The organism is Pseudomonas sp. P1.8, from assembly GCF_001269805.1.
Classification (GTDB): domain Bacteria; phylum Pseudomonadota; class Gammaproteobacteria; order Pseudomonadales; family Pseudomonadaceae; genus Aquipseudomonas.
Window position 1 is genome coordinate 343,444 of sequence record NZ_LHVM01000016.1, and the last position, 57,671, is coordinate 401,114.

The following is a 57,671-nucleotide window of genomic DNA, read 5'->3' on the forward strand; positions in this document are numbered from 1 at the left end:
CGGGCGGCCTCCGAGGCTTGCGACGACCAGGACCGCTGCCTGAACCAGGCACTGGCACAACAAGCGGCAACGGCCATGGGCCGCGCACCCACCGCCCGGGTGATCAAGTTGCGCACCGAGCGGATGCGCGAAGTCGCCCCCCTGCCCTTCGATCTGGGCACCCTGCAGGAAGTCTGTTCGAAAAAGCTCGGCCTCGGCGCCCAGGAAACCCTCGACATCGCCCAGGCGCTTTACGAAACCCACAAAGTCATCACCTATCCGCGCAGTGATTGCGGTTACCTGCCGGTCAGCCAGCACAGCGAGGCGCCGGCGATTCTGGCAGCGCTGCGTCAGGCCGACCCGGCCCTGAACATCTTGCAAGATCACCTTGAGCCGCACCGTCGCTCGCGGGCCTGGAACGACGCCAAGGTCAGCGCTCACCACGGCATCATTCCCACCGCGGCCGCGAAAAACCTGGAACGCCTGACCGGCAAGCACCGTGCGGTCTACACGCTGATCCGCGCCCGTTACCTGGCGCAGTTCCTGCCCAATCACGAATACGACCGCACCCAGGCCGATTTCGACTGTGCCGGCGAGGCGTTGCGCGCAGTGGGAAAACAAATCATCGAACCGGGCTGGAAACGCGCCCTGCCCGAAGCGCTGGCACCGGCCAAGGGGCGCGAAGCGCCAACGCCGCAAACACTGCCGAACCTGGCCGAAGGCATCGATTGCGCGGTGGCTGGCGTGCAGTTCAAGGACCTCTGGACCCAGCCACCCAAGCCTTTTACCGAAGGCGATCTGATCAAGGCGATGAAGAACGTCGCCAAACTGGTGGAAGATCCACTGCTCAAGCAGAAACTCAAGGACACCACCGGTATAGGCACCGAAGCGACCCGTGCCTCGATCATCCAGGGCTTGCTCGACCGTGGTTATCTGATCAAGAACGGCAAAGCCCTGGCCGCAACACCCGCAGCGTTCAGCCTGATCGACGCCGTGCCGCGTGCCATTGCCGATCCGGGGACTACGGCAATATGGGAACAGGCCCTGGACATGGTGCAAAGCGGGGAAATGAGTCTTGAGGAGTTTGTCACCAAACAAGCGGCATGGATGAGCAGGCAAGTCAGCCGCTGTTCCGGGTTGAGCCTGACCATCAGCGGCCCGGCAAGTCCCGCGGGGCGAGGAGCGACTCCGTGGAAAAACAAGCGCAAGACCGCCAGTGGCAAACCTTCGAGCAGCGGCAAGCGGACAACGGGCAAGCGCGCGGCAAAACCGGCCAAGCCCTCGTAATGTTCATTTATTCGACATCACAAAAAAAGAGAGGGCATCCATTGCCCTCTCTTGCGCTGTTGACGCTCCTGCGTCAGAACTGATCTGGACCTCAAGAAGCCAGAATGAAGTCCGTGGTCGTGATGGTTGTTGCGTCGCCCACCCCTACCAGGCGGATGGAGTCAGCACCGGCAAAGCTGATCAAGGTATCGGCACCGACATCGGCGATGGTGACATTGCCGACAAAGGTTGCAGCCGTAATGTTGAACCCGGAAATATCCAGCCGATCCTGGCCACCCTGCCCCGGGTTGGCATCGAAGCCGGTGATCTGATCAACCCCGAAGCCCGCCGAGAACAAGAAGATATCGTTGCCACCGCTGGCAACCATCGTGTCGTTGCCAGCACCACCGGTCACCCTGTCGTTGCCATTACCGCCATCGATAAAGTCATTGCCGATACCGCCCAGCAATATGTCGTTATCGTTACCACCGAGCAGCGTGTCGTTGCCATCGCCTCCCTGGAGCAGATCAATGCCGTTACCGCCATCCAGGCTGTCATTGCCCAGCCCGCCGAGCAGCGTGTCGTTGCCTGTTCCACCACTGAGCACATCGGCCCCGTCACCGCCGTCGAGGCTGTCATCACCCGTGCCGCCGCTCAGGGTATCGGTACCAATGCCACCCAACAGCTGGTCGTTACCGCCGTCACCATTGAGTGTGTCGTTACCGCCGTTGCCGGTGAGGATGTCATCGCCGCCGCCGCCACTGAGAATGTCATTACCCGCCCCGGAGGTGATGGCGTTGTTCGACCCATTGCCGGTGCCGGTGAAGTTGCCGACCCCGGTGTAGGTCAGATTCTCGACATTGGCACTGAGCGAGTAATTGGCCAGCGATGTCTGCACGGAATCCGTACCGCCACCCTGCGCCTCGACCACCACGTCATCGACGTTGTCGACGACGTAGGAATCGTTGCCGGCCAGACCCACCATCCGGTCAGCACCCGCACCGCCATTGAGGACGTCGTTTCCGACCCCGCCGGTGAGGGTGTTGGCCAGCGCATTACCGTTACCCGTGAAGTTGGCGGTACCGGTATAGGTCAGGTTCTCGACGTTTGCGTTGAGCAGGTAGGTCGCCAGACTGGTTTGCACCAGATCGGTACCGCCACCCACCGCCTCAATGACGGTGTCACCGACGTTATCGACCACGAAGGTATCGTTGCCGGTTCCACCGTTCATGGCATCCGCGCCGAGTCCCCCGTTGAGGGTGTCGTTGTCGGCCTCGCCATTGAGGATGTCGTTGTCGTCTCCGCCGTTGAGAATGTCGTTGCCGGTGCCACCAAACAACTGGTCAATACCGACCAGGCCGTTGAGCGTATCGTTCCCACCGAGGCCAATCAGCACGTCGTCACCGGCGCCGCCGGTAAGCAGGTTTGCCGCCGCAGTGCCCTGCAATACCACACCAGCCGGAACCGTGATCGCCGCAGTTGCCACAGAGGTCAACGACTCCAGCTTGCCGAAGCCATCGGTGTAGCGCACGATCACCCGCAATTGCAGAATGCCCTGCGCCGCACCAGGGGTGAAGGACGCAGCGGTCGCTCCGTTGATGTCGGTGAAGGAAGCACCGGTACCTTGCTGCCATTGGAAGCTGAAGGTGCCCAGCCCGTCCGCATCGGCAATCCCGCCAGTCAGCGCGGTCAGCACCTGTCCTCGGGCAGGTGTCGTATCGCTGATCAGCAACGCACCTGTCGGCGCATCGTTGACGTTGGCGACCGGATCCGAGGGGTCGGACGCAATGCTTTCGTGCACACCGAAGTCATCCACGTAACTGACCACCACGCGCACCTGATCCCCGACCTGAGCCTGGGTCAGTGAGAATGTGCTACCGGTGGCGCCCGGGATGTTGACGAAGTTGACCCCGTTGGTCGCCTGCCACTGGAAGGTGAACTGCGGGTTGCTCAGGCCATCAACGTCGATGATGCTCGATGGGTCAGCGGTCAACAGCTGGTTCTGCACCAAAAGCCCGGTGACCGTCGGCCTTGCGCTCGCTGTGCTGTTTGGCGATGAATCGACGATCTCCAGCGTGCCCTTGGCATCCTGATACACCGCCCGGACACGGATGTTCAGCCCCGCGACATCGTCCGCCACCCGGTACGTAGTGCCGACCGCCCGCGATGCCTCACCCGCGGCAAGAAAGGTGATGTCTTCATAGACGCCCGAACCGACAACGTTTTCGACCTGCCAGTAGTAAGACACTGGACCTGCAACCGCACCGGTCAGGTTGGTCGCACTGACATTGTCCGCGTCGTGCACCCGCAGATCGCTCACACGCAGCAACTGGCCGGCGACAGGGGTGTCGTCCCGTACGCCAGAAGTCGCATCAAGGATCGCCAGGTGACCCGACGGACCGGCGTTCACCGCCGTGCCCACGCCCGACGACTGCGCCACGTCAGAGAACTGCAGACGCTCGATGCCCGTCAGCCGATCGACGCCATCACGCCCTGCTACCGTGTCGGTCACAATGACCGTGTCACCCTCGACGACAATGTTGTAGTCCGTCGCAACACCGGAGAACAGCGCTGTGTCGAATTTGTCATCGCCGGTCAGAATCTCCCGCACGATGACCAACTGGCCAGGGTTGTAAGTACCGTTCAACATGAACGGCACCATCGGCTCCATACTGTCGAACGAGGCGATTTCCGGGCCCGTGCCATCAAGGTTTGCCCGTACGCTGATGCGTACGTTCAGCCACTTGTCACCATCAATGATGTCGTCACCGCCGCGGCCTTCGATCAGGTCGCTGCCGCTGCCACCGAGGATGATGTTGCCACCGTCGAAGAACGTCGCGCCGGCAGGCAGCAGATCCGCCAGGCCGTCGATCAGGTCGATGTTGGTCAGCACACTGCCGGTTGCACCGGCGGTAGGCAGCGAAGCGGCATCTTCGTTGTCACCGCGCAGGAAGTCACCGTGGGACGAACCCGACAGGCCTTCCATGATGTCGAAGCGCACCAGTGCCGAAGCACCTGAACCCGGCACCGGCGGTACATCGAAGAAGCGGTCGGTGAAGTCGATGCTCACCCCCTGGGCAAGCCCCTTGAACGTCGCCCAGTCATAGCCGGAGCCGCCGATATAGCGGTCACCCAAGCCGAGACTGCCGACCATGATGTCGTCACCGCCTTCGCCGTTGAACTTATCGTTCTCGCCGGCGCCGATGTAGACATCGTTGCCGACTATCGGGTCGTTGCCAAACGGGTCGAAGTTATCGCCTGGCGCACCGTCCGAGGTGCCTTTCTCCATCCAGTCGTCGCCTTCGTTACCCATGTCCTGCTCGTTGGCTTTGCTGCCCAGGATAAAGTCGTTGCCCTGGCCACCAATGGCATCGGAAGCGTCCTCACCGGTAACGATGAAGTCGTTGCCGAACCCGCCGATGATCAGGTTGACGCCATTGCCGCCGTGCAGCACGTCGTTGCCGTCGCCGCCCTGGATGTTATCGTCGCCGCCGACATCGGTGATGATGTCGTCGCCGGCACCACCGCGCAGCTGATCGTTGCCGTTACCGCCCTCGATGCGATCGTTGCCGCCATCGCCCCAGACCGTGTCGTCGCCTTCACTGGAGACCAGAATGTCTGCGCCGTTGGTGCCGCCCAGCACGATGTGCTCTGCGCCCGTGTAGCGGATGTAGTTGCTGTCCGGTCCGACGGTCAGCGTGTTGTCGCGGAAGACCACCTGCTCGTTGTTGTCGCCAAGCGGATCGGCGTTGCCCAGGCCTTCGTTGAACTGCTTGCTGGGGTCCACTTCCAGATAGAACCCAGGGTCCGAGAACACCAGGCCCGGTAAGTGCGTAGCCGAGGTGTTGGCCATGATCAGCTTGGCGAACGAGTTGCTTTCCAGCTCGGCATTCATCGACAGGCCAGAGGTACGCTCCAGATAGTAGAAGCGGTCGCCGTCCTGCAGTTTTTCCAGCTGGTTCTCGAACACGAAGTTGAAGGTCGAACCGAGCATGCCGCCGAACGGGGTTTTCTCTTCGGCCAGACCGCCGATCCAGAGGTCGATGGCATCGACGCCCGTGATAGTTACACCCTTCAGATCGTCGGCGGTACCCAGTACCCCATCCTTGCCGGCCCGAGTTACGTTGGCCCAGGTAGACGTGCCATTGAGGAAGTCCAGGCGATCAGACGGCGCACCTGCGCCACCGAACACCAGCAACATCGCTGCCGCGCGCTTACCTTCCAGCGTGGTCGCCGCCGTGATCGTGTCATGTGTGCCATAGGCAGCGATGAAGTTGATCAACGACTCCGGATGCTTGAGGTGTTGCAACAAGTCCACCCAACTGGTGTAAGGCTTGAGCTGGGTATCACCGGTCTGGCTGTAGATGTCGCGGCGAATCGCGTTGAGTGAGGGGATCCCCACATCACGGCCACGGGCGATGTTGATCGCCGGCAGGTCGAGCGGCAGGCCGAGCAGGTTGTTGCGCAGCGCCTCGGTGACGAACTCGTCGATTTCGTTACCGGATTGCCGAGTCACCCCACGAACGATCGCGCTGGTTGCATCCTCTGGCGTCACCCCGCTGGCGGCGTACGCCAATGGATTGAGGAACGCCGCAATCAAGCCCAGTTGCTGATCGGGATTGGTAGGGCTGGCCGGATCGCCCACTACGTTGAAGTCCACATCGTAGCGGTCGACGGTCTCGGTCAGCATCGAGTGGCCAAACCGGTACACGGTATGGGCGAACTCGGCGACGATCGAGGCATCGAGGTCGACGTCATAGACCTGGGTCGGTGCGAAGAACAGGTCGATGTTGGGCTGGATGGTCCGCGCAAACTCTTCGAACACCAAGTGTTGATACTGCATCTCGGTGCCGAACTTGGCAGCCTGGAACAAACGTTCGCCGTTCCACACCAGTGCATCGATTTCAGCCTGGTTGACTGGCAATGCGCTCACCGGAGTGAGCAGCCACTCGTTGAGGAAGGCCAGGTCCGCCGAATCGAGCACGGTGTCCATGGTCTGCGCAACCAGGCGGTTGTGCTCGGAGTGGAAGATCGCATGCACGGCAGTCAGGCCGATGTTTTCGTTGACCCGGCCGTCGCCTGCAATGTAGTGCGCATCCAGCAATTCGTTGTCGTAAACCAGGTTGGCCCCGGTCTGCGGATTGGATGGCACCGTGTTGCCTGCAATGTTATCGATATCAGGAGCCAGCACACCACCGCTGAACACCGGCGCTGCACTGTTGGCAATGTCGGCGAGGAACTGGTGTCCGGTGCGTACGGCATTGGTCAGGCTGATCGGGGCAGTCGGATCGCCTTCGACAAGGACGTCATCTGCCGTGCCGCCAATACCATCGAGCCCCTTCATCACGACCATCGGGAAGCCGTTCGGCCCCTTGATGAAATTGCCATAGGCATCGGTCGCCAACAACGGCGAGTTACCGACATCGGCATCCGTCAGGCGGATACCCAGAACGTCGGCAGCCTGCGCCTTGACCACCTTCCAGGTCGCCATGCCACCGATTTCAGCGTCGTCCGAGGTCCCGTATTTGCCATCAGCGCCCAGGTCACGGTTGGTGATCAGCCGGCCGGTCGCTATGGGGCCATTGTCAGTCAGCTCATAAGCGCGCAAGAACACCTGATGCGAGGGGTGCGAGCTGTAGGTCTGGTTTTGGTCCACAAACGGCGAGGTGGTGTTGGTGTGCTCATGGATGTCGTCGGACGTACCAAGAACGCCATCCGCCCCTGGCTGGTTGGTTGCGCGGGTCAGCACCATGAAGTTGGTGTTGCCGCCTGGCACATACAGCGGATCATCCGGTTGCAGCGGGATGTAGACGGTGCCCGAACCGCCCTTGGTGAGCAGGTCCAGACCGTGATCGAAGAACTGCCCGAAGAAGGTCATCCACGCGTTGAACGGCGCGGACAATCCCGCATCCGCCGTGGTGTTTTCGAACAGGTACACATCATGGTCATCGGCCGTACCGAATTTTCCATCCATGCCTGGGCTGGCGACGATCCGTACGCCATCCTTGAGCACGTCGTCATTGCCTGGCCCTGTCAGGCCGAAGTCGAGCGTACCGTTCGCACCCACATCGTGCGCCGTGGCGTAGGCGGCCGGGTTGTTCGACGTCTGGTCGACGATCAGGTTACTGATGGTGCGCGGCTGCGAGTCAAACACAGCACCGCTGGTCTGCTGATACGATGAGCCGCTAAACGCCGGCGAACCGGGGCCGAAGAAGCCGGCACCCACACCCTCCGCAGAATTGAACACCGGATCGCTAATGCGCGGAAAGAGGTTGTCGGCGGCACCAAACTCGGTGTTGTTGATGCCATTGAGGTTCAGCAGGTTGTTGTTCGAGCCATCGACTGCCCGCAGGCCCAACGCCGAACGGATGTTGGGGATCAGCGAGAGAATGTCCTGACCGGCCGCGTCTGCTTCGGCAATCTTGATCTGATCAAGAATGAAGTTGAGGTCGGAGCGAACCATGTGCAGCCCTTCGCCACCCGCGGTTGCATCACCTACAGGTGCCGGCGTCGTTGGCGTGACCGCCGCGCCGGGAGCCACCACGGACGTTGGCTGCGAGAACACTACCTCCGTAGTGCCATGCCCGTCCTGGTAAATCGCCTTGACCCGCAACGTCAGTCCGGCAAGGTCAGGAGAGACCTTGAACGTGGTGCCGTCGGCACTCTGGAACGCCAGGTCACCGGCGGGCAACAGAATGATGTCCTCAAACACGCCGCTGGCTGGGTCGGCCTCGAACTGCCAGTAGTAGGACACCGAGGTACTGTTGAGAGTACCCAACGGATTAGCCGGGGAGATGTTGTTGGTGTCACGCACCAAGGCTGAGCTGACTGTCAGCGTGTCGCCCACCGTGATTGCTCCGCCGTTTCCATCGGCGATGGTCGGCCTGCCCGTCGGTTGTGCATTGAGCCCCGGCACCAGCTCTCGCTGACCATCGGAGAATTGCAGGCGTTCGATATGCAGCAGCGTATCGGTGCCGTCGCGACCCGCGACGGTATCCGTCACCGTCCACACATCGTCCGTCAGAGTCTCCGTGCCGCGAGTGTTCTGAGTGACCGTGTACTCGCTCTGAACTCCGGAGAAAATGGCGGTATCGAAAGCTGCCCCGCCTATCGAGGTGCCGGGCAGGATTTCCCGCACAGCCTTGAGTTGGCCCGGGTTATAGGTGCCATCGAGCATGAACGGAATCATGTCTTCCATGCTGTTGAAGCTGGCGACTTCGGGGCCGGTATGGTTGACGTCATTCGGGCCATAGACCGCAATTCTGACGTTGATCCATTTGTCGCCATCGATCAGATCGTCGCCACCGCGACCCTCGATCAAGTCACTGCCATTGCCGCCAAGGATGATGTTGCCCGTGGCAAAACCGGTGGTCGGCAAGCCGGCATCGGAGAGAAACTGTGCCAGCCCCCGGATCAACGCCACATTGGTCAGCGCACTGCCTGTGGTACCGCCGTGGTTGATGATGGTGTCGGCATCGACATCATCGCCTTTGAGCACGTCACCGAATTGCGAACCGGACAGGCCTTCGACCTCGGCAAAGCGGTCGAGGATCGAAGCCGGTGAGGCACCGACCGGGTTGAACACCCCGGTGTTCTGGTTGGGCGCATTGCCATGGGGCTGCGCCAGCGCGGCCATGCTCAGGTCGGCGGTCACGCCAATCCGGTCATTTTTATAGGTCACCCAGTCGAAACCGGACATGCCGTCCATGTTGTCCTGGGCATCGCTGCCGACAAAGATGTCATCGCCACCCTCGCCGATCATTTCATCGAAACCAGGACCGCCGACAAAGACGTCGTTGCCGATCACGTCGTCATTGAGCAGCGGCGAGGCGTTATCGCCAGGCGCCCCGTCCTGGGTGCCCTTCTCGATCCAGTCATCACCTTCGCCACCGGTAGCGGGCAGGTTGGTCTTGGCACCGAGGATGAAATCGTCACCCTGACCGCCGAAGATCGTGCTGATGTCTTCGGTGGTGATGATGAAGTCCTGACCGTCGCCGCCCAGAATCAGGTTACCGGCCCCAGCCATGCTGCCGGCCACGATCACGTCGTTACCGGCATTCCCTTCCAGACGGTTATCGCCGAACGAGTCGCTGATGATGTCATCGCCCGCCCCGCCCAGTACCGCATCGTTGCCCGCGCCGCCTTCGAGGCGGTCATTGCCGCCATCGCCATAAACGGTGTCATCGCCGTCACCCGAAATAATGATGTCATTGCCGGCGGTGCCGCCGAGGACAACATGATCCTCACCGGTGTACTGCAGAAAATTACTATCGGTCCCTGCGGTATTGGGGTTGTTGCGGATCACCAGCGGCACGATTTCCACGCCGTTGATCATCAATCCGCCCGTCGGATCTGCTTTGCCGTCCAGGCCAAGGTCGGTGAACTGATTGGCCTGATTGACCTCGAGGGTGAAGGTCGGCGTCAGGAACACAGTGTTCGACAGGTGGGTAACATCGGTATTGAGCATGATCAGTTTGGCAAAGGAGTTGTTTTCCAACTCGGTACCGAAGTTCAGGCCCGCGGTACGCGACAGGTAATAGAACCGGTCGCCGTCCTGCAACGCTTCCATCTGGGTTTCAAACACGAAGTTGAACGACGAGCCGAGCATGCCGCCGAACGGCATCTTCTTCTCGGCGAGGCCACCGATCCAGAAGTCGATGTCATCGACGCCGGTGGTGGTGACGCCATTGTTCATCGCGTAGATGCCCGCACTGTTCAGAAAGTCCAGGCGATCCGCCAGATTGGCGGTGAAGGTTCGCTCCTCGGGCGTGCCCGAATTGATCACCGCAGTACCGCCAAACACCAGGGCAGCCGCGACCGCACGCATCTCGACCAGCGTATCCACGTCGGCCGCTGTCAATGCGCTGTGGGTACCGAACGCCGCGATGAAGTTGACCAGCGACTCGGGGTGCTTGAGGTTCTCCGCCAGGTCGGCCCAGCTGATGTACGGCTTGAGTTGGCTGTCACCGGTAGCGGCATAGAACTCGCGACGCGCTTCATTCAACGTGGGAATACCGGTTTCTCGACCACGTGCCAGGTTCAGGGCAGGCAAATCGAGCGGCAGGCCGAGCAGGTTATTGCGCAACGCTTCGGTGACGAACTCATCGATCTCGTTGCCGAGCTGGCGGGTCGCACCGCGAATGATCGCCCCGGCCGCTTCGTCCGCAGTCGCACCGCTGCCGGCGAACGCCAGCGGGTTGAGGAAGGCGGCGATCAGACCAAGTTGCGAATCCTGGTTGGCAGGATCGGTGAGAAGCGGATTGAACTCGGGATCGAAGCGATCCACCGTCTCGGTCAACATCGAGTGACCGAAGCGGTACACCACGTGCGCGAACTCGGCGAAAATGGCCGGGTTGATCGAAGTGTCATAGCCGTTGGGTGCAAGGAACGCGTCGATCTGCGGTTGAAGGGTCCGGCCAAATTCCTCGAACACCAGATGCTGGTACTGCATCTCGGTGCCGAACTTGGCTGCCTGGAACAGGCGTTCGCCATCCCAGACCAACGCTGCGATGTCGGCGACTGTCGTCGGTATGGCGGCGACGTCGTCTATCAGCCACTCATTGAGGAAGGCCAGATCGCCAGCGGCCAGGAGGGTGTCCTTGGTTTGCTGAATCAGGCGGTTGTGTTCGGAGTGGAACACGTGGTGCACGGCGGTCAGGCCGATGTTTTCGTTCGCCCGGCCATCGCCGGCGATGTAATGCGCGTCGAGCAGTTCGTTGTCATAGGTCAGGTTATTGCCTTGCGTGCCAACGTCCTGCGCATTGCCGACATCGGTGTCAGCATCCGCCTGCAGAACGCCGCCGACGACAACTGGCGCTGCGTTGTGCGCGATGTCGTCGAGAAAGCCATGCCCGGTGCTCACGGCGTTGGCCAGGCTGATCGGCGCATCCCGGTTGCCTTCGACCAGCTGCGTGACGTCATCAGCCGTCCCCGCGGTGCCGTCAGCCCCATTACCGACGCGCATCACCACCTGCGGCATGCCACTGGGCCCACGGAGGAAGTTGCCATACGCATCCGTTGCCAGCAGCGGCACGCTGTGCACATCGGCGTCGGTCAGGTTGATACCGAGAATATCGCGGGCCTGGGCCTTGACGACTGCCCAGGTGGCCATGCCGCCATTGCCACTGTCGCTGTCATCGGCCGTGCCGAATTTGCCGTCGTCACCGAGATTGCGATTGGTGATCAAACGCCCCGTGGACACAGGATCACCTGCCGCATTGATGACGTACTCGCGCAGGAACACCTGATGCGACGGGTGTGAGCTATAGGTCTGGCTTTGGTCCACGAACGGCGAGGTAGTGTTGACCTGGCTATCGTCGGCCGTGCCCATCACACCGTCCGCACCGGCTGCGCGCACTGCACGCGAGAGCACCATGAAATTGGGGCCGCCCGGCACGAACAACGGATCGTCCGGTTGCAACGCAATAAACACGATTTCAGAAGGAAGATTGCTCTTGGTGACCAGGTCGAGACCATGGTCGAAGAACTGGCCGAAAAAGGTCATCCACGAGTTGAAACCGGCGGTCAGGCCAACGTCCGGCGACTCGTTGGGGATGAAAAAAACCTGCTTGTCGTCTTCGGTGCCGAAGACACCATCCAGACCGGGACTGATCACCGGATCGGCACCACCGTTCGCCGCAACGGCGGCCGGGTTACTGGCGGTCTGGTCGGCGATCAGGTTGCTGATGATCCGGGGTTGCGGGTCGATCACGGTCCCTGATGCGGCATAAGCCGCTCGATACTGGGCATCCAGCAGGCGCAGGAAGGAGTTGTCCGCGGCGCCGAACTCGGTTTGCCCGGCGACCAGGTTGTTGAAACTGCCATCAACGGTACGCAGGCCATATGGCACCTGAGTGTTGGGTAACAAATCACTCAGGCTGGTGCCATCGGCATGCGCCTCTGCGATGAAGATTTGCTTGAGGATGAACTCCAGGTCCGACTTGCTGAAATTAGCCATTTTCGATTGCCCTCGATCTATCTGGGGAAGAGCACGGGACGAAACAATCCTTCCGCGCCCAGTCAGGTGCAGGCTTGCGCAGTGTGTTGGTTCTTGTTTTTTTGGCGAGCGCTGGCGCAGGAAACCGTTACCCGGGACCCGGGATACGCGCCTGGAATTCGCGAAATGTATTGCTTGCCAAGCAATCAGGCAGAGCGATCCGTGACCCTGGGTGGGCCATGGAAACTGGAAGAAAAGGCGAACCTCCTGGACAGCCCTTTCACTCTGCGAGAGTACGAAAGGTCCGACATTTTTTTGCTCCCTCAGAAGATCTACCGCCTCTCACACTGACAAAACGTTGACAGGATTCAGGCGCAAGTCCTCCGATAACAGAGACTAAAGTTGCAGAAGAAAAGATTGTCAATTTAACGTCATTAAAACGGACGACCGGCAAATAGGATCCATAAATAGCTGTTTTAAAAAGATATATAGAAAGACTGAAGTAGCTATAGAGCGAAAAGATATTTCAGACTGTTACAACGCCACCTACGCTGCGATTGTGGGAGCAAAGCAGTGATTGGAGCCTCGCCAACAGAGCGACCCGCCTGCGCATTGAATAGCTACCTACTGAATTAGTTAGACTTTTAGCCGTTGCACCGTCATGCAATTGGCTTTCGAAGAGGGAGGCCCCCAAATGCAAAAGCCGCCGAGCACCCGCTCTGAACTGGCTGACGCGCTCTTTCGCCTGCGTCACAGTTTTTACTCCCTGGCAGGCTTCAGCGGCGTCATAAACGTCATGATGTTGACGCCAGCCGTGTACATGCTTCAGGTCTATGATCGGGCATTGGTCAGTCGAAACGTCACAACATTGACGATGCTGACGGTGCTGGTGATCGGCCTGTTCCTGCTGATGTCCACCCTGGAAATGATCCGCACCCGCCTGCTGATCCGGGTCGGCAACTGCCTCGACATGGACCTCAACCGTCGCGTCTTCACTGCCGCATTCGAGCGCAACCTGAATCGCGCCGGAGGTAACCCGGCCCAGGCTCTGCAAGATCTCGCGCAGGTACGCCAGTTCCTCACCGGCAACTCCCTGTTCGCTTTCTTCGACGCGCCGTGGACGCCGATCTACCTGCTGGTTGCTTATATGATCCACCCGCTGCTCGGCTTGCTCACCCTGATCGGCTCGCTGATTCTCATGGGTTTGGCTTATCTCACCGAAAAGGCGACGCAAAAACCCCTGGCCGAAGCCAATCAGGCCGCCCTCTCCTCCGCCCAATATGCCAACAACAACTTGCGCAACGCCGAGGTCATCGAGGCCATGGGCATGCTGCCGTCAATCAGCAAGCGCTGGTACCACAGCCATTTGCGCATTCTGGAAATGCAGACCCTGGCCTCCGACCGCGCCGCCGTGATCAGCAGCACCGGGCGCTTCGTGCGGATCACCTTGCAGTCGCTGATTCTCGGCGCCGGTGCGCTGCTGGCGATTGAAGGCAAGATCACCCCGGGGATGATGATTGCCTGCTCGATCCTCACCGGTCGTGCTTTGGGACCGGTGGAACAGGTCATCGCATCATGGAAGCAACTGCTTGGCTGCCGTTCGGCCTGGGGCCGGCTCAATGAGATGCTGCGTGACAATCCGCGCCGCCCACCGAGCATGTCGCTGCAACGGCCGATGGGCATGATCGCAGTGGAAAACGTGTACGCCGGTTCGCCCGGCACCAACAACACGATTCTGCGCGGCGTGAGCTTCAGCCTTGTGCCAGGCGAAAGCCTTGGCGTGATCGGCCCTTCCGCCTCGGGCAAATCCACCCTCGCCCGTTTGCTGGTTGGCGTCTGGCCAGCGCAGGCCGGCAAGGTGCGCCTGGACGGTGCGGACATGTTCACCTGGAACAAGGCTGAACTGGGTCCCTGGCTCGGTTACCTGCCCCAGGACGTGGAGCTGTTCGAGGGCAGCATCGCCGACAACATCGCACGCTTTGGTGAAGTGGACAGCGACGCGGTCATTCGCGCCGCCAAAAGCACTGGCGTACACGAAATGGTCCTGCGTTTCCCGCAGGGTTATGACACCCACCTGAGCGCCGATGGCAGCCCGCTTTCCGGCGGCCAGAAGCAACGCATCGCCTTGGCCCGCGCACTGTATGGCGAACCCAATCTGATTGTGCTGGATGAACCGAACGCCAACCTCGACGACGTCGGTGAAAAAGCCTTGGTCGACGCAATGGCCGAACTCAAGGCTCGCGGCGCTACCGTCATTCTGATTTCCCACCGCCCCAACGTGCTTTGCGCCGTCGACAAAGTGCTGATGCTGCGTGACGGCGGCGTGCAGATGCTCGGCACCCGCGACGAAGTGTTCGCCGCGCTGCGCAAAGCCAGTGTGATACCTGCCGGCGCGTCGACTCCGTTGGCCTCCGTCAAGACACGGGAGTGATCGATCATGCAACACACCGAGATGATTCGCAGCGACCCCAAGAGCGTCATCGATCTGGATGTCGGCAAACCTGCGCGATGGGGCGTGTGGCTGGTGATCGCCGGCTTCGGCGGCTTCCTGCTATGGTCCTGGCTGGCGCCGCTGGATGCCGGCGTAGTCGCCACCGGCACGGTCAAAGTCACCAGCAATCGCAAAGCCGTGCAGCACCTGAGCGGCGGCACCGTGGAGGCTATCCTCGTTCGCGAAGGTGACATGGTAAAAAAGGGTCAGGAGGTGGTTCGCCTCGACTCGTTGCGCGCACTGGCTGAACAAGGTGCGGTCAGCGCCCAGTACATCGTCAGCAAGACCGTGGAAAATCGTCTGGAAGCGGAACGCGATAACCACGCTGTGGTGAACTACGACCCCATGCTGCTCGAGCGTTTCGGCGACGACCACCGTCTGGTAGCCGCCATGGATCTGCAACAGCGCCTGTTGGACACCCGGCGCGCCGGTCTCGCTGGCGAAATCAGCATCCTGCAGGAAAACCTCGTGGCATCGGCGGTGCAGCTCAAGGGCCTGCAGCAGGTCTACGGCGCTCGCGCCTCGCAGATCAACTTCCTCAATCAGGAACTGCAAGGCACCCGCGTACTGGCAGCCGAAGGTTATGTGCCGCGCAACCGCCTGCTTGAACTGGAGCGCAGCAATGCCGACCTTTCCGCCGGCCAGGCAGAAAATCTCAATAACATCGCTCGCGTGCGCAGCCAGACCACCGAAATCAAGCTGCGCATCCTGCAGCGCCAGCACGATTACCTCAAGGAGGTCGAATCGCAGCTGACCGACACCGCCAAGGAAAACACCACCCTGGCCGACCGCTTGCGCGCGCTGGACTATGAAGTTTCCCACACGGTCATTCGCTCGCCGATCGATGGCATGGTCCACTCCCTGAGCATCGCCACGGTCGGCGGGATCATTCAGCCCGGTTTCAAGATCATGGAAATCGTCCCGGTCAACGAACCGCTGCAAGTCGACGCAATGATTCCGGTACAAGCCATCGACAAGATGGTCCCTGGCCTCGCCGTGGACATAGCGTTCCCGGCGTTCAACCATGCCCAGACGCCCAACATCCCAGGCCGCGTGAAGACCATTTCCGCCGACCGCCTGCTGGACGAGGAAAGCAAGCAACCGTTCTATCTGGCCCAGGTGGAAGTCACGCCCGATGGCATGGATCTGCTTGGCAGCAATCACATTCGCCCCGGCATGCCCGCCAGCGTCACCATCAAGACTGGCGAGCGCAACATGATGAGCTATCTTCTCAAGCCGATGCTCGAACGTGTGGACAGCTCTTTCAAGGAACAATGAAATGGACCGTCATTGCCTGTTCTTCTGCCTTCTGAGTCTGAGCCTGCCGGCCAGCGCCATGGACCTCAAACAAGCCTGGGATCTGTTGCAGTACCAAGGCCCTGTCTACCAGGCCGCGGTGCATGAAAAAGAAGCCGGCGCGGAAAATCGCGCCATCGGCGTGGCCGGCCTGTTGCCGCAGATCAATGCTTCGGCTTACGACAACAAGGTCAATGGCAGCCAACGCCAGAGTGGTATCGATAAAGACCTCGACTACAACTCCAAGGGCGCAAACGTGCGCTTGCGTCAGCCGCTGTTCAACAAACAGAAGATGGCCGAGTACCGTCAGGGTCAACAACGTGCCGATTACAGTGTCGCGGTGTTCGATGCCAAGAGTCAGGACGCCGCGGTGCGCCTGGCCGAAAGCTATTTCGACGTGCTTCTGGCCAGCGAAACGATTGTCCTGGCCAAATCCAAGCTCAGTGCCTTCGAAGAGCAACTCGCCTCGGCTAAGCGGCGTATGGAACTGGGTGCCGGCACCGTCACCGATATTGACGAGTCGGTCGCTCGCCGCGACCTCGCCGAGGCCGAGCTGATTGAAGCGCAGGACAATCTGGTCAATACGCGGCTCAAGCTGCAGGAATATATCGGTGAGCCCCCGGAATCGCTGACCACCTTGCGCCCAAGTTTCGACACACCACCCCTGCTGCCGAGCAATGTGCAGGACTGGCTGATCAAAGCCCAGACCGATAGCCCGCTGATCCATGCGCGCCGTCATAGCCACGATCTTGCCGAAGAGGAAGTGCAACGCGCCAAGGCCGGGCACTGGCCAACGCTGGACTTCATTGCCGGCTACACCGCAGGCGAAAGCCAATCACTCTCCGAGTTGAATCAACGCAACCACTACGGCTCTGTCGGGCTGGAAGTGAACTTCCCGTTGTTCAGCGGCGGCGGCGTCAGCGCGTTGACACGCCAGGCCAGCGCCAACAGCAGCAAGGCCATGGACGAACTCGACGCAACGAAACAGGAAGTCATCTCTGGCACCCACCGTGAATTCCGCGGCGTACAGAGCGGAGCCAAACGCATTCGCGCGCTGGAGAAAGCCGTCGAGTCCAACGAACGCTCACTGACCTCGGCACGCAAGGGTTTCAAAGAAGGCGGCACCAGCACCAACTCGGACGTGCTTAATGCCGAAGAGCTGCTCTTCGTGGCGCGCCATGATCTGTTCGAGGCCAAGTTGCGCTACTTGATGTCGCGCCTGCGCCTGGCGTCTTCGGTGGGCAGCCTGGGCGACGACGATATCAATCAGATCAACGATTACCTCGGCCCGGAACTGCTGGTCACCAACTGACACTATCCTGTACCGCAAGCGCATTCGCGCCTGCTGATCAGGAGCCCTCACCATGCCTTCAATCGAATTGCACGCTGCTCAACGCGATGAACTTGAAACCATCGAGAACCTGATGCAGTTCTACACCTACGACTTTAGCGAATGGCTACCGCTGAAACTGGGAGAGAACGGTTTTTTCAATATTCAGCCCCTGCAGGACTACTGGCGAAAACCAACGACCCAAGCGTTTCTGATCAAGGTCAACAAAGAACTGGCGGGCTTCGTAACCGTGGATGACGAAACCCATCTGCAAGGCGCCCGGTACAACATGGGCTACCTGTTTATCAGTCGACGCTTTCGTGGCCAGGGTGTCGGGCGTTTTGTCGTGTCTACCCTCTTGAGCCGACTCCCCGGTCAATGGCAGATTTTCCATATCGAGGCCAACCCGCCAGCGCGGCTGTTTTGGGCTGCAGTGATGCCAACGCTCTGCGCCGGGCCTTTCACCCGGCACGCGCTAACAGTTGATGAGCGTCCCTGCACGTTTTATCGCTTTGAGTCTTCGCTGCCATCACCCTGAACGGCACGTTGACGTCTCGTTTTCTAATTCCGAACAGCTTTGTCCGACAATATGTAGTGACTGAAAATATTCACTACAAAACCGTTGACGCCTTCGATTTGCCCTTGCATGATGCAGACGTCTCCCCGATCGGGAGAACAGGCAACACGTTTGAGCAAGCTCGTCTGACCGCCGAGCTGTTTTCCCCGGATACACGCTGCCCACAAGGCAGATTGAAGAAGCTGACCTGGCCTGAACGTCCAGTACAAGGGCGAGAAGACTTGGCGAGCCATCCTCATGAAGCTTGTGGCCGACCCTGAAAAAGTCGGCAGTGACTTCCAGGTTTCGCCGCTTCTCTTCGTTGTGACGCTATTGCGTAGCAGTTATTCAACACGACTACATGCAACAGACGCAGGACCCCGCCCGATAAGGCGGTCGAACGCTGACGTCCTGGTTTCGGTGCCAGGGATCAACTAACCGATGGGCTACCTGTATTAGCGAATCAACTTTGAAAGATCACCAATTGGTCAAGGGGTTTATATGATGAATCTGAACAATCAACCAACTATCGAAGAACTGGCACGTATGTTCGCGGCTAAAAAAGACAGCCACGACAACCATATTCTCTGGATCAGCAAGTCGGGCCAGGTTCATATCGATTGCCTGTCGCCACATGCCCATGAAGCCGAGTTCGACCAGAACAACCAGAACCTGCTGGCCCGACTGAAGATGTACCGTCGCGGCCAGGGTTATGTCGGCAAGAAAGCGGCGGCCGACAAGGACTTTATCGGGAGTGTTCTGCAAACCCTGAAACAGGCTTGGGCCTCGATGCAGAACCAGAACGAAGTTCGGGTGATTGATCGTCTGTATTGATTATTGATTGATTCACCAGAAGGGCCTGCTCCCATAAAGAGCAGGCCCTTTTTAATGCGTGCTTACCGGAAGGAGCCGGCTTGCTGGCGAAGGCGGCCTTGAACTTTGCATCAAGCCTGCGGACTTCTTCTCTGGCAAGTCGGATCGCCACATCGCAATGCCTACAAAGAGAAGCCTCTAAGCAGTTCCATAAACGCCAGTGCCGCCGCACTGTGATAGTTGTTTTTGCGCCGAAGCAACGCGGCCCCGCGCTGAGGCGCCCCCGTCAAGGGAATACTGTGCAGTGCACGGTCCCGGTGGGCGATGGCGACCGGAAGGATCGTGGCAATGGCCGTGCTGCGAACGACTTCCAGCAGCGTGTTGACCGAATTGACCTCAATCACCACTTTGGGCGCGATGTGGCGCTGGGCAAAGTACTCATCAATACACGTGCGAGTGATGTAGTCCGGTGTCAGCAACGCAAACTCCAGTTGCGCCAGCGAATCGACAGATAAGGCAGCCTGACGTTCATACATCGGATGATCACGCCCGACCATCAATCCCAGGTTCTCGGTAAAGGTCGGAATCGACTCGATCTCGTTGTTTCTGACTTGATCAAATGCAATCGCTACATCCAGCGAATCATCGGCCAGACCCGCCTCGATGTCGTCCATCGACAACTCGAAAATCTCCAGATGAATATTCGGATAACGCGCCGTGTAGTCCCGTACCAGCGGCCCTACCAGATAGGCCATGAAGGTCGGCGTCATGGCCAGGCGCAAGCTGCCGCGAGACAGGTCCTTGACGTCATGCAGCGCCCGCTTGCCCGCCTCCAGTTCCACCAACACCCGGCGCGCGCACTCGATGTACGCCTCACCGGCATCCGTGGGTTTGACCATGCGCGAGGTACGGTCGAACAGGCTGACACCCAGGGTTTCTTCCAGTTGGCGGATCTGTTGCGACAGGGTCGGCTGGGACACGTGCAGCGCCTCGGCGGCTCGGGTGAAACCACCGTGGTCGGCGACTGCCAGCAAATAACGCAAATGGCGAAGCAGCATGGGAAAACTCATCTATAGGCGATGCTTATAGATTGCATTGTATATCGATCTTGGACGCTATGAGTGTATCGGCAGAAGATGGCTTCACACCCAAGCAACACCCCGTCCGACAGGAGATTCACCATGCAACAGTCCCACGCCTACAACGACACCAGCCTGGCCCTGACCACTTCCATTCTCGACGCCAAGGCACGCAAGAATCTGTCCTGGCAGGACCTGACCGACGGCACCGGGCTGAGTCTGGCCTATGTCACCGCTGCCCTGCTCGGCCAGCATCCTCTGCCGGAAAATGCCGCCCAGGTCGTTGGCGACAAGCTCGAACTGGATGCTGACGCCGTGGCCCACCTGCAGATCATCCCGCTGCGCGGTAGTCTCGCGGGCGTGCCGACAGACCCGACCATCTACCGCTTCTACGAGATGATCCAGATCTACGGCACCACGCTCAAAGCCCTGGTTCATGAGCAGTTCGGCGACGGCATCATCAGTGCAATCAACTTCAAGCTCGACATGAAAAAAGTCGAGGACCCGGAAGGCGGCTCCCGCGCCGTGATCACCCTCGACGGCAAGTTCCTGCCCCTGCGTCCTTTCTGATCGAATGCCGGCCCGTAGCGTTCGTGCGGGCCGTCGATCACCACGTTGATTTGGAGCAAGCCCCATGAAAGCGCTCATCGAAGGTTTTTTGAAATTCCAGACAGAAGCGTTTCCACAACGCACCGACCTGTTCAAACACCTCGCAACCACGCAACACCCCGGCACCTTGTTCATCACCTGCTCCGACAGCCGCGTCGTACCGGAACTGCTGACCCAGCAGGAACCCGGCGAACTGTTTGTGATCCGCAACGCCGGCAACATCGTGCCGTCGTACAGTCCGCATCCCGGGGGTGTATCAGCAACCGTTGAATACGCCGTCGCCGTGCTCGGCGTGACCGACATCGTGATCTGCGGCCATTCCGACTGCGGTGCCATGACCGCCGTGGCCAAGTGCACCTGCATGGACCACCTGCCCGCCGTCAGCGGCTGGCTGCAACATGCCGCGTCGGCGAAGGTGATCAACGAGTCGCGCCCTCACGCCAATGAAGCAGCCAAGGTGAGTTCAATGGTGCGGGAAAATGTCATCGCTCAACTGGCCAATATCCAGACCCATCCGAGCGTGCGCCTGGCACAGGAAAAAGGCCTGTTGAACCTGCATGGCTGGGTATACGACATCGAGACCGGTTCGATCGACGCACTGGACACCGACAGCCGCAGCTTCGTGTCACTGGCCGAGCACCCGGTGACTTGCGCCGTGTACGGTAGAGCGACTGAGGCCGCATGACGAACATGACAGCGACCGCACACTGGCGGTCGCTGGAGGGAGGGTTTCAGCGTTTGACGTCCAGGTCGACCTGGGTCATGCGGCTACGGATGGTGAACACGCCATCGCCCGAGAGAATCGCGCTGCGGGCAAACAGTCGCCCGCTTTCCCAATTCGAAAGGCCCAGTTCCGGTTTGTTCAGCGCGTACTGGCCGTCAACCCAGCGGGTAATGCCGTTGCCGACAAAGGGTGCGTTGACCGCGTGGTAGAAACGGTCCTGAGACTCTGCGCTGTCGCTGATCAACGACACCGTGAATTGTGGGCTGTAGCGGTTGAACAAGGCGATGGCGCTGTCCAGGTCATCGACGATTTTCAGGCTGACTTCCGGGGTTTCTTCCCATTCCCACTCTCGGCCCAACTGATCTTCGGGCAGGGGCTCGGCCAATGCTTCAGTCTGATAGCCTTCGGCGCGATGTACCTGGACGGTTGCCGTTTGCCAATCACTGGGCAAGTACAGCTCGCTGCCTTCGACGATGTGCAATTTGCAGCCCTGCCCGCGCGCCTTGCCCGCCTGCTGCAAAGCATCGAGAAACAGCGGCACCAGCTCAGCGGCACGGTCGCGGTGAATCAGGCATACGTTCAGGGTGTTGCAGACTTTGCGGTCCAGGGAGTTGCGCACCACGCTGGCGAAGCGCTGGGCATCCGCATCAGCATGGGCGACCAGCCAGGCACCACCGGTGCCGTGCAAACTGACAGCGGTGCCCGCCTGCTGCGCGATGCTGCCCAACTGGCTGACAGCACGACCCGAACCACGAGCCACGGCCAGCGACAGGCGCCGGTCGGCAAACATCGCCCAACCGGCGGCATGATTGACGCTTTCCACCAGCGATACCGCGCCCTGGGGCAAACCGGCATCGGCCAGCGCCGGATTCAGCGCGTGGCTGACGATTGCCTGGGCCGTGCCCAACGCATCGCTGCCAATGCGCAGTACGGCAGTGTTGCCGGTGCGCAATACGCCGGCAGCGTCGGCGAACACGTTCGGCCGACCTTCGAAGACAAACGCGACGATGCCCAGCGGCGAAACCACTTGCTCGACTTTCCAGCCGTCATGCTCGACGCAACTGACCACTTTGCCGCGTGTGGCCGAGGCATCGCGCCAGGCGCGCAGCCCGGCAATCATGTCGCGGCGCATGCGCTCATCGGCCAGCAGGCGCGTGGTCGAACGCCCACGGGCCTTGGCCCGCTCGATGTCAGCCAGGTTTGCGGCCTCGATCAAGGTCCAGCACGCCGGGGTTTCCAGGCGCTGGGCAAACAGGTCGAAAAATGTGCTGATCGCCTGATCGGAAACCGCAGACATTGCCGTGAATGCCGCTTCGGCCTGTTCGATCGCCACCGCTGCCGCGTGCTGGTCGGCCACCGGAATCAGCAACAGTTCACCGCTGACCTGCTCCACCAACAAGTGGTCACCGGGCTGGAAGCGTGCTGCCAGTTCGGGGCTGACCACCGTGACACGGTTACCAGCGAAAGGGATCGGCGTGCCAGCGATTAGACGTTCGAGCGCAAGAGACATGAAGCGGTATCACCATGCTGAGGGGCGGCCGGAAAATGTATAGCAATTGCGCGAGAGCGTCACTGCCCTTTGTGGGTGACCTTTGTGGGAGCGAGCCTGCTCGCGATAGCGGTGGGTCAGCCACATTGATGTATCTGAAGCAGGCTCGCTCCCACGGGGGGATAAGCGGTGCTTGAAGTATCACAGTGTGTACAGCCCCGCCCGTGACACTCCAAACACTCAAAACCCCACCCAGGCGACACATCGCAGATACATCCCGTTGATGCAATACGCCTGTCGATTGGCCAAGCCGATCCCGGCGCTCAACTCAATCAAGGGGACCATCGCCCATGAACACCGCCATCTCCTCGGCCGTCAAAGGCCTGCACCTCAACCTCGACCGCGTCGGCGAATGGATCGCGCCCCTGGCCTTGCGGGTGTTCCTCGCCTGGGAATTCTTCGAGTCGGGCCTGGAAAAATTCAATGGCCAGAATTGGTTCGCCGATATTCAGTCGCGCTTCCCGTTTCCGTTCAACCACGTGTCGACGACGTTGAACTGGGAGTTGTCGATGTGGGCTGAACTGATCTGCGCCCTGGCGATTCTGGTGGGCCTCGGCACACGGATTTCGGCATTCATTCTGATAGTCGTAACCCTTGTCGCGACCGCAGCCGTGCACTGGCCAGCCGACTGGTCCACCTTAAGCGAACTCGCCCAGGGCTACGCGATCAGCAACAAGGGTTTCGGCAACTTCAAACTGCCACTGATCTACCTCGTGGCCTTTATGCCGCTGCTGTTCTCCGGCCCCGGCAAACTGAGTCTCGATGCGCTGCTGACTCGTTATTTCTGGCATCGCTGAAACACGCCATGGGCGTTCAAGACGAACGCTCATGGTCGCCTTCGCTCAGAGCTGGTTGGCCACGGCCATGTTCACGAAGCGGCTATCGAAGCGCAGCTTGATGTTGTTCTTATCACCAAGGGTCGAGCCGTCGGCAAACTGCATGCCCACCGCATCGGCGCTGGTGGCGGCCTGGCCCAGCAAGCCTTTGGCAAAGGAGAAGGTGCGCACCTTGTCCATGGTATGGCGGATGGCGTCGGAGTTGGCGAACTCGAACGCGGTGCCCGGCGTATAGAACAACATGGTTTGCGTGAGTTGTTCCTCGTAGCCTTTAAGGTCGGTACCCGAGCGCTCGGCCATCGAAGTACGTGCGGCGATGGCCTGCCTGCTGTCGCCGCTCATCAATTGCAAGGTCTCGAACCACGCACCGACCAACGCCTTGCCCAGTTCCGGATTGGCCGCCAGCGTCTCGGTGTTCACCGCCATCATGTCAATGATCTCCCCCGGTATTTCTTTGGAGGTGAAGACCTGAACCGCCGTCGGTGACTGCTTCATCACCATGCTCAATTGCGGATTCCACAATGCTGCCGCTGTCACCCCGGACGTGGAGAACGAAGCCACGGCATCAGCATCGGAGGTGTTCATGATCTTGATATCGCGCTGGCTCAGGCCATGAATGTCCAGGGCCCGGGACATCAGGTAGTCGGACACCGACAACTCCACCAGATTGACCTGCTGGCCCTTGATGTCGGCAAAGGTCTTGCCGTTCTTCAGGACGATGGCGTCGTTGCCATTGGAGTAATCGCCCAGAATCAGCCCCGTGGTGTCCACGCCATTGGCGCTCGGGATGGTCAAGGCATCCATGTTGGTCATACCGCAGGCATCGAATGCACCCGCGGCGTACTGGTTGATCGACTCGATGTAGTCGTTGAGTTGCACCAGTTCAATCTGGATGCCGTACTTTTTCGCCCATTTGTCGATGATCCCGTGTTCGCTGGCGTAGCCCCACGGCATCCACCCGGAATAGATCGACCAGGCCACCTTGAACGACTGTTTTTTCTCGGCCGCAGAAGCACCGAAAGCCACACAGGACAACGCCAGCAACACGACTGCAACACGGTAGAACACGCACGAGAATGCCTTCATGGAAACCTCACGGGTTATGAATGGGGTGACGCATTGGGTTCAAACGAGCGGCCGGGTGTAGCGGCTCAATGTCGGGGATTCGCGCTCGTACCATTGCGCGGCACGGTCGGTGAATCCGGTGGCGGATGAATAGCTGACCTGCGGCTCCAGAGTGTCGATCACGAACAACCGCTCGCGGACAACGCCGTCGACCTGAAGCAACTGGCAAACGTGCTGACCGTCAGGGTGAATCTCGAAGCCTTCCAGCGAGATCAACGGCTGGCCGATGCGTGCAGCGCAGGTCGAAAGGGTCACATTGAAGCCCTCTGCGAGGGAGCCACAGGCGACTGAAGTTTCGAAATTGAAGGCACGACTGAGCCATTGCAGATCGTCGGCATGGCGCGCAACCGCCTCACGCAGATCGAGGGGGCCGCACTCAAGCACCTCGGCCCGCCCGAGCACCAGCGCCGCATGATCGCCGCACACGATCAGCCCGCCACCACGGTGGTGCACGCGACCACTGCCCAGCTCCTTTTCGTGCAGCAGTCGCAAGCCGATCAATGCCCCCGGTGCCGATGATTGCAAGCGCCAGTCTTCGACGTAGGCGTCACTGGGTGAGAACTCGATCATGCAGTCACCGATGCGCTTGAGAAGCCCAGGCTCCGGCCAGCGATTGTGCACCTGCAAGGACGTGTCCGTGTGCCAGCTCAGGGTCTCGCCTTCCCAGGAACACAAGGCTTCCCAGCCTTCGTAATTGGCGAGCACTTGCAGCTCTTGCGCGCTGTACCCCGACAAGGGCTTGGCCGGCACTTGTTGATGCTCAAGCGGCAGGCGCAGATCGATGGTGAAATTGCGGCTCTGGAACCAGCACACGTGGGTCTGCACATCGGTCAGGCCGTCGGCAAAACTGATCGCTCGGCGCTTGTAGAAACCGAGCATCCAGTTGGGAACACCCTGGGGTGGTTGTTGTGCGAATTGCTCGACAAGCTGGTGAAGGTGCATGTCAAACCTCCTCGCCGATGGCGGCGTAGCCGAATGACGACAAGCCTTTGGCGCCACTGGGCAAACTCAGCTCGCCCCGTGCCATGCGTTGCTTGAGATAGCGAAAGGTTTGCAGGGTCTGTGCGTACAGATGCTCCCCGCAAACCACCGGCCCATAGCGGCTCGGCGCTGCCGGTTCGAGCAGTTGCGCGATAGGTTCGATGACCGTGTCATAGTCGCAAGCGCAGAACATCGGGAAGGAATAACGCTCTTCACTGACCTTGCGCACCCGATGGGCCGTGGCGACATAGGTGCCATTGCTCAGCACCTCCATCATGTCGCCGATATTGATCACAAATGCACCTTCGACCAGCGGCACGTCGATCCACTGCCCTGCTCCGTTCAACACTTCAAGCCCCGGCGCAGTCGGCAGCAGGATGGTGAAGCATTCGTAGTCGGTGTGCGCGCCAATACCCGGACGATCCTGCGGTGCATCCTTTGAATACGGATAGTGAATCAACCGAAGTTGGCTGGGCGGATGATTGACCCATTGGCTGATGGCGTTTTCCGGTAACCCCAAGGCCAGCGCAAAGCCCCGAAACAGCGCAAGGCTGAGGCTGAACACCGCGTCGTAGTAAGCCTTGATGTCCTGCTTGAAACCCGGCAACACTGGCCAGCGATTGGCCCCCAGCATGGGGCGCTGCCCCTCTGGCAGGACATAGTCGAAGCCAACGTCGAAGGCCTCCTTGTGATCGATGCTGCCCTCGACAAACTGCTCCTCGCCCTCCGGGACATACCCGCAGTGATTGCTCGAAAGCCCGATGTAATCCTGCATCTTGCGCTCGACCGGCTGGGCGAAGTATTCAACGGTCCGTTGCTTGAGACGATTGATGATCTGCGGATCGATACCGTGCCCGGTCACATAGAGGAAACCCGCCTGCTGCGCGGCGTTCCCCAACGCTGCGGCGGCTTGGATGCGATCGGCGGCGCAGTCGGAAAACAGTCCGCCAATGTCCACCAGGGGCAGGTGTTCGAACGCTGAATGAGGGGTAGTTCGAGGCGTGGGCGCCATAAGTAACCTCCTGATGATTAGTCAAAATGTCACCTGGTCGTCCAGATATCGCAGAGCCGCTAGGCCTCCGGGTCGTCCCGGATCATTCGCACCAGAACCGGTGCCAAAGAAATGGAGCAATGTGCGTGCCACGTTCGGACTGATCATCGAACGAGTTACGATCGCATTGATTTGAAAGATATTTTAATTATTTTCAGATCAAGCAACTCCCAACCCTTTCACCTCCAGACAGCACCACGATGGAGCGTCTCGCACATCGGCGAGTGCAGGCGGATAATGCACGGGTTTGCACTTGGCCGAGGGACCGAAAGATGCCGCTGACTCTCTACTTCCACCCGCTCTCGTCGTACTGTCACAAAGTGTTGATCGCACTCTACGAACACCAGGTCGAATTTGAAAAAAGGATCATCGACCTGGGCAACGATGCCGACCGGGCGGAGCTTCAAGCCCTGTGGCCGCTGGTCAAATTTCCGGTGGTCCACGATCACACCCGTCAGCGCGACGTGGCGGAGTCGAGCATCATCATTGAGTATCTGGACCACTTTCAAGCCGGCCAACACCGCCTGATACCCGGCGATTGGGAGTCCGCGCTGCAGGTTCGTTTTTGGGATCGCTTTTTCGACCTCCACGTCCAGGGCCCGATGAACCAGATAGTCCTCGATCGCCTGCGCTCGGCGAACGGCGACCTGACCCGGGAGCGCGCAGCCCTTACCACTGCGTACGGCATGCTCGAGCGTCAACTGGCGTCCACAACCTGGGCCGCCGGGGACGTGTTCAGCATGGCCGATTGCGCCGCCTGCCCGGCCCTGTTCTACGCCAGCATGCTGGTGCCGTTTGCCGATGAGCATCGCCATTTGAATACGTATTTCGACCGTTTGACCACCCGGCCGTCCTGCCAGCGGGTCATCGACGAAGCGCGACCGTACTTCTCCATGTTTCCGTTTGCCGAGGCAATCGCGCAAAGGTTTCGTTAACCAAGGGTGATGGGAGGAAAGGGGCAGTCACACTGCCCTTTTCCGTTACTTCACCAGCCTGACTTCCCTGGACGGCCGATAGCCGAAGTAAGCGCTGTAGCATTTGCTGAAGTGGCTGGGCGAGACGAACCCGCAGGCCACCGAGACTTCAACGATGGTCAACGTCGTGTGCTGCAGCAAGCGCCGCGCCTCGGTGATCCGCAAATCCATGTAATAGCGCTGGGGCGTGGTGCCCAGCTGCTCCTTGAACAGGCGCTCGATCTGCCGACGAGACCGTCCCGCGTAAAGACAGAGCGCATCCATTTCCAGCGGCTCCTCCAGGTTGGCGTCCATCAGGTTGACTACCTCCCGCAGCGGGCCACTGACAGACACGCTCAGCGTGGGCTTGATGCGCCGGTAACGCGACGCTTCAAAGGCCAGAATGTCTTCGATGGCGTCCGTGAGCGCCTTGTCGTGCAACCCCCTGATCCATTCCAGTGCCATGTAAAAAGTGCCATTCGGACTGGACGCGGTCAGTCGATCGCGATCCACCACATACGCTTCACTGGTGACTTGGCTCAGCTTGGCGATTTCCGCCAGCGCAGGGCGATGCTCCGGATGAATCGCACAACGATAGCCATCCAGAACCCCGGCTCGCCCAAGAAACCACGCGCCATTCCAGATCCCCGCCAGCGTAATGCCCTGCTCGGCCGCGTCGTGCAACAAACCGATCAGCGCGTCGTCGGCCTTGAGCGCCGTTCGGTAACCGCCACAGACCACCAGTAGATCCAGCTGCTGAATCTCGGCATGACTGAGACGGGCATCGGGTCGAATCACCAACCCCAGATCGCTGATCACTTCGCCTTCGGTCAAACCGAAGGTCTTGGTCAAGAACAACTCGGGCCGCAAGAGGTTGGCCGTGACGACCGTATCGAGTGCCTGGGTGAACGCCGGCAACGAAAAATGCTCCAGCAACAGAAAACCTGCCCGCGCCTGCGGGACCGACGGGTCTTCATGCTCTTTGAGGTAGCGAAGATTCTTGCCCTTCATCGCACCGCTGAACTGACGTCGCTCTACCAACACTCGCCTCGCTTACAATTGAACATACACACCGCCGTCGCTGTTGAGCGCTTAAACGAATTTGCGTGGAGAATGCCGCTGCAATGCACCGCGTGACAAGCGATCCCTCGACGTAGCGGTCGGCCACTCGACTTCTAACAGAATTGAACGCCAGCGTCGCATCGTCGGCGGCACTCATCAGCTTTCAATAGTCGTTAACAGGAAGGTTGGGGTCGCGGACGGGATGGACGTCGATCTGGTTTAAAGGAAGGCTGCTTCAATAGACACAATCATCCCAGGCGGGCGCGTTATCGGCCGACTGACTGGATGCTTGTAAGGAAAATGGCAGGGGCGGCTGGATTCGAACCAACGCATGGCAGGATCAAAACCTGCTGCCTTACCGCTTGGCGACGCCCCTGTAGGTATTGCGACGAGAGCGTGCTGCTCTCTATAGAAGCCCCTGCGCTGCACGCCCTGAAAGGGTTGCTGCAAGAACGGGCGGCAATTTATCAACTTTTACTCTGCCTGGGAAGCCCTTTTAGTAAAAATTGTTTGTTAAAACAGACGCTTACTGAGAGGTAAAACACCCAACGACTGTGAAACCGCTGAAGCAGGCGGTTCGGCGGCCTACTGCCCCAACCTGGCACGCGCCGAGCCATACGCTACCGGCAGCTGATTTTCGTCTGCTACGCTTTTCTTTGCTCGAACGGAGTCGGGTAATGGATGCAAAATAGATTTCTCTTGCCACCCACAAGGTACGGAATGTGAAAGGCAAACTGATTACCGCCGCGGTCACCCTCATCGTCACCGGTGCCGCGCTCTACGGCTTCAATAGCTGGAATCTGGAGCAGAGCCACAGACAGGAAGTTCTGTGCACGACCGCGCAACAGCATCTCAAAGACCTGGAAACCCAGGCTCGGGCGATGGCTGCCGGACTGACGATCGAGGCCTATGCCGAGGCCGAGAAAGCCGAGGCAGGCAAACTTGTCAGCGCCCTCGATACCGCAAAAAACCAGGCGGAGGTCGATGCCGTCATCGATCAGCATGCCACCGCCATCGAAGCACAGATCGTGGCCGAAAATGCCGAAGTCCAGTCCCGAGGCGAGCAACCATTTCTCGGTCAGGAAATGAAAAAGCAGAAAATCACCACGGACGTCAGCCAGGAATTCAAACGCGCTGAAAAGGCCGTCGCTGAAGCCTGTAATTAGGGGCGATTTTTTAAGGGTAGAATTTGCGAATGCGTCTAGACTCCATCAAAGGCTGTTGCATCCTGGCTCCGCGATTAAAACAAAAAGCCAAAGCACAACGAGGAAGCCCAGACGGTGAACACTTCAGCATTCTGCGCCTTGGCGATCCTGTTGGTTTCGTCCGCGGCTTCTGCAACCGGCGTCATGCCTGTCTTCGACCTGGACTTCACCCGGTCAGCGGATGAAACGCTGAAAAAAATGGGTATCAATGACGCGTGCATCATTGGCGCCAAAAATCCGGTCTCTTTCACTTATTGCCGCGAGGGCTCGTCAACGCTGTGGAAGTATCAAGCGCTGGATCTGGAGCAACTCGCATCAATCCAGAACGATGCGAAACGGTACTCATCGACTTATCAGCCAATTTCGGTGATTGAAATCGACAGCGCCGCTTGCGAAGACGAAATGGTTACACCTGCACAAAAACCGACAAGCACCCGCTGGTTTGCCCTTGGACTGATTGCTCTCTCACTGCTGATCAGCTTGCAGTACAGCTATAAGTCCATCAGGCACCACCGCAGAAAACCCTCGCAGGCTTCCTCATCCTACTCGCCACAAATCACCGAATTCGTACCTTTACCCCATTTAACGGTAAAAGCACTGGCGTCATTCGGCATTGCCGTCACCGTGGCAATCATTTACTTCAGCTGTTGCAGGATTTGACCACTGTGAACGCGGCACCACGACCGCGCTCACAACCAGTCAATCAATGCGGCGCGCGCGCGATGGTCTTGAGCAGGTCTTCAGGGCTGATGTGACCCACCACACTGCCGGGTTGCGGCAGGTTGAGGATGTGGCCTTTCATCTTGCCGATGATGTGCATTTCGCAAGGCTTGCAGTCGAACTTCAGCGTCAGCACCTCGTCGCCATGAATCAATTGCATTGGCGCGACCTTGGTGCGCACGCCAGTGACGCCCTTGGCCTGTTTCGGACACAGGTTGAAGGAGAATCGCAGGCAGTGCTTGGTGATCATCACCGGGACGTCGCCGGTTTCCTCGTGAGCCTCGTAGGCCGCGTCGATCAATTTCACACCGTGGCGATGATAGAAGTCGCGGGCCTTCTGGTTGTAGACGTTGGCCAGGAATGACAGGTGCGATTCCGGGTACACCGGTGGCGGTGTGGTCTCGGCCTTGCGACCACCGCGTGGGTGAGCGGCGATGCGCGCTTCGGTCAAGGCTTCAATCACTTCACGGCGCAAGGCTTTGAGCTGCGAGTTCGGAATGAAGTACGCCTGCGGCGCGTCCAGCTTGATATCGATGGCGTGGTACTGCGTAGTGCCCAACTGACCAAGCAGATCCTGCAATTGCTCCAGTGCCTGCTCCGGCTTGTTGGCGGCACCGAACGGCCCTTTCAGGGTGACGCTGGCGCTGATGCCCTCTTCGCTGGTCGCGGTGAGTTCCAGCTGCCCTTCACGCAGGCAAGCGACCCAACGCAAGGCAACGCGACGCTCAGCGGAAGTCTTTTGCAGCGCCTGTTGCCAGTTGTGATCGAGGTTGCGATTCAGCGGATGGTTGGGGCGCAGTTTGTACATCCCCTCCGGCATCTCGTTGGGCTCGACGCGATAGCGATAACGCTTCTCGCCGTCCTCCTCGAACTCGCCTTTCGGTTCGGCGATGTTGGCGCGGAAACCCACCACTTCGCGCTTGACCAGCACGTTGAGACCGTCGCCGTTGGACAGCGGCTCGTGCGTCACGACCTGCATGTCACGCTTGGCGACTTTCTCAACCACACCCACCGGCAAACCGGTGAAGGTTGGCGAGTCGAAGGCGCCGATGTCGATCTTGCGATCCGTGACGAAGTAATCGGTGCTGCCACGGTGGAAGGTTTTTTCCGGGTCGGGCAGGAAGAAATGCGCGGTGCGGCCGCTGGAGGCACGGGCCAGGTCCGGACGGTCTTCGAGCACGGCATCGAGGCGCTGGCGGTAATAGGCCGTGATGTTTTTCACATAGCCCATGTCTTTGTAGCGCCCTTCGATCTTGAACGAACGCACGCCGGCTTCGACCAGGGCGCGGATGTTGGCGCTCTGGTTGTTGTCCTTCATCGACAGCAAGTGCTTTTCGTAAGCGATCACGCCGCCCTTTTCGTCCTTGAGGGTGTAAGGCAAACGGCAAGCCTGGGAGCAATCGCCGCGGTTGGCGCTGCGACCGGTGTGGGCGTGGGAAATATTGCACTGCCCGGAAAACGCCACGCACAACGCGCCGTGAATGAAGAATTCGACGGCCGCATCGGTCTCGTCGGCGATGGCGCGGATCTCTTGCAGGTTCAGCTCACGAGCCAGCACCAACTGGGAGAAGCCGGCCTGATCGAGGAACTTTGCCCGTTCCAGGGTGCGGATGTCGGTCTGAGTGCTGGCGTGCAGCTCGATGGGTGGAATGTCCAGTTCCATCACGCCCAGGTCCTGGACGATCAGCGCGTCGACACCGGCATCGTACAACTGGTGGATCAGCTTGCGAGCCGGCTCCAGTTCGTTGTCGTGCAGGATGGTGTTGATGGTGGTGAACACCCGGGCGTGATAGCGACGGGCGAATTCAACCAGTTCGGCGATCTCGCTCACTTCGTTGCAGGCGTTGTGGCGGGCGCCGAAGCTCGGGCCACCGATGTAGATTGCGTCAGCGCCATGCAGGATCGCCTCACGGGCGATGGCCACGTCACGGGCGGGGCTGAGCAATTCCAGATGATGTTTGGGCAGGGACATAATATTTTTTTAGTCAGGCTGTCACGGTCGAGGCGTGCATTGTAGCGGTGAAACGCTTTAGGAGCACCCGTGTGCTGCCAGGTGGTGGCCCTGGGAAGATCTGACAGCCTTAATCCTTGTAGGAGCAAGCTTGCTCGCGATGGACGTTAACGATGACGCGGGCATTCTGAGTGCATGCGTCGCCCTTGTGTTCATCGCGAGCAGGCTCGCTCCTACAGGGTTTTGTGTATGTCTGGCCGAGATCAGGCCTTGGCCGCCATCGCGGTGACTTCCACGCGCATGCCTTCGACCGCCAGTGCAGCCACGCCCACGGCGGCGCGCACCGGCCAGGGCTTGGCGAAGTAACGCTTGTAAACCTCGTTGAACGCGGCGCGGTCGGCCATGTCGGTAAGGTAGATGGTCAGGTGCATCACGCGGTCCATGGAACTGCCCGCGCGCTCCAGCGCCACCTTCAGCGCTTGCAGGGTGCATTCGCTTTGCAGGGTGATGTCGCCCAGTTCGAGGCTGCCGTCGGCGCGGGTCGGAATCTGCGTGGAGACCAGCACGCCGCCGAAACCGACGACGTCGGAGGAAATCGAATCCGCATCAGGATCGGGCGTAAAGGTCAGGTCGTGGTTTGCCATGGGAACTCTCTTGCTTGAATGGGTAAGGCGAATGCCTTTTACACAGCCAGTTTACAGGCCAATCCCGACGCGTCGCTAATCCAGACTCGACGACTGCTCCAGACCGGTCGCCTGCCGGTACTGACGCGGCGTGAATCCGGTCGAGGCTTTGAACTGCCGAGTGAACGCACTGTGGTCGGTGTAGCCGCATTGCAAGGCAACGTCGGTGATGGGCATTTCGGTGTGCAGCAGGCGATGGGCATGTTCCAGGCGAATTTTCTGGATCATCTGCCGCGGGGTCAGGTGGAACACGCGCTTGCAGTAGCGCTCCAGTTGCGCCACTGAAATACCGGCGATGCGCGTCAGTTCGCCGAGGGTCACACGACGATTGAAGTGCGCGCGAATGTGCTCATCGACCGCCGCCAGACGCTGATACGCCGGGTGCGTGTCGCTTGCCGATTGCAGGTCGACCGAGATCCCGGCCAGGCCGATGATTTCATTGCGACGGTTATACAGCGGCCGCTTGTGAGTCAGGCACCAACCCGGTTCTCGACTGCCGTACAGGTGCAGCTCCAGTTGATCCTCCAGGACAAAACCCTGCTCCAGTACGCGTCGGTCCTGCTCGGTATAACCGGGGCCCAATTGCGCCGGAAACACTTCGGCGCTGGTTTTCCCCAAGAGCGGTTTCAACTGCTTCAAGCCGCAGCGTTGCACCAGCGTGCGATTGGCCATGACATAGCGCGCCTGCAAATCCTTGATGAAGATCGCGGCATTGGGAATGACATCCAGCATGGGCAGCAACAGCGCAACGCCGGCCAGCAATTGCTCGATGGATTCGGGGCGATTCGAGTCGTCGCCCTGGCACAACATCGCAAACGCATCCTGAGTCATCAACCCGCCCTTCGCAAAAATCAGACCTGCCCATTGTGCTGATTTCGTCATCGACACCCAAGAAAAACATCAATCGCGAGTTCGCCGCCACGTTCAATCTATGGCCACCGCCCTCCTCGGCAAAACCGACCGGGGCGACTTGAAGTGCACACCTGCCTATCCAATAACTCACAAGAAGGCGATGCCATGTCAGGCCAAGGCAAGTTCAAAAAACAACTGTCGTTGATAGACCTTACGTTTATCGGACTGGGGGCCATTTTCGGCTCCGGTTGGCTGTTCGCAGCCAGTCACGTCTCCGCGATTGCGGGGCCGGCGGGGATTTTTTCCTGGTTGCTGGGCGGGTTTGCCGTTCTGCTGTTGGGCATCGTTTACTGTGAATTGGGTGCGGCGTTGCCGCGTGCCGGTGGCGTGGTTCGCTACCCGGTGTTCTCCCATGGCCCACTGCTCGGCTACCTGATGGGCTTCATCACGCTGATCGCATTTTCCAGCCTGGTGGCGATCGAAGTGGTCGCCGCACGCCAGTATGCCGCGGCATGGTTTCCCTCATTGACCCAGGCCGGTTCCAGCAATCCAACGGCGATCGGCTGGCTGGTCCAGTTCGGCCTGCTGTGCCTGTTCTTCATGCTCAACTACTACAGTGTGAAGACCTTCGCCAAGGCCAACAACCTGATCAGTATGTTCAAGTTCATCGTGCCGTTGCTGGTGATCGGCGTGCTGTTCACCTTTTTCAAACCGGAGAACTTCCAGTCCCAGGGCTTCATGCCGTTCGGGCTGTCCGGTGTCGAGATGGCGGTGTCCGCCGGCGGCATTATCTTCGCCTATCTGGGGCTGACGCCGATCATCTCGGTGGCCAGCGAAGTGAAGAATCCGCAACGCACCATACCGATTGCACTGATCCTGTCGGTGCTGCTCTCCACCGCGATTTATGTCTTGCTGCAAGTGGCCTTCCTCGGCGGCGTCCCGACCGAAATGCTCGCCAACGGCTGGGCCGGCGTCGCCAAAGAACTGGCCCTGCCATACCGCGACATCGCCTTGGCATTGGGCGTGGGCTGGCTGGCTTATCTGGTAGTGGCTGACGCGGTGATCTCCCCGAGCGGTTGCGGCAACATCTACATGAACGCTACGCCACGTGTGATTTACGGCTGGGCGCAGACCGGCACCTTCTTCAAGATCTTCACCCGTATCGACGAAAAGTCCGGCATTCCGCGGCCGGCGCTGTGGCTGACCTTTGCCTTGTCGGTGTTCTGGACCCTGCCCTTCCCGTCGTGGGAAGCCCTGATCAACGTGGTCTCCGCCGCGCTGGTGTTGAGCTATGCCGTGGCGCCGGTCTCCGTTGCCGCCCTGCGTCGCAATGCACCGGACATGCCGCGCCCATTCAGGGTCAAGCACATGGGTGTCCTCGGCCCCGTGTCGTTCATCATCGCCGCGCTGATCGTCTACTGGTCGGGCTGGGGCACGGTGTCCTGGCTACTCGGCCTGCAAATCCTGATGTTCGTGATTTACCTGCTGTGCGCACGTTTTGTACCGACGCACCACCTGAGCCTGGCCCAGCAAGTGCGCTCTTCGGCATGGCTGATCGGCTTCTACGCCGTGACCATCGTGCTGTCCTGGCTCGGCAGTTTCGGCGGCATGGGCGTGCTCACCCATCCGTTCGACACCGTGGTCGTGGCGGCTTGTGCGATGGGCATTTACTACTGGGGCGCGGCCACCGGCGTGCCGGCGCATCTGGTTCGCCTGGAAGAAGAGGACGGTGAAAGCGAAGCCGATCCTGTTCACACCGGCACGACCACAGGCCAGCGCCCAATCGGTGTGTCCGCCCAGACCTCTCGCTGAAATTCAGGCCAGCAATGCCTGCGTGTTCCTCTGAATGGAAAGGTTTATGAAAAAAGTACATGTCATTGATTCCCACACCGGCGGCGAACCGACTCGCCTGGTGATGTCGGGCCTGCCCCAGTTGTCCGGCCGGACCATGGCCGAAAAGCGCGATGCCCTGCGCGAACTGCATGACCCATGGCGTCGCGCCTGCCTGCTAGAGCCCCGTGGCAACGATGTGCTGGTGGGTGCGTTGTACTGCGAACCGGTGTCGCCGGATGCCACCTGCGGCGTGATCTTCTTCAACAACACCGGCTACCTCGGCATGTGCGGCCACGGCACCATCGGCCTGGTCAACTCGCTGCATTACCTGGGGCATATCCAGCCCGGCGTGCACAAGATCGACACCCCGGTCGGCCCGGTCAACGCGACGTTGCATGAGGACGGCAACGTCACCCTGCGCAACGTGCCCGCTTACCGCTACCGCCAACAAGTGCCGGTCGAGGTGCCTGGCCATGGTCGTGTCTATGGCGATATCGCCTGGGGCGGCAACTGGTTTTTCCTGGTGTCCGACCACGGCAAAACGTTGCAGATGGATAACGTCGACGCCCTGACCGAGTTCACCTGGGCAATGCTCAAGGCCCTCGAAGCCCAAGGCATCCACGGCGAGAACGGTGCGCTGATCGACCACGTCGAGTTGTTTGCCGAGGACGACCGGGCCGACAGCCGCAACTTCGTCATGTGCCCGGGCAAAGCCTACGACCGCTCACCCTGCGGCACCGGCACCAGCGCCAAACTGGCCTGCCTGGCGGCCGACGCAAAACTCGCCGTCGGTGAGCGCTGGGTCCAGGCCAGCATCACCGGCAGCCAGTTCGTCGGCCGCTATGAATGGGACGGCGAACGCATCATCCCTTTCATCACCGGCCGCGCCTACATGACCGCCGACGCCACGCTGCTGATCGACGAACAAGATCCCTTTGCGTGGGGCATTTGAGCCCCACGCCAATTCCCTCAATAAAACTGAATGAATGCTTCAAGGAGTTACAACAATGAGCGACAACATTTTCACTGGCTGCATTCCTGCACTGATGACCCCGTGCACCGCCGACCGCAAGCCGGACTTCGACGCCCTCGTCGCCAAGGGTCGCGAACTGATCGACATCGGCATGAGCGCCGTCGTGTATTGCGGTTCCATGGGTGACTGGCCACTGCTGACCGAGGCCGAGCGTCAGGAAGGCGTAGCCCGTCTGGTGGCTGCCGGCATTGCGACCATCGTCGGTACTGGTGCGGTCAACAGCCGCGAGGCGGTTTCCCATGCGGCGCATGCGGCCGAGGTTGGCGCCCATGGCCTGATGGTCATTCCTCGTGTGCTGTCCCGTGGCGCTTCGGCCACCGCGCAAAAAGCTCACTTCGCCGCGATTCTGAAAGCCGCACCGGGCTTGCCCGCCGTGATCTACAACAGCCCTTACTACGGCTTCGCCACCCGTGCCGACCTGTTCTTCGAACTGCGTCGCGAGTACCCGAACCTCATCGGTTTCAAAGAGTTCGGCGGTGCCGCCGACCTGCGCTACGCCGCCGAACACATCACCTCCAGGGATGACGCCGTCACCCTGATGGTCGGTGTCGACACCCAAGTGGTGCACGGCTTCGTCAACTGCAACGCCACAGGCGCCATCACCGGCATCGGCAACGCCCTGCCCCGCGAAGTGCTGCAACTGGTGGCCCTGAGCAAGCAAGCCGCCAAAGGTGACGCCAAGGCCCGCCGTCAGGCCCGCGAGCTGGAATCGGCACTGGCCGTGCTGTCGTCCTTCGACGAGGGTTGCGACCTGGTGCTCTATTACAAGCACCTGATGGTGCTCAACGGTGACAAGGGATACGCCCTGCACTTCAACGAAACCGATGTCCTGAGCGATGCCCAGCGTCGTTACGCCGAGAACCAGTACGCGCTGTTCCGCCAGTGGTACGAGCACTGGTCGGCCGAACAGAACGTCGCCTGACGTTCACCCGGCTTGCACGGCGGCGCGCTGGGTCGCGCCGCTTTTGTTTTCGTCCCCACCTATTTTTTTCAGGAACCACCATGACTCTGACAGGCAACCTGCTGATCGGTCAGCAAGCCGTTACCGGGCATCGCGAAGCGATCCGGGCCATTAATCCCGCCACTGGCTTGCCCCTCGAACCAGCCTACCTCGGAGGTGGCCGCGAACACGTCGAACAGGCGTGTGCCCTGGCATCGGCCGCCTTCGACGGCTATCGCACAACCTCGCCGGAGGCACGCGCCGAATTCCTCGAAACCATCGCCAGCGAGATCGAAGCCCTCGGCGATGAACTGGTCGACCGCGCTGTGGCTGAGACCGGCCTGCCGCGTCCGCGCATCCAGGGTGAACGGGGCCGCACCTGTCAGCAACTGCGCCTGTTTGCCCGCACCGTACGGGCCGGCGAATGGCTGGATGTACGCGTCGACAACGCGCTGCCGGAGCGCCAACCCCTGCCCCGTCCGGACCTGCGTCAGCGGCAGATCCCCGTAGGCCCGGTGGCTGTGTTCGGTGCAAGCAATTTTCCGCTGGCCTTCTCCGTCGCCGGTGGCGACACCGCGTCAGCATTGGCCGCCGGGTGCCCGGTGGTGGTCAAGGCGCACAGCGCACATCCGGGGACCAGCGAACTGGTCGGTCGTGCGGTGGCGCTTGCAGTGAAAAAGTGCGCGCTGCCCGAGGGTGTGTTTTCGCTGTTGTTCGGTTCCGGTCGCGAAGTCGGCATCGCCCTGGTCACCGATCCGCGCATCAAGGCCGTGGGGTTTACCGGTTCGCGCAGTGGTGGCATCGCTTTGTGCCAAGCAGCCCAGGCGCGTCCAGAGCCGATCCCGGTGTACGCGGAAATGAGTTCGATCAACCCGGTGTTGCTGTTCCCGGCCGCCCTGCAAGCACGCGGCGAAGCACTGGCTCAAGGCTTCGTCGCGTCGCTGACCCAGGGTGCCGGTCAGTTCTGCACCAATCCCGGTCTGGTGATCGCCCGCCAAGGGCCGGCCCTCGATCGTTTCATCAGCGCAGCAGCCGACATTGTGCGTCGCAGCCCCGCGCAAACCATGCTCACGCCCGGGATTTTCAGTGCCTACGAGGCCGGCGTCGGCTCTCTGGTCGAGCATGCGCATGCCCAGGCAGCAGCCGTCGGTTTGGCGGGTGAAACACCCAACCAATGCCAGACCCATTTGTTCGTCACCCGTGCACAGGATTTTCTCGCGGACCCCGCGTTACAGGCTGAAATGTTCGGCGCCGCTTCGCTGATCGTGCAATGCGCCGATGACAATGAAATGCGTCAGGTCATCGAGCACCTCGAAGGCCAATTGACCGCCACGTTGCAGCTCGATGACGCCGATCTGGACAGCGCTCGGGCCTTGTTGCCGGTGCTTGAACGCAAGGCTGGCCGCTTGCTGGTCAACGGTTGGCCGACCGGCGTCGAAGTGTGTGATGCCATGGTCCATGGCGGACCGTTCCCGGCGACGTCCGACCCACGTACCACCTCGGTCGGCACCGCTGCTATCCAGCGTTTCCTGCGCCCGGTGTGTTATCAGGACTTCCCGGACGCCCTGCTCCCCGCTGCGCTCCAGCAGGGTAATCCGCTGCAACTGCGGCGCCTGCTCGACGGCCAGAGAGAAGCCTAGGCCATGTCGAATCTTTCTTCGTCCAACCCTGCCCATGACATTGCCGTGGTCGGCGCCGGCATCATCGGCGTCGCCTGCGCCTTGCAGCTCGCCCGCCAGGGCCATCGAGTGGTGGTCATCGACCAGCAGGAGCCCGGTCGCGGCGCTTCGTTTGGCAACGCCGGGCACCTGGCCACCGAGCAGGTGTTCCCCATCGCCGACCTGTCGATCCTCAAGCGCCTGCCCGCCATGCTCATGGACCCGATGGGCCCGCTGCGCCTGGACTGGAAATACATGCCCCGCGCCCTGCCCTGGTTCATGCGCCTGCTGCTGAACCTGCGCCCGGCGCCGTTCCAGCGAACCGTGGCCGGCATCCGCGCCTTGAATGAAAGCAGCCTGGACGCCTGGCAACGGCTGCTCGTCGGGATCGCTCGTCCTGATCTGCTGAAAGAAGACGGCTCGCTGCTGGTGTTCGAGCGCCCTGACTCACAGCCAGCCATCGAAGCAGTGCTGGCACGCATGCGTCAGCAACAGGTGCCCGTCGATTTCTGGCAGGCCAAAGCGGTGCGCGATACGGCCCCGCAACTGAGCGAAGGCATCCGGGGCGGATTGTTCTTCCCGCGCACGGGGCATTTTCTCGACCCGTTTCGGGTGGTTGGCGAACTGGTCCACGCAGCCAAGGCCAGCGGTGTGCAGTTCCTCAAGCAACGGGTCGAGGGCGGACAGCTCACTGAGCACGGTGTTTCGTTGATCACCGATCAAGGCCGAGTCTCCAGCCGACACGTCTTGATCGCCTGCGGTGCTCACTCAGCGAAACTCACGGCTGCCCTGACCGGCAAAAAAGTCCCGCTGGACACCGAGCGCGGTTATCACCTGATGTTGCCCCTTGAGCTCGAACGGTTGCCGTTTGCCGTGACCTCGCTGGAGCGCAAGTTCATCATGACGCCCATGGCCGAAGGCTTGAGGTTGGCGGGGACGGTCGAGTTCGCCGGACTTGATCAGCCACCGAGCATGGAGCGCGCCTGGCAATTGCACCGCTTGAGCAAAGGCTTGTTCCGTCGCGACTTGAACGCAGAAGCCGCAACGCCGTGGATGGGATTTCGCCCTTCGCTGCCGGATTCACTGCCGATCATCGACCGGGTGTGCGACGGCAAGGTGCTGCTTGCCTTCGGTCATCAGCACTTGGGGTTGACGCAAGCAGCGGTCACCGCCGAACTCATCGCACAACTGGCCCTGCCCGGGAGTGTCGCAGCCTCTACAGGATTACCCGCGACTGAGCCCTACAGACTGGATCGTTTTTGAGGGAAACTGTAGAACCATCAAGTGATGGTTCACATTTCAAAGGATGATCAAGGTATGTCCCGGCACGACACCTCTCTGCAAGACACCGCCGCGCCTGACGGCGTTTGTTACGGCTGCGGCCCCGACAACCCGCACGGGCTGCACATCAAGAGTTTCTGGCACGAAGACGGCGTGCACGTCATGGCCGAGCACGTACCGGACGCCCGATATTGCGGCTGGCCGGACCTGGTGTACGGCGGCCTGATCGCGATGCTGGTCGACTGTCACTCCAACTGGACGGCGATGGCGTACCACTACCGCGCCGAACAGCGGGACGCCGACAGCCTGCCGCGGATCAATTGCGTCACCGGCAACCTCGGGATCAAGTTCATCAAGCCGACGCCCATGGGATTACCGCTGACGTTGCGCGCCAAAGTGGAAGGCGAAGTCGGGCGTAAAACCCGTGTCGTCTGCGAGGTCTACGCGGGTGAAGTGCTGACCGCCGTTGGTGATTCGACCTTTGTGCGCGTCGACACCGAACAACTGGCGGCCGCCGCTCACGGCCGGGATGCCGGCTGACCGATCATTGCAGCGGTGAAAATTTCGCCGGCAGATAGATCGTCGAACACATGTCCTGCAATTGCGGGCCGGAGTTTTCCGGCGGCCAGACGCCGTCGGCAACGGCTTGGGTCCGTACTTGCAGGCGCTCTTCCAGCGTGGCCCACGGCCAGATGTGCAGATAACGTGGCAGCGAACCATCAGTGGCGTAAAACGCCGCATACACCGGTGAATACTGTTCGGCGGTGCGCGCTTCGATGGCTTTGCTCCAACCGTCGAGCGTGGGCTTGAGACCGCTGCTGATCAGGTCGTAGACGCGCATCTCGTAGAACGGGCCATGCTGGCCGGCACGCAAGGGTTCGAGGAAAGGAAACAGCGTGTAGTTTTCGATGCGCAGATCGGTGATGAGCTCGCCGATACCGAACACTTCGCCGCCCAACAGGAAGCGCTCACGCTCAGCCTGCCGCAGGCTTTCGTCTTCATAGCCGCGCAGCACGGTGATCTGGTTCAACTGGCCGATCTCCGAAGCCCAGCAGCCCATCAACGCTCCGCCAACTTGCGGCTTGGCCAATGCAGTTTCGATGCGCGCCAGTGCATCGGCCACCGTGCGCACCCGCACGGTCAAAGTAATCAGTTCAAAAAAACGCATGCCACGCTCCGGCGATTGTCAGCCCGTACGGGCTTCCCTTGGCGCACAGCGTATGACAGGCCTTGTGGGCAAAACATTGAGGCAATCACCATCGGTCATGGTGATTGCCGCAGGGCGCTAGGTAGTATCTTTACAACGTTCGAGAGCGCCCTCCTTTATACCCGCCGTTATCGGCTCAGCCGATTCAAACCTGCGAATTATCGATTTGTGTAGCAGTGCGCAGACCGCGAGCATGGCGTCACTTCCAACAACAAAAACAAAGGACCCGCCATGACCGCCCGATTTCACAATCCAGTGGATACCCGTTTCGGCTGGGGCAGCCTGCAACAGCTGGCCGCCATCACTGAACACCAACGCGTTGCCGTTGTGACCTTTCCCGAAGCCCGAAGCCTGGGGCTGGTGGATCGCCTTCAAGCGCTGTTGGGCGAGCGGCTGGTCTACGTGATCGAAGATGTCCAGCCCAACCCCGATGTTGCGCAGTTGCGCGAGACCTATGAACGCTTCTGGCGAGAAGCTGGTGAATGCCACACCGTGATTGCCGTTGGTGGCGGCAGCGCCATCGACACGGCGAAGGCGCTGATTGTCGGCACCGAGTCAGGTCGTTTCGATGAGCTGCTGGCATTGCTGGCAAGCGGCAAACCCTTCGTTCCGGTTCGCAGTAAACAGCTGATCGCCGCCCCGACCACCGCGGGCACGGGCAGTGAGGTCACGCCCTGGGCGACGATCTGGGACGCGGCCAATCACAAGAAGTACTCGCTGCACCTGGACTGCACCTGGCCAAGTGTCGCCATCATCGATCCGCAATTGATGCTCACGGTTCCGGGCGGCGTCACCGTCTCCACGGGCCTGGACGCCCTGTCCCATGCGCTGGAATCGATCTGGAACATTAACGCCAACCCGATTTCCGACACCTTCGCCATCTCGGCCATCGAAGACATCCTCGAATGCCTGCCCTTACTGCGGCAGGACCTGTCCAATCAGGAACTGCGCTCAAGAATGGCCCTGGCGGCACTCAAGGCCGGGCTGGCGTTCTCCAACACCAAGACTGCACTGGCCCATTCCATTTCCTATGAGATGACCTTGCGCTACGGCTTGCCCCACGGCATTGCGTGTTCCTTCACCCTGCCGCTGGTTTTGGGCCTTGCCTGGGGCCACGACGCAACGCGTGACAAAACCCTGCAACGGGTTTTCGGACCGGACCTGGACCAGGCCCAGTCCCGGTTGCGCGCCTTCCTGCACAGCCTCGATGTCAAAACCGAGTTCGCCGACTACGGCGTAACGGCCGACGAAGCCGAAGCCATGATCGATTTCGCCCTGCAGGGTGCCCGCGGCAAGAACTTCATCGGTTCACGCGCGGCCTAGGTTTCACCGCTCATAAATCACTACACTGCCAGCGGCGTTACGAGCCGCGACGATTTCCTGCCGCACCTGAAAAAGAGTGCACCCTCCGTTACCACACGGAGGGACCGAACAAGAATAAGGAAAAGATCATGAATCGTGCCCAAACCTTGCCAGGTCTTGCCGTACACACCGCGTCGTTCCGTGTCGCCCAGTGGCGCATGTTGCTGGCAGCGATGTTTTGTTATCTGTTTTTCTACACCGGGCGGCAAACATTCGGCTTCGCCATTCCGGGTATCCAGGCCGAGTTCGGCTTTACCAAGGAGCATCTGGGTTGGGCCTCGGCCGCCATGCTCTGGGCGTACGCGATTGGCCAGGCCATCAACGGCAACCTCGCCGACAAATATGGTGGCCGACGCATCATGACCGTGGGCGCAGTGCTGTCCTGTGGCGCCAACTGGGTGACGAGCTTCGCCGGCAACTTTGCAGCGTTGATTTTGCCTTGGGGCATCAATGGCTACTTCCAGGCATTGGGCTGGGCCCCGGGCAGTCGACTGATCTCCAACTGGTGGAGTGCGGGCGAACGCGGCAAAGTGTATGGCTTCTATGTGTTCGCGGCCGGGTGCGCCTCTGTCCTGTCTTACGTGACGTCGATCGTCGTACTGGAAGTGATGCACCTGGAATGGCGCTGGATCTTCCGCTTGCCCGTGCTGCTCATGTTGGCGGGGGGCATCATTTTCTACCTCGTGGCTCGGGAGCGTCCGCAGGACTTGGGGTTCGAACCGCTTGCCGACACTGGCGTAGCCAACGCCGAGGACAAGAACCACGAAGTGGCCCACGGCGAAGTCGAAACATCGGCGCAACGCTACAAAGCCGTGCTGAAGAACTTCCGTTTGATCATCGCAGCCGTGTCCCTCGGGTTTCAGAACGCTGCCCGCTATGGCTTGATCGTCTGGGTGCCGGTGCACTTTCTGGGCGCCAACTGGAAGACCGGCGACAGCATGATCGATCCGAAGTGGATCACCGTGGCACTTCCCGTCGGCATGGCCATCGGCGCACTGAGCAATGGCTGGATCTCCGACAAACTGTTCGGTTCCAAACGCTATCTGGCGATCATGCTTTACATGTTCCTCGGTGCAGCGACCAGCTTGTGGATGTGGACCCTGGCGCCGCACAGTGCGACCGGCCTGGTCGCGTTGTTCCTCTGCGGTTTCTTCGTGTACGGCCCCGCCTCCAGTTTCTGGGCGCTGTGCCCGGACCTGGTGGGTGCCAAACGCGCGGGGACGGCGACCGGTGTGATGAACTTCTCGTCCTACCTGTTCGCCGGCCTGGCGGAACCGCTGATCGGCAGTATGCTCGACAGTACCGGCAACACCTCGCTGATCTTCATCGTAGTCACCGCTGCCTGTCTCTGCAGCGCGTCGGTGGCGCTGTTCATCAGGCGTTGATGGCCCGGCTGGACAGATTGAATCAATGGCAGCGGCTCAGGAACAGGATCGTCTATGTACCAGTACCACAAGTGGCTACGTTCATTTCATGCGGTGGCCAAGACCGGCAGCTTCACCCTCGCCGCCGAGTATTTGAGCGTCGGCCAGCCCACGGTCAGTGAGCAGGTCAACGCCCTGGAGAAGAAGTTCTCCGTGGAACTGTTCCACCGCCGCGGCCGCTTTATCGAAATGAGTGCAGCTGGACACCAGCTCTACGCAATCACTCAGGGCCTGTTTGGCCAGGAGGATGAAGCCGTGCAATTGCTGCAAAGTTTCAAGCAACGCAAGACTGGCATGCTGCGCCTGGGCGCCGTCTCGCCGCCGATTGCGATGAACCTGACCTACGAACTGATGCAACGTCATCCGGACATTGAACTGGAAACCTCGTTCTCCCCGGAAAAAGAGACCCTGGATCGCCTGTTCAACTTCGATATCGATGTGGCGATCCTGGCGTTGTCCGAATTCGACCAACGCTTCGACACGCAGCTTTACCGACGCTACCCGATCATTGCCGTGGTGCGCGAGGACCATCCCTGGGCCCGGCAGAAGGAAGTGCACGTCGAGCAGATCAGCGAAGAGAAATGGGTCATGCGGGAAAAAAGTTCTCGCACCCGCCAATTGGTAGAAGAAAGCTGCAAGCAACTGGGCGTCGCCCTGAACTGCGTCATGCAGTTGAACAGCCGCGAAGCCATTGTGCATGCCATCGCCAAAGGCATCGGGATCGGTTTCGTTTCGGCTGTCGAGTACACCGAAACACCGGGGACTCGGCCCATCACCTTCGTCAATCACCCGTTTTCCATCGACTACCACTTGTGCTGTCTGGGCATCCGCCGAAACCGGCCAATGATCGCAGAGCTGTTCGACGCAAGCCCCACACCGGCCACCTGATTTCGCCTCACCCTTGAGCAATCCACAGGCCTACTTCTCGATCTCGAGAGGGACGGCCTGCCCACAACAAAAAATGGAGAATCACCATGAATTACCAACAACCGACCCAACTGCAAGCCGTGGTCCTGGACTGGGCCGGCACCGTCGTCGATTTCGGCTCCTTTGCCCCGACGCAGATTTTCGTCGAAGCGTTTGCCGAGTTCGGCGTCGCGGTTTCCCTGGAAGAAGCGCGGGGGCCGATGGGCATGGGCAAGTGGGATCACATCCGCACCCTGTGCAATCAACCGCAAATTGCCGAACGCTACCGCGCAGCCTTTGATCGCCTGCCGACCGATGACGATGTCACCGCGCTGTATGAGCGATTCATGCCGCTGCAGATCGAGAAAATCGCGCTGCACTCGGCGCTGATTCCGGGGGCCCTGAACACCATCGACGCGTTGCGCGACCAAGGCCTGAAGATCGGCTCCTGCTCCGGCTACCCGGCCGTTGTCATGGAGAAAGTGGTGGAGCTGGCGCGGCATAACGGCTACGTCGCCGACCACGTCGTCGCCACCGATGAAGTACCCAACGGTCGCCCCTACCCTGCCCAGGCCTTGGCCAACGTGATTGCCTTGGGGATCAGCGATGTCGCCGCGTGCGTGAAGGTCGACGACACTTGGCCTGGCATTCTCGAAGGCCGGGCCGCCGGGATGTGGACGGTCGCCCTGACCTGCTCCGGCAATGCGCTGGGCTTGACCTACGATCAATTCAAGGCCCTGCCCTCAGACAGGCTGGACAGCGAGCGGGCACGCATAATCAAGATGTTCGAAGGCGCACGTCCACACTATTTGATCGACACCATCGTCGATCTGCCGGCAGTGATCGAAGACATCAATGCCCGTCTGATGCGGGGTGAAACGCCGCAAGGATCCTGACCCAATCCCGGCGCCAAGCGGCCGTCCCACGGACGGTCGCCATCACTTGAAAAACTCGCTCGGCGTCTTGCCGAACTGTTTCTTGAACATGGTGGTGAACGCGCTCGGGCTGTCGTAGCCCAGCTCCCCGGCGATGTCGATGATCTTCTCCCCCACGGCGATACGCTCCAAAGCCAGCAGCAACCGAGACTGCTGACGCCACTGGCCGAAGGTCATGCCGGTTTCCTTGCGGAAGCGGCGCTGGATGGTTTTTTCGTCGAGGCCTAGCCGGGCGCTCCAGTCGGCCAGGGTCGAGCCATTTCCGGGATCACGCTGCAGTGCGCTGCAGATCTGGTTGATGCGTGGGTCGCCAGGCTGCGGCAAATTCAGTGGCAAGGTCGGCAGGATTGTCAGCTCATCCAGAATCAGGCGCAGCACGCGGGCCTCCCTTGAGTCCGGTTCACCGCTGAAGTCGAACTCGACCGAGACTTTGATCAGCTCGCTCAGCAGTGCAGAAACACTCACCGCGCGGGGTTCGACAGGCAATCCGATGCTCGCATCCGGGTGCACAAAGACACTGCGCATCTTGATCGACCCGACGCAGCGAATCGAGTGCACTTCGCCGCTCGGCATCCAGATGCCACGGCTCGGCGGCACGGTCCACTGGCTGCTTGCCGAATGCACCACCATCACGCCTTCGATGGCGTAGATCAGTTGATGCTTCTCGTGGGAGTGCGGCTGGATAAACCAGTTTTCCGGGTAATCGGTCGCGCTGCTGCGAACGTCCCATTCGCCCTGGTCGATATCCGCGAGAAATTTGTCCAGTGGCTTGATCATACTGCCCTTTTTACGATAGTAGGCGCCCGATCTGCGCGAGACGGGCGATTTCAAGGCCCCTAGGATAACGCCGAACCCTGAAATTGGCTGCGCCTTGCGTGCGCAGTTCGCGTTTTTTATCCGGAAGATCGCCCATGTCGACCACCACCCTCAGCTCCCCCTCACCCACCGCCTCGGTGGCCGCGCAAGCGAGTCCCTTGGTCATGCGCGTCGTCGGCGCCTGCGCGTTGGCGCACCTGATCAACGATTTGATCCAGGCCGTGCTGCCGTCGATCTACCCGATGCTCAAGGCCAATTACGGCCTGACGTTCACCCAGGTCGGGCTGATCACCCTGACGTTCCAGCTCACCGCTTCGCTGCTGCAACCATGGATCGGTTTCCATACCGACCGCCACCCAAAACCGTGGTTGTTGCCGGCGGGCATGGTCTGCACGCTGATTGGTATCTTGATGTTGTCCATGGTCGGCAGCTTCCCGGCGATTCTGGTCGCCTCAGCGCTGGTCGGCGTTGGCTCGTCAACCTTTCACCCGGAAACCTCGCGGGTTGCGCGACTGGCCTCAGGCGGTCGCTACGGTCTGGCGCAGTCCACCTTCCAGGTCGGTGGCAACGCCGGCAGCGCATTCGGCCCGCTGCTGGCCGCCGCGATTATCATTCCCTACGGCCAAGGCAACGTGGCCTGGTTCGGCCTGTTCGCGGTGTTCGCCATCCTCGTGCAATACGGCCTGAGCCGCTGGTATCGCAACCACCTCACCCTGTTCAAGCTCAAGCAAGGCAGCCAAGCCACCCACGGCTTGTCAAAACGCCGGGTAACCTTCGCCTTGGTCGTGCTGGCGCTGCTGGTGTTTTCCAAATACTTCTACATGGCCAGTTTCACCAGCTACTTCACCTTCTACCTGATCGAGAAGTTCGACCTGTCGGTGGCCAGTTCGCAGCTGTACCTGTTCCTGTTTCTCGGTGCCGTCGCGGCTGGGACCTTTTTTGGTGGCCCGATTGGCGACCGGATCGGCCGCAAGCAAGTGATCTGGTTCTCGATCCTTGGCGCAGCGCCCTTCACCCTCGCCCTGCCCTATGTCGACCTGTTCTGGACCGGTGTGCTGAGCATGATCATCGGCTTCATCCTCGCCTCGGCGTTCTCGGCCATCGTGGTCTTCGCCCAGGAACTGGTGCCCGGCAACGTTGGCATGATCGCCGGGGTATTCTTCGGTCTGATGTTCGGTTTCGGCGGGATCGGTGCGGCGCTGCTGGGGCATCTGGCGGATAGCCATGGCATCGAATACGTGTACACGTTGTGCTCCTTCCTGCCGCTGCTGGGAATCCTGACGATTCTGTTGCCGTCGATCAAGGAACGCCGCTGAGATGGCGACTTACCCTCGGCTTTCTTGCAGCAGCAGATCCACCACCTGCTGCATGCACAGGGCGGGCTCGAAGAGACGAGCGCTGGCCCGCGCATGACACGCCCGTTGTCGCTCAGCGCTGTTGCCGGCAAGCAACACCGCCTGGGCTTGATCGAACAACCGCGGCTCGCCCATGCGCACCGCGGTGTCTTCAAAGGTCGTCCTGGCCTGGTCCAGCCACTGCCGGGCATTCATCACAGCACCTTCGGCATCCATTACAAAACGTCCTTGCGCGCCATGGCGCTTGGCTTGCCAGCGGTTCTCCTCCAGTAACCAGCGTGTCGCCGGGTCGTGTCCTGCACACGGTCTGGCAGCCGAAATGGCGAAGGCCACCATCACTCGAAAAAGCGTCGCCAGCAGCACGGTTTCACTCAGCCGTGGGCAAGCGTCGGTCATGCGCAATTCCAGGGTTGGATAGCGGATCGCCGGACGCAGTCCCCACCAGCCATTGCCGTCGGCCTCCATCGCACCGGTGCGCCGCAGCAATGCGAGAAAGCGCCGATACTCGCCCTCGTCCTTGAAGTGTTCAGGCAGGCCCATACGTGGCCAACCTTCACAAACGACTTGGCGATAACTCATGAAACCGCTGTCAGCGCCTTCCCAGAAGGGTGAGGAACAACTGAGCAGCAGCAACAACGGCAGCCAGGGCATTACCGCGTTCATGACCGTTATGCGGTCGACGTCTTCGGGGACTTCGACGTGTACATGCAGGCCGCAAAGCACACTGCGCTGCGCCACCGATTGATACTCGCCAAACAATGAATCGAAGTGCGGTTGCGCGGTGGCGCGCTGTTCCCGCCAGCGTGCCAGCGGATGCGTGCCTGCGCAAAGCAAACCCAGGCCATGAGCGGCGAGCGTGCGATTAAGCTGTGAGCGGACATTATGGAAAAAATCGGCAGCCTGATCTGTAGAAGTGAAAACCGGTGAAGCCACCTCGATCTGTCCCTGGAACATTTCGTAGGCAAAGCTGCGGCCGACCGTCTCCCGGCATTCGTGCAACAGGTTTTTACTCGGTTCGGCGAGCATTTGCCGGGTGTCGAGGTCCGTCAGGAAATACTCTTCCTCGATGCCGAACCGGGGGCCGGGATTCATCGGGTCGCTCCGCTCACTGCCTGCGGGTCACGGTCAACGCCACGACGGCAATGCGCTCAACCCGTTCGTATCCGGGCTTGAGCAGCTCCTCGCCGAACACGTCGGGGTCCAGCTCCCGATAGGTCCAGCCAAAGGCATCGCCGGATACCAGCGGCAAGACGGACTCCAGAAACGGGTCGTGACCTGCCACCATCGCCACGCCGGTGTACAGCACCAGGCTTGCGCCCAACGCCAGGCGCGGCAACGATTCGCGCACGATGCGCAGCGACAGGCCTTCCCCCAGCGCGCCTCCGCCGTGGCGATACGCACGCTGCTGGCTGTCGTTCATGTATGGCGGGTTGGCGATGATCAGGTCGAACGGGCCTTCGACACTGCCCAGCACATCGCTGTGATAAACCGCGACATTGTTGAGGCCGGCCAACTCGGCATTGACCGCCGACAAGCGCAGCGCGCCGGGGTTGATGTCCACCGCCAGCACCTCGGCCTCGTGTCGGCTGCGCGCAGCGATCAGCGCCCCGACACCGGCGCCACAGCCGATATCGACCACACGGCGCACAGGCTCGAAACAGTGCTGCAGGTGTGCTTCGATCAGTTGCGCAAAGCGGTAGCTATCGGGGCCAAAAAAAATCGCGTCAGTCTGGGTGGTCGGATACGCCGAGTGGGCGAACAGCATGCCTTCAAGGGAAGACCAGCGCACGGTGCTGCGCCACAGCGCGCCATCGCGTTCAACAATGCCTGCGCGTTCCAGGTCTGCCAGTTCGTCAGCCGGGAACAGACTGTGCTCGAACGGCATCGACCAGCCAAAAACATCGCGCATGTCCTTGGCCAGCGGCGTAGCCAAGCGTTGATAGACGCGTTCGTGGGTCAGCGGCGTCGGTGTGATGAAGTGATATCGGTCGGCGATCAAGTGCCTGCCCAGTTCCAGCAATGTCCGATCAGCGAAGGATTGTGCCGACATGGGGTGCTCCTGTGGTCGGTGCTGGATGTTCAACGCAAAGCGCTGCGCAATTCAACGAAGCGGCGGGTGGCGTAGAGCCCGGCCGGACGGCAATGCCGCTGCGCCGACAGCCACGGAATCAACTGCTGCAGCTGCAGCTGCGGCTCGAGGTTGCGCAGTGACGCTTGCAGCGTCTTGAGTTCTGGATCGTCCGCCCACCTATCATCGGGAAGGTCTGCGGTGTGATCCCGGTGGCGCGATGGGCGAGGTTGCGGTTCTCGCCAATCGCCCGCAATCCAGTCCTTCAAAAGCTGTTTTTCATACCCGCTGAACACCCCGAACATCGCCGCACTGCTGCCTTCGATCAGTTGCCAGAATCGGCTGTCCTGCGGCGCCTGATGGCGCTTGATCCAACCCTTTTTCTCCAGAGCAACCAGAAAGCCTTCAATTTGACCGGGCGCCGCCAGCCACTGATTGACGGTTTTTCCTTCGACCCGGCAATAGTCCGAATGCATGTGCTGACCAAAGCGGCGCTTGCGTTCCAGCATGGCGATGACTTCGCGTTGCAGGTCGAACCCTTTGATCACCAACGTCGAACCGAGGCCCAGGTCATTCAGGCGATAGCCCAGCGTCATGCGACGATAAAACTCAGCCCTGCCCTCGCCCAAGGGCAACAGGTCCAGAACCGATTGCACAGCCTTGCAGCCGTGGCCACTGCTGACGTTGTCGATCGTCACGTGCAGGGTGAAATAGTACGGGTCGATCCCCAGCTCACGCAGTTCAAAAGCGGTGATCAACAGGTGCAGGGGCAGTTGCTCGTAACCGAGGTTGTAGCCAATGACCTCGGGCAAAAACTGTTCCGCGCAACGACCGAGCGCCAGTTGCACAGCGCCTTGCAGGAAAAGTTCGTCATTGAGCGCCTGCTTGTCGCCGCAGTCGTGGGCGGCGAGCAACTTGCGATAAATCACCACATGGTTCTGTCGCGGGTCGCCGTTGCCGAGTTCTTCAAGGTAAGTGCTGAGCAAGCCATCGAAGCGCCAGTCCTGCCAATGCTCCAGCACACCTTCCAGCCACGCGCCGTCGACTTCTTTGGTCGGTGCCACGCGTTGCAGGAAATACAGCGCATGAGCCTTGTTCTGAAAATAACGAGGCCCGTCTCCTTGCCTGCGCGCTTCAAGGTATTGGGCATACGCACCGGCGACTTCGGCGCAATGGTCTTGCGCCCATGACGACAATTGCTCCGGACTCTCGGGCACATCGCTCGGCAGTTCGGCGGCAAGTGCCAGTTGCTGGCGCAGGAATTGTTCAGCCCGTTGATCGGCATCGGGGGCGTTGCTGTAAAGCGCATCATAGAGTTCGCGCAACGGGCCAGCGGTTGCCTGTGCAACCGTTGAGGGGGAGCCGGATAACGGGGTGAACAATGTCATGGGGCTAATCTCCTGCCGCTGTCTTTGGCGCCGACGCAAATGCGTGTGCGTTCAACAGAAGATTTGGCTCGACAGGGAAAATTCCATCGGCTTGCGGGTACCACGGACCGGTGGCTGATCACTTTTGCTACCAACCCTGTAGCACTCGGTAACACCCGGCCCCGTTGCGGTGCGTATTTTCATGGGTTCGGCCCTGCCGGCCCCGCCAACACCGGGAAACACGCCATGGCGTAGTTTGTGCATCCCAACGCCATCTTCTTCAGTCTGTAGTCGCCATGCGCCCCAAGGAACTCAAACTCTGGACCACCGGTGTCGCCCATCTGCTGGACCTGCCTGCCGGGCATGCACGGCTGTCGGGCTTGAGCCACTGGCTACGGCAGATTTGCCCGGTCGATCATTTCGTGTTGTTCGTCTACGAAGGCAATCACCGGCCCCTGGCGTTGTTCGACACCTTCTCGGCGGACAAACGCGCGGTGTATGTCGACGACTACCAGTGCGGGCCATACTTGCTCGACCCGTTCTACCTGGCCTGCACCCGCGGGCAGGCGCCCGGGTTGTGGCGATTGCGCCAGTTCGCGCCCGACCACTTCTACCTCGGCGAATACTTTCTGACGTATTACCAGCAAACCGGACTGGCCGAGGAAGTGGCGTTCTTCGTCGACCTCGGCGATGGCGCCATGGCGGTGTTGTCGCTGATGCGTTCCAGCGCCAATTGCGCGTTCAGCCGTGACGAAATGCAGTTGGTCGAATGCGCGCAAGCAGTGGTCGAGCAAGTCATCAGCGAAGCCTGGCGCCTGCGTCAGGCCCAGCAACCGCGCCCGGCACAGGACCTGGACTTCAAGATCCGCGAAGCCTTCGACCACTTTGGCGCACACATCCTTACCGGACGTGAGCAGGAAATCGTGCAACTGCTGCTGCGCGGCCACTCCAGTGCCTCGGTGGCCGAACAACTGAACATCAGCCCCGGCACGGTGAAGATCCACCGCAAGAACATCTACGCCAAGTTGGGAATCGGCAGCCAGTCGGAGTTGTTGGGGTTGTTTATTCGGGAGTTGACGGAGGAACCCTTGCAAGCCTGAAAAAACGCACGACACCTCCCCCCGCAGGAACTGCCGCAGGCTGCGATCTTTTGATTTTTTTTGCACTTGAACGCCGAAGATCAAGATCAAAGGATCGCAGCCTGCGCCAGCTCCTACAGGGATAGCGCCTATCCCCCAAGGGATATATACAGCGCAAAACCCCGATTGCTAGTTTGGCCCCCGACGCACTGATTGATCACTGCAAGGGAGCCCGACCGTGAACGACACCCCGCCAAGCGATATCGAATTCTGCAATGTGGTCAAACGCTACGGCGAGGTGCAGGCCGTCAGCGGTCTGGATTTCGCGGTGCGGCGTGGCTCGTTTCATTCCTTTCTCGGCGGTTCGGGCTGTGGCAAGACCACCACCCTGCGCATGATCGCCGGTTTCGAACAGCCCACCAGCGGCGAGGTTCGTCTGGCGGGTAAAAACGTGGCCGGTGTGCCGGCGTACGAGCGACCGGTGAACATGGTGTTCCAGCATTACGCGCTGTTCCCGCACCTGAGCGTGGCGCAAAACATTGCCTACGGCTTGCGCTATCGCAATCCGCGCCCGGACAAAAAGCAGCAACTGCGCATGGCCGATGAAGCGTTGGAGATGGTTCGCCTGAGCGGCTTTGGCCAGCGCAAGCCAAGTGAATTGTCCGGCGGCCAGCAACAGCGCGTCGCCCTCGCCCGCGCCCTGGTCAACAAGCCGACGGTGTTGCTGCTCGACGAGCCCCTGGCCGCGCTTGACCGCAAGCTGCGCAAGGAAATGCAATCGGAGCTACTGCGCCTGCAACGGGAGGTCGGCATCACCTTCGTGCTGGTCACCCACGACCAGGAAGAAGCCCTGTCGATGAGCGACAGCATCAGCGTGATGCACAACGGCTCGATCATCCAGACCGCCACTCCGGAACAACTCTACGAAGCTCCGGCCAGTCGCTACGTGGCTGACTTTATCGGCGAGTCCAACCTGTTCGACGGCACCGTGCGCCAGCTCAACGGCAACTCGGTGGTGCTGCGCACCGAGCAAGGGCTGGAACTGATCAGCCCGCTGACGCCTACCGGCAAAGGCCTGAGCGCCAACGCCGCCGGTTGCATCGCCGTGCGCCCGGAACTGATCAGCATCGCCAGCGCCAACGCTGAAATGACCCGGGAAGTGAAGCTGCAAGGTTGCGTGGAAGATCGCATTTACCTGGGCAACTCCACCGAATACCGCGTGCGCACCCAGGCCTTCGGCGTGGTCTGCGTGCGGGTGCCGCGCCAGCAGGACCACGGCGCCAATGCATTCGAACACGGCGCGCCAGTGCGCGTCGGCTGGGATCACGCCAATGGCCTGGCCATGGCGTTGTAAATCATCGATTCGTTTCATCAACCGGATGTGGAGCGTGCTATGGACCAGAAGACTTTTATAAAAACCCTGCGCAGCTGGCAGAACGGCTCGATCAGCCGCCGCGAGTTCCTTGGCCGCACCGGCCTGGGTATCGCCGCCGCCGTCGTCGCCACCAACATGCCCGGCCTGCTGACCTCCACCGCCGAGGCCGCAGAGCAAGGCAAACTGGGGGATCGCCTGTCGCTGGCGACCTGGCCGAACTACCACAGCCAGGAAAACCTCGACGCTTTCGGTAAGACCACCGGCGCCCGGGTCTCCATGAGCGTGTTCGGTTCCAACGAAGAAATGCTCGCCAAATTGCAGGCCGGCGGCAGTGGCTGGGACGTATTGGTACCAACCAACTACACCATCAGCACCTACGTCGGCCTGGGGCTGATCGAACCGCTGGACCTGTCGCGTCTTCCCAACTTCGACGCGTCGGCGTTCCAGCAGAAGTTCATGGCCCAAGGCACGGTAGACGGCAAGGTCTACGCGGTGCCGAAAAACTGGGGCACCACCGGCATGCTCTACGATGCCGGCAAACTGAAAAACGGCCCGACCAGCTGGAAGGAATTCTGGGCCGCCGCACAAGGTCCGGCCAGCGGCCGCACGATGGTCCACGACTACCAGTTGACTGCCATCGGCAACGCCCTGAAAAGCTTCGGCTACAGCTTCAACTCCCTGGACCCGAAAGAACTGGCCGACGCGGAAAAACTACTGATCGAGGTCAAGCCGCACCTGTTCGCGATCAACTCCGACATCCAACCGTCGATGCGCAGCGGCGATGCCTGGCTGGCGATGTCCTGGACCGGCGATGCCTCGCAACTGCACCGCGACAACGCGCAAATGCAGTTCGAGCTGGGCAAGGAAGGCGGCGAGCTGTGGAGCGACTTCTTCGCCATCCCCAAAAGTTCGGAGCACAAGGACGCCGCGTACGCTTTCATCAACTACCTGCTCGATCCGCAGCACAACAAGCTTGAAGTGCTGAGCCACGGCTACCCGAGCGGCGACAAGCGTGTCGACGCGCTGCTGCCGGTGGCGATGCTCGACGATCCGATCATGTACCCGGCCGCCGAGGCCCTGAGCCCGTTGGAGTTCGGTGCCGCCGCGACGCTGACCAGCCCGGCGCGCGCTGAACTGATGGCGCGTTTCAAGTCCGCCTGATCGCCTGACCATGGCCAATGAGGAGTCACCCATGAATGCCGCCGCCCACCCGCAAACGGTGCAGCCGGGCCATGCCCTGTCGGTCGAGGTGCGCCAACGGCGCAGCCTCGGCCGGCGCATCACCCTGCTGATGCTTTTGCCTTCGACCTTGTGGTTCCTGCTGCTGTTGTTGATGCCGCTGGTGATCATCCTGGTCTTCAGTTTCGGCGAGCGCAGCGCCGTGGGCGGTTACGCCGGTGGCTTCACGGTGGCCAACTACCTGAACCTCGGTTCTCGCGGCGCGGCGTTCAGCAACACGCTGATGCTGGCGCCGCTGGGCACCCTGGTGTGCCTGGTGGCGGCTTATCCATTGGCGTACTTCCTGGCGGTCAAGGTCACAAGGAACCGCTCGCTGTTGCTGACCCTGGTGATCGTGCCGTTCTGGACCAGTTTCCTGATCCGCACCTACGCGTGGATTTTCATCCTCAGCGGCAAGGGCATTCCGGCGCTGCTGGCCAGCCTGGGTCTTGAGGATGTGCGGCTGATCAATACGCCGTGGGCGGTGCTGATCGGGATCGTCTACGGCTACCTGCCGCTGATGGTGTTCCCGATCTACGTCAGCCTGGAAAAACTCGACAAGCGCCTGCTCGAAGCCTCGGCGGACCTGGGCGCCAGCGCCTTCGAAAGCTTTCGCCGGATCACTCTGCCGCTGTCCGCGCCGGGGATTATTACCGGGGTGATGCTGGTGTTCATCCTGTTGATGGGCGAGTTCCTGATCCCGGCCATTCTCGGCGGCGGCAAGGTGTTCTTTGTCGGCAACGCGCTGGTCGACCTGTTCCTGCAATCGCGCAACTGGCCGTTCGGCAGTGCGCTGGCGATGACGCTGGTGGCGATGATGCTGCTGATCATCGGCGTGTATCTGAAACTGGTGGCGCGCTACGGCGGCCGCCCTGCCGATGGAGGCCTGTGACATGTGGCTGCGCAGCTATTCAACCTCGCTGTACCTGTTCCTCTACGCGCCGATTGCCTTGATCGTGTTGTTCAGCTTCAACGCCGGGCGCAGTGGCCTGGCGTTCCAGTGCTGTTCGGTGCAGTGGTTCGGCACCGCATTCGGCAACCCGTTCATCATGGAGGCGCTGGGTAACAGCGCGCTGATTGCCTTTAGCTCGGCGGTGATCGCCACGCTGTTCGGCACCCTGGCGGTGTTCGGTTTGCAGCGCTGCGGCCCCAAAGTGCGCCTGCTGTTCGATGCGCTGACCTATTGCGCAATCATCGTGCCGGGCATCGTCATCGGCATCTCGACGCTGATCGCCTTCATCAGCCTGTTCGACCTGATCAACCCACTGCTGGCGAGTTGGTTGCCGACGGTGCCGAAGTTGAACATGGGCTTCTTCACCGTGATCGCCGCGCACTCGTTGTTCACCATGGCGCTGGTGATGGTGATCGTGCGCAGTCGCGTCGACTCGCTCGACAAGGCCTTGCTGGAAGCCTCGGCGGACTTGTACGCCCCGCCGATGGACACCTTCTGGCGAGTCACCCTGCCGCAGATCAGTCCGGCGATCATGGCCGGGTTCCTGCTGGCTTTCACCTTTAGCTTCGACGATTTCATCATCGCGTTCTTCGTCGCCGGTTCCGAAACGACCTTGCCGATCTACATCTTTTCATCCATCCGCCGCGGCGTGACGCCGGAGATCAATGCAGTGTCCACGGTGATCATCTGCGTGTCGCTGGCCTTGCTGTTCACTTCCCGCCATCTGCAAAACCGCCGCACCGGCGTTCAGGAGTCGCACCATGCGTGATCAGCTCTACATCAACGGCGAATGGGTCAGCCCGGATCTGGGCGGT

Annotated in this window: 44 protein-coding genes and 1 tRNA gene (2 of these 45 only partly in view); 29 read left to right on the forward strand and 16 right to left on the reverse strand. The window is 60.5% G+C overall.

Annotated elements, in window-relative coordinates; translation table 11 throughout:
* Positions 1 to 1,266 carry the 3' portion of a DNA topoisomerase III gene (locus AD668_RS18150; protein ID WP_053161358.1) on the forward strand. Its footprint begins 699 nt before the window's first position, so 1,266 of the gene's 1,965 nt are visible here — the last part of the coding sequence; its start codon lies off the left edge, out of view; the stop codon is at positions 1,264 to 1,266.
* Positions 1,267 to 1,357: 91 nt separating this feature from the next.
* Here the strand turns inward: AD668_RS18150 and AD668_RS18155 are convergent, their stop codons facing one another.
* Complete coding sequence (locus AD668_RS18155) at positions 1,358 to 12,202, reverse strand: peroxidase family protein (RefSeq protein WP_053160928.1); 10,845 nt, start codon at positions 12,200 to 12,202, stop codon at positions 1,358 to 1,360.
* Positions 12,203 to 12,875: 673 nt separating this feature from the next.
* On the opposite strand from AD668_RS18155, the gene AD668_RS18160 reads away from it, so the two are divergent.
* From AD668_RS18160 to AD668_RS18180, 5 genes are all read left to right on the forward strand, one after another.
* A complete protein-coding gene (locus AD668_RS18160) occupies positions 12,876 to 14,612 on the forward strand; it encodes a type I secretion system permease/ATPase (protein ID WP_053160929.1) in 1,737 nt (578 codons plus the stop codon).
* 6 nt (positions 14,613 to 14,618) lie between these two features.
* The gene (locus AD668_RS18165; protein WP_053160930.1) at positions 14,619 to 15,950 is read left to right on the forward strand and encodes an HlyD family type I secretion periplasmic adaptor subunit; all 1,332 of its coding nucleotides are present in this window, start codon (positions 14,619 to 14,621) and stop codon (positions 15,948 to 15,950) included.
* 1 nt (position 15,951) lies between these two features.
* Entirely contained in the window at positions 15,952 to 17,280 is a 1,329-nt protein-coding gene (locus AD668_RS18170; RefSeq protein WP_053160931.1) for a TolC family outer membrane protein, read from the forward strand.
* Between the two features lie 52 nt (positions 17,281 to 17,332).
* Positions 17,333 to 17,836, forward strand: coding sequence for a GNAT family N-acetyltransferase (locus tag AD668_RS18175; RefSeq protein WP_053160933.1), 504 nt, complete (start codon positions 17,333 to 17,335; stop codon positions 17,834 to 17,836).
* A 522-nt stretch (positions 17,837 to 18,358) separates the two neighbouring features.
* Positions 18,359 to 18,688, forward strand: a complete 330-nt coding sequence (locus tag AD668_RS18180; protein WP_053161360.1) for a hypothetical protein — start codon at positions 18,359 to 18,361, stop codon at positions 18,686 to 18,688.
* Positions 18,689 to 18,849: 161 nt separating this feature from the next.
* On the opposite strand, the gene cynR is transcribed toward AD668_RS18180, so the two are convergent.
* Positions 18,850 to 19,725, reverse strand: a complete 876-nt coding sequence (gene cynR, locus AD668_RS18185; protein WP_053160935.1) for a transcriptional regulator CynR — start codon at positions 19,723 to 19,725, stop codon at positions 18,850 to 18,852.
* A 123-nt stretch (positions 19,726 to 19,848) separates the two neighbouring features.
* On the opposite strand from cynR, the gene cynS reads away from it, so the two are divergent.
* Both cynS and AD668_RS18195 read left to right on the forward strand, forming a co-directional pair.
* The gene (gene cynS / locus AD668_RS18190; protein WP_053160936.1) at positions 19,849 to 20,316 is read left to right on the forward strand and encodes a cyanase; all 468 of its coding nucleotides are present in this window, start codon (positions 19,849 to 19,851) and stop codon (positions 20,314 to 20,316) included.
* Positions 20,317 to 20,380: 64 nt separating this feature from the next.
* Entirely contained in the window at positions 20,381 to 21,040 is a 660-nt protein-coding gene (locus AD668_RS18195; RefSeq protein ID WP_053160939.1) for a carbonic anhydrase, read from the forward strand.
* A 46-nt stretch (positions 21,041 to 21,086) separates the two neighbouring features.
* Here the strand turns inward: AD668_RS18195 and AD668_RS18200 are convergent, their stop codons facing one another.
* Entirely contained in the window at positions 21,087 to 22,589 is a 1,503-nt protein-coding gene (locus tag AD668_RS18200) for an aldehyde dehydrogenase family protein (protein ID WP_053160941.1), read from the reverse strand.
* 329 nt (positions 22,590 to 22,918) lie between these two features.
* Between AD668_RS18200 and AD668_RS18205 the strand changes: the two genes are divergently transcribed.
* Entirely contained in the window at positions 22,919 to 23,425 is a 507-nt protein-coding gene (locus AD668_RS18205) for a DoxX family protein (protein WP_053160942.1), read from the forward strand.
* Positions 23,426 to 23,470: 45 nt separating this feature from the next.
* Here the strand turns inward: AD668_RS18205 and AD668_RS18210 are convergent, their stop codons facing one another.
* From AD668_RS18210 to AD668_RS18220, 3 genes are read right to left on the reverse strand one after another with little or no spacing between them, the layout of a single operon-like run.
* Positions 23,471 to 24,550: a putative urea ABC transporter substrate-binding protein gene (locus tag AD668_RS18210; RefSeq protein WP_053160944.1), complete on the reverse strand. Its 1,080-nt coding sequence runs from the start codon at positions 24,548 to 24,550 to the stop codon at positions 23,471 to 23,473.
* Between the two features lie 39 nt (positions 24,551 to 24,589).
* A complete protein-coding gene (locus AD668_RS18215) occupies positions 24,590 to 25,531 on the reverse strand; it encodes a hypothetical protein (RefSeq protein WP_053160946.1) in 942 nt (313 codons plus the stop codon).
* Position 25,532: 1 nt separating this feature from the next.
* Positions 25,533 to 26,582, reverse strand: coding sequence for an isopenicillin N synthase family oxygenase (locus AD668_RS18220; RefSeq protein WP_053160948.1), 1,050 nt, complete (start codon positions 26,580 to 26,582; stop codon positions 25,533 to 25,535).
* A 311-nt stretch (positions 26,583 to 26,893) separates the two neighbouring features.
* On the opposite strand from AD668_RS18220, the gene AD668_RS18225 reads away from it, so the two are divergent.
* On the forward strand, positions 26,894 to 27,556 hold the full coding sequence (locus AD668_RS18225; RefSeq protein WP_053160949.1) for a glutathione S-transferase family protein: 663 nt from the start codon (positions 26,894 to 26,896) through the stop codon (positions 27,554 to 27,556).
* A gap of 45 nt (positions 27,557 to 27,601) precedes the next feature.
* Here AD668_RS18225 and AD668_RS18230 read toward each other — a convergent pair whose 3' ends face one another.
* Both AD668_RS18230 and AD668_RS18235 read right to left on the reverse strand, forming a co-directional pair.
* Positions 27,602 to 28,615 carry a GlxA family transcriptional regulator gene (locus tag AD668_RS18230; RefSeq protein WP_172681836.1) on the reverse strand — a complete coding sequence of 338 codons (1,014 nt, stop codon included), beginning with the start codon at positions 28,613 to 28,615 and terminating at the stop codon, positions 27,602 to 27,604.
* A 322-nt stretch (positions 28,616 to 28,937) separates the two neighbouring features.
* Positions 28,938 to 29,012, reverse strand: a tRNA-Gln gene (locus AD668_RS18235).
* A 346-nt stretch (positions 29,013 to 29,358) separates the two neighbouring features.
* Here AD668_RS18235 and AD668_RS18240 point away from each other — a divergent pair.
* Together AD668_RS18240 and AD668_RS18245 are read left to right on the forward strand one after the other, a co-directional pair.
* The gene (locus tag AD668_RS18240) at positions 29,359 to 29,802 is read left to right on the forward strand and encodes a hypothetical protein (RefSeq protein WP_053160951.1); all 444 of its coding nucleotides are present in this window, start codon (positions 29,359 to 29,361) and stop codon (positions 29,800 to 29,802) included.
* 114 nt (positions 29,803 to 29,916) lie between these two features.
* Positions 29,917 to 30,501: a hypothetical protein gene (locus AD668_RS18245; protein ID WP_053160953.1), complete on the forward strand. Its 585-nt coding sequence runs from the start codon at positions 29,917 to 29,919 to the stop codon at positions 30,499 to 30,501.
* 43 nt (positions 30,502 to 30,544) lie between these two features.
* Here AD668_RS18245 and AD668_RS18250 read toward each other — a convergent pair whose 3' ends face one another.
* The 3 genes from AD668_RS18250 to AD668_RS18260 all read right to left on the reverse strand — a co-directional run bounded on the left by AD668_RS18250 (position 30,545) and on the right by AD668_RS18260 (position 34,026).
* Entirely contained in the window at positions 30,545 to 32,533 is a 1,989-nt protein-coding gene (locus AD668_RS18250) for a U32 family peptidase (protein ID WP_053160955.1), read from the reverse strand.
* A gap of 242 nt (positions 32,534 to 32,775) precedes the next feature.
* Positions 32,776 to 33,156, reverse strand: a complete 381-nt coding sequence (locus AD668_RS18255; protein WP_053160956.1) for a RidA family protein — start codon at positions 33,154 to 33,156, stop codon at positions 32,776 to 32,778.
* A gap of 75 nt (positions 33,157 to 33,231) precedes the next feature.
* Positions 33,232 to 34,026: an AraC family transcriptional regulator gene (locus AD668_RS18260; RefSeq protein ID WP_053161362.1), complete on the reverse strand. Its 795-nt coding sequence runs from the start codon at positions 34,024 to 34,026 to the stop codon at positions 33,232 to 33,234.
* Between the two features lie 186 nt (positions 34,027 to 34,212).
* On the opposite strand from AD668_RS18260, the gene AD668_RS18265 reads away from it, so the two are divergent.
* The 6 genes from AD668_RS18265 to AD668_RS18290 all read left to right on the forward strand — a co-directional run bounded on the left by AD668_RS18265 (position 34,213) and on the right by AD668_RS18290 (position 41,332).
* Entirely contained in the window at positions 34,213 to 35,859 is a 1,647-nt protein-coding gene (locus tag AD668_RS18265; protein ID WP_053160958.1) for an APC family permease, read from the forward strand.
* 46 nt (positions 35,860 to 35,905) lie between these two features.
* Entirely contained in the window at positions 35,906 to 36,832 is a 927-nt protein-coding gene (locus tag AD668_RS18270; RefSeq protein ID WP_053160959.1) for a 4-hydroxyproline epimerase, read from the forward strand.
* 55 nt (positions 36,833 to 36,887) lie between these two features.
* Positions 36,888 to 37,835 carry a dihydrodipicolinate synthase family protein gene (locus AD668_RS18275; RefSeq protein WP_053160960.1) on the forward strand — a complete coding sequence of 316 codons (948 nt, stop codon included), beginning with the start codon at positions 36,888 to 36,890 and terminating at the stop codon, positions 37,833 to 37,835.
* Positions 37,836 to 37,915: 80 nt separating this feature from the next.
* Positions 37,916 to 39,493 (forward strand): aldehyde dehydrogenase (NADP(+)), encoded by a 1,578-nt coding sequence (locus AD668_RS18280; protein ID WP_053160962.1) that lies wholly within the window; start codon positions 37,916 to 37,918, stop codon positions 39,491 to 39,493.
* Between the two features lie 3 nt (positions 39,494 to 39,496).
* A complete protein-coding gene (locus AD668_RS18285; RefSeq protein WP_053160964.1) occupies positions 39,497 to 40,774 on the forward strand; it encodes an FAD-binding oxidoreductase in 1,278 nt (425 codons plus the stop codon).
* A gap of 54 nt (positions 40,775 to 40,828) precedes the next feature.
* Positions 40,829 to 41,332 carry a PaaI family thioesterase gene (locus tag AD668_RS18290; RefSeq protein WP_053160966.1) on the forward strand — a complete coding sequence of 168 codons (504 nt, stop codon included), beginning with the start codon at positions 40,829 to 40,831 and terminating at the stop codon, positions 41,330 to 41,332.
* 4 nt (positions 41,333 to 41,336) lie between these two features.
* Here AD668_RS18290 and AD668_RS18295 read toward each other — a convergent pair whose 3' ends face one another.
* Positions 41,337 to 41,960 carry an NIPSNAP family protein gene (locus AD668_RS18295; protein ID WP_053160968.1) on the reverse strand — a complete coding sequence of 208 codons (624 nt, stop codon included), beginning with the start codon at positions 41,958 to 41,960 and terminating at the stop codon, positions 41,337 to 41,339.
* Positions 41,961 to 42,230: 270 nt separating this feature from the next.
* On the opposite strand from AD668_RS18295, the gene psrA reads away from it, so the two are divergent.
* From psrA to phnX, 4 genes are all read left to right on the forward strand, one after another.
* Entirely contained in the window at positions 42,231 to 43,322 is a 1,092-nt protein-coding gene (gene psrA, locus AD668_RS18300; protein ID WP_053160970.1) for an iron-containing alcohol dehydrogenase PsrA, read from the forward strand.
* 128 nt (positions 43,323 to 43,450) lie between these two features.
* Positions 43,451 to 44,746, forward strand: coding sequence for an MFS transporter (locus tag AD668_RS18305; protein ID WP_053160971.1), 1,296 nt, complete (start codon positions 43,451 to 43,453; stop codon positions 44,744 to 44,746).
* Between the two features lie 54 nt (positions 44,747 to 44,800).
* The gene (locus AD668_RS18310) at positions 44,801 to 45,673 is read left to right on the forward strand and encodes a LysR substrate-binding domain-containing protein (protein ID WP_053160973.1); all 873 of its coding nucleotides are present in this window, start codon (positions 44,801 to 44,803) and stop codon (positions 45,671 to 45,673) included.
* An 86-nt stretch (positions 45,674 to 45,759) separates the two neighbouring features.
* Positions 45,760 to 46,587, forward strand: coding sequence for a phosphonoacetaldehyde hydrolase (gene phnX / locus AD668_RS18315; RefSeq protein WP_053160975.1), 828 nt, complete (start codon positions 45,760 to 45,762; stop codon positions 46,585 to 46,587).
* Between the two features lie 42 nt (positions 46,588 to 46,629).
* Here the strand turns inward: phnX and AD668_RS18320 are convergent, their stop codons facing one another.
* Positions 46,630 to 47,403 carry a helix-turn-helix domain-containing protein gene (locus AD668_RS18320; protein WP_053160977.1) on the reverse strand — a complete coding sequence of 258 codons (774 nt, stop codon included), beginning with the start codon at positions 47,401 to 47,403 and terminating at the stop codon, positions 46,630 to 46,632.
* Between the two features lie 134 nt (positions 47,404 to 47,537).
* Between AD668_RS18320 and AD668_RS18325 the strand changes: the two genes are divergently transcribed.
* Complete coding sequence (locus AD668_RS18325) at positions 47,538 to 48,758, forward strand: MFS transporter (RefSeq protein WP_053160979.1); 1,221 nt, start codon at positions 47,538 to 47,540, stop codon at positions 48,756 to 48,758.
* A gap of 9 nt (positions 48,759 to 48,767) precedes the next feature.
* On the opposite strand, the gene AD668_RS18330 is transcribed toward AD668_RS18325, so the two are convergent.
* The 3 genes from AD668_RS18330 to AD668_RS18340 are packed head-to-tail and all read right to left on the reverse strand — an operon-like array spanning position 48,768 to position 52,253.
* A complete protein-coding gene (locus AD668_RS18330) occupies positions 48,768 to 49,889 on the reverse strand; it encodes a carboxylate-amine ligase (protein WP_053160981.1) in 1,122 nt (373 codons plus the stop codon).
* Positions 49,890 to 49,902: 13 nt separating this feature from the next.
* Positions 49,903 to 50,847 carry a class I SAM-dependent methyltransferase gene (locus tag AD668_RS18335; protein WP_053160983.1) on the reverse strand — a complete coding sequence of 315 codons (945 nt, stop codon included), beginning with the start codon at positions 50,845 to 50,847 and terminating at the stop codon, positions 49,903 to 49,905.
* Positions 50,848 to 50,876: 29 nt separating this feature from the next.
* Entirely contained in the window at positions 50,877 to 52,253 is a 1,377-nt protein-coding gene (locus tag AD668_RS18340) for an iron-containing redox enzyme family protein (protein ID WP_053160985.1), read from the reverse strand.
* A 275-nt stretch (positions 52,254 to 52,528) separates the two neighbouring features.
* Between AD668_RS18340 and AD668_RS18345 the strand changes: the two genes are divergently transcribed.
* The 6 genes from AD668_RS18345 to AD668_RS18370 form a co-directional block, all read left to right on the forward strand.
* Positions 52,529 to 53,332: a response regulator transcription factor gene (locus tag AD668_RS18345; RefSeq protein ID WP_053160987.1), complete on the forward strand. Its 804-nt coding sequence runs from the start codon at positions 52,529 to 52,531 to the stop codon at positions 53,330 to 53,332.
* Positions 53,333 to 53,549: 217 nt separating this feature from the next.
* Positions 53,550 to 54,665 carry an ABC transporter ATP-binding protein gene (locus tag AD668_RS18350; RefSeq protein ID WP_053160989.1) on the forward strand — a complete coding sequence of 372 codons (1,116 nt, stop codon included), beginning with the start codon at positions 53,550 to 53,552 and terminating at the stop codon, positions 54,663 to 54,665.
* 39 nt (positions 54,666 to 54,704) lie between these two features.
* Positions 54,705 to 55,847 carry a PotD/PotF family extracellular solute-binding protein gene (locus AD668_RS18355; RefSeq protein ID WP_053160991.1) on the forward strand — a complete coding sequence of 381 codons (1,143 nt, stop codon included), beginning with the start codon at positions 54,705 to 54,707 and terminating at the stop codon, positions 55,845 to 55,847.
* Between the two features lie 31 nt (positions 55,848 to 55,878).
* Positions 55,879 to 56,796: an ABC transporter permease gene (locus tag AD668_RS18360; RefSeq protein WP_053160994.1), complete on the forward strand. Its 918-nt coding sequence runs from the start codon at positions 55,879 to 55,881 to the stop codon at positions 56,794 to 56,796.
* A 1-nt stretch (position 56,797) separates the two neighbouring features.
* Entirely contained in the window at positions 56,798 to 57,625 is an 828-nt protein-coding gene (locus tag AD668_RS18365) for an ABC transporter permease (protein ID WP_053160996.1), read from the forward strand.
* Positions 57,618 to 57,671, forward strand: partial view of an aldehyde dehydrogenase family protein gene (locus tag AD668_RS18370; RefSeq protein WP_053160998.1) — the 5' end (the start) only. Its footprint extends 1,419 nt past the window's final position; the window shows 54 of its 1,473 coding nt (coding positions 1–54); it begins with the start codon at positions 57,618 to 57,620; its stop codon lies off the right edge, out of view. The genes AD668_RS18365 and AD668_RS18370 overlap by 8 nt, the downstream gene beginning before the upstream one ends.

What these genes read in the sequence shown, in the direction of transcription:
- AD668_RS18155 (WP_053160928.1), bottom strand. Translation starts at nt 12,202, where the DNA reads ATGGCTAATTTCAGCAAGTCGGACCTGGAGTTCATCCTCAAGCAAATC.
- AD668_RS18160 (WP_053160929.1), top strand. Translation starts at nt 12,876, where the DNA reads ATGCAAAAGCCGCCGAGCACCCGCTCTGAACTGGCTGACGCGCTCTTT.
- AD668_RS18165 (WP_053160930.1), top strand. Translation starts at nt 14,619, where the DNA reads ATGCAACACACCGAGATGATTCGCAGCGACCCCAAGAGCGTCATCGAT.
- AD668_RS18170 (WP_053160931.1), top strand. Translation starts at nt 15,952, where the DNA reads ATGGACCGTCATTGCCTGTTCTTCTGCCTTCTGAGTCTGAGCCTGCCG.
- AD668_RS18175 (WP_053160933.1), top strand. Translation starts at nt 17,333, where the DNA reads ATGCCTTCAATCGAATTGCACGCTGCTCAACGCGATGAACTTGAAACC.
- AD668_RS18180 (WP_053161360.1), top strand. Translation starts at nt 18,359, where the DNA reads ATGAATCTGAACAATCAACCAACTATCGAAGAACTGGCACGTATGTTC.
- cynR (WP_053160935.1), bottom strand. Translation starts at nt 19,725, where the DNA reads ATGCTGCTTCGCCATTTGCGTTATTTGCTGGCAGTCGCCGACCACGGT.
- cynS (WP_053160936.1), top strand. Translation starts at nt 19,849, where the DNA reads ATGCAACAGTCCCACGCCTACAACGACACCAGCCTGGCCCTGACCACT.
- AD668_RS18195 (WP_053160939.1), top strand. Translation starts at nt 20,381, where the DNA reads ATGAAAGCGCTCATCGAAGGTTTTTTGAAATTCCAGACAGAAGCGTTT.
- AD668_RS18200 (WP_053160941.1), bottom strand. Translation starts at nt 22,589, where the DNA reads ATGTCTCTTGCGCTCGAACGTCTAATCGCTGGCACGCCGATCCCTTTC.
- AD668_RS18205 (WP_053160942.1), top strand. Translation starts at nt 22,919, where the DNA reads ATGAACACCGCCATCTCCTCGGCCGTCAAAGGCCTGCACCTCAACCTC.
- AD668_RS18210 (WP_053160944.1), bottom strand. Translation starts at nt 24,550, where the DNA reads ATGAAGGCATTCTCGTGCGTGTTCTACCGTGTTGCAGTCGTGTTGCTG.
- AD668_RS18215 (WP_053160946.1), bottom strand. Translation starts at nt 25,531, where the DNA reads ATGCACCTTCACCAGCTTGTCGAGCAATTCGCACAACAACCACCCCAG.
- AD668_RS18220 (WP_053160948.1), bottom strand. Translation starts at nt 26,582, where the DNA reads ATGGCGCCCACGCCTCGAACTACCCCTCATTCAGCGTTCGAACACCTG.
- AD668_RS18225 (WP_053160949.1), top strand. Translation starts at nt 26,894, where the DNA reads ATGCCGCTGACTCTCTACTTCCACCCGCTCTCGTCGTACTGTCACAAA.
- AD668_RS18250 (WP_053160955.1), bottom strand. Translation starts at nt 32,533, where the DNA reads ATGTCCCTGCCCAAACATCATCTGGAATTGCTCAGCCCCGCCCGTGAC.
- AD668_RS18255 (WP_053160956.1), bottom strand. Translation starts at nt 33,156, where the DNA reads ATGGCAAACCACGACCTGACCTTTACGCCCGATCCTGATGCGGATTCG.
- AD668_RS18260 (WP_053161362.1), bottom strand. Translation starts at nt 34,026, where the DNA reads ATGACTCAGGATGCGTTTGCGATGTTGTGCCAGGGCGACGACTCGAAT.
- AD668_RS18265 (WP_053160958.1), top strand. Translation starts at nt 34,213, where the DNA reads ATGTCAGGCCAAGGCAAGTTCAAAAAACAACTGTCGTTGATAGACCTT.
- AD668_RS18270 (WP_053160959.1), top strand. Translation starts at nt 35,906, where the DNA reads ATGAAAAAAGTACATGTCATTGATTCCCACACCGGCGGCGAACCGACT.
- AD668_RS18275 (WP_053160960.1), top strand. Translation starts at nt 36,888, where the DNA reads ATGAGCGACAACATTTTCACTGGCTGCATTCCTGCACTGATGACCCCG.
- AD668_RS18280 (WP_053160962.1), top strand. Translation starts at nt 37,916, where the DNA reads ATGACTCTGACAGGCAACCTGCTGATCGGTCAGCAAGCCGTTACCGGG.
- AD668_RS18285 (WP_053160964.1), top strand. Translation starts at nt 39,497, where the DNA reads ATGTCGAATCTTTCTTCGTCCAACCCTGCCCATGACATTGCCGTGGTC.
- AD668_RS18290 (WP_053160966.1), top strand. Translation starts at nt 40,829, where the DNA reads ATGTCCCGGCACGACACCTCTCTGCAAGACACCGCCGCGCCTGACGGC.
- AD668_RS18295 (WP_053160968.1), bottom strand. Translation starts at nt 41,960, where the DNA reads ATGCGTTTTTTTGAACTGATTACTTTGACCGTGCGGGTGCGCACGGTG.
- psrA (WP_053160970.1), top strand. Translation starts at nt 42,231, where the DNA reads ATGACCGCCCGATTTCACAATCCAGTGGATACCCGTTTCGGCTGGGGC.
- AD668_RS18305 (WP_053160971.1), top strand. Translation starts at nt 43,451, where the DNA reads ATGAATCGTGCCCAAACCTTGCCAGGTCTTGCCGTACACACCGCGTCG.
- AD668_RS18310 (WP_053160973.1), top strand. Translation starts at nt 44,801, where the DNA reads ATGTACCAGTACCACAAGTGGCTACGTTCATTTCATGCGGTGGCCAAG.
- phnX (WP_053160975.1), top strand. Translation starts at nt 45,760, where the DNA reads ATGAATTACCAACAACCGACCCAACTGCAAGCCGTGGTCCTGGACTGG.
- AD668_RS18320 (WP_053160977.1), bottom strand. Translation starts at nt 47,403, where the DNA reads ATGATCAAGCCACTGGACAAATTTCTCGCGGATATCGACCAGGGCGAA.
- AD668_RS18325 (WP_053160979.1), top strand. Translation starts at nt 47,538, where the DNA reads ATGTCGACCACCACCCTCAGCTCCCCCTCACCCACCGCCTCGGTGGCC.
- AD668_RS18330 (WP_053160981.1), bottom strand. Translation starts at nt 49,889, where the DNA reads ATGAATCCCGGCCCCCGGTTCGGCATCGAGGAAGAGTATTTCCTGACG.
- AD668_RS18335 (WP_053160983.1), bottom strand. Translation starts at nt 50,847, where the DNA reads ATGTCGGCACAATCCTTCGCTGATCGGACATTGCTGGAACTGGGCAGG.
- AD668_RS18340 (WP_053160985.1), bottom strand. Translation starts at nt 52,253, where the DNA reads ATGACATTGTTCACCCCGTTATCCGGCTCCCCCTCAACGGTTGCACAG.
- AD668_RS18345 (WP_053160987.1), top strand. Translation starts at nt 52,529, where the DNA reads ATGCGCCCCAAGGAACTCAAACTCTGGACCACCGGTGTCGCCCATCTG.
- AD668_RS18355 (WP_053160991.1), top strand. Translation starts at nt 54,705, where the DNA reads ATGGACCAGAAGACTTTTATAAAAACCCTGCGCAGCTGGCAGAACGGC.
- AD668_RS18360 (WP_053160994.1), top strand. Translation starts at nt 55,879, where the DNA reads ATGAATGCCGCCGCCCACCCGCAAACGGTGCAGCCGGGCCATGCCCTG.
- AD668_RS18365 (WP_053160996.1), top strand. Translation starts at nt 56,798, where the DNA reads ATGTGGCTGCGCAGCTATTCAACCTCGCTGTACCTGTTCCTCTACGCG.